The 57036-nt window shown below is 68.3% G+C and carries 50 protein-coding genes and 1 tRNA gene (1 of these 51 only partly in view); 23 read left to right on the top strand and 28 right to left on the bottom strand.

From position 1 onward, the window contains the following. Positions 1 to 121 carry the end of a hypothetical protein gene (locus ACTIL2_RS03155; RefSeq protein ID WP_442336000.1) on the top strand. It extends 1298 nt beyond the left edge of the window, so the window shows 121 of its 1419 coding nt (coding positions 1299–1419); its start codon lies off the left edge, out of view; the stop codon is at positions 119 to 121. On the opposite strand, the gene ACTIL2_RS03150 is transcribed toward ACTIL2_RS03155, so the two are convergent. From ACTIL2_RS03150 to ACTIL2_RS03140, 3 genes are read right to left on the bottom strand one after another with little or no spacing between them, the layout of a single operon-like run. After that, positions 103 to 1347 carry a hypothetical protein gene (locus ACTIL2_RS03150; protein ID WP_442335999.1) on the bottom strand — a complete coding sequence of 415 codons (1245 nt, stop codon included), beginning with the start codon at positions 1345 to 1347 and terminating at the stop codon, positions 103 to 105. The two genes, ACTIL2_RS03155 and ACTIL2_RS03150, sit on opposite strands and share 19 nt — an antisense overlap. Before the next feature lie 6 nt (positions 1348 to 1353). Beyond that, positions 1354 to 2721 carry a condensation domain-containing protein gene (locus tag ACTIL2_RS03145; RefSeq protein WP_442335998.1) on the bottom strand — a complete coding sequence of 456 codons (1368 nt, stop codon included), beginning with the start codon at positions 2719 to 2721 and terminating at the stop codon, positions 1354 to 1356. Continuing rightward, complete coding sequence (locus ACTIL2_RS03140; protein WP_442335997.1) at positions 2718 to 4283, bottom strand: DHA2 family efflux MFS transporter permease subunit; 1566 nt, start codon at positions 4281 to 4283, stop codon at positions 2718 to 2720. Before ACTIL2_RS03140 ends, ACTIL2_RS03145 begins: the two co-directional genes overlap by 4 nt. A gap of 229 nt (positions 4284 to 4512) precedes the next feature. On the opposite strand from ACTIL2_RS03140, the gene ACTIL2_RS03135 reads away from it, so the two are divergent. After that, entirely contained in the window at positions 4513 to 5208 is a 696-nt protein-coding gene (locus tag ACTIL2_RS03135) for a L,D-transpeptidase (RefSeq protein ID WP_442335996.1), read from the top strand. A 33-nt stretch (positions 5209 to 5241) separates the two neighbouring features. On the opposite strand, the gene ACTIL2_RS03130 is transcribed toward ACTIL2_RS03135, so the two are convergent. Further along, positions 5242 to 6753 (bottom strand): GntP family permease, encoded by a 1512-nt coding sequence (locus ACTIL2_RS03130; RefSeq protein WP_442335995.1) that lies wholly within the window; start codon positions 6751 to 6753, stop codon positions 5242 to 5244. Between the two features lie 196 nt (positions 6754 to 6949). Further along, positions 6950 to 7366, bottom strand: coding sequence for a DUF1707 SHOCT-like domain-containing protein (locus ACTIL2_RS03125; protein WP_442335994.1), 417 nt, complete (start codon positions 7364 to 7366; stop codon positions 6950 to 6952). A gap of 160 nt (positions 7367 to 7526) precedes the next feature. On the opposite strand from ACTIL2_RS03125, the gene ACTIL2_RS03120 reads away from it, so the two are divergent. From ACTIL2_RS03120 to ACTIL2_RS03105, 4 genes are all read left to right on the top strand, one after another. Then, positions 7527 to 8297 carry an ABC transporter ATP-binding protein gene (locus tag ACTIL2_RS03120; protein WP_442335993.1) on the top strand — a complete coding sequence of 257 codons (771 nt, stop codon included), beginning with the start codon at positions 7527 to 7529 and terminating at the stop codon, positions 8295 to 8297. Positions 8298 to 8484: 187 nt separating this feature from the next. Further along, positions 8485 to 9624, top strand: coding sequence for an FtsX-like permease family protein (locus ACTIL2_RS03115; protein ID WP_442336023.1), 1140 nt, complete (start codon positions 8485 to 8487; stop codon positions 9622 to 9624). A 17-nt stretch (positions 9625 to 9641) separates the two neighbouring features. Further along, on the top strand, positions 9642 to 10868 hold the full coding sequence (locus tag ACTIL2_RS03110; RefSeq protein WP_442335992.1) for a sensor domain-containing protein: 1227 nt from the start codon (positions 9642 to 9644) through the stop codon (positions 10866 to 10868). After that, the gene (locus ACTIL2_RS03105) at positions 10853 to 11506 is read left to right on the top strand and encodes a LuxR C-terminal-related transcriptional regulator (RefSeq protein WP_442335991.1); all 654 of its coding nucleotides are present in this window, start codon (positions 10853 to 10855) and stop codon (positions 11504 to 11506) included. The genes ACTIL2_RS03110 and ACTIL2_RS03105 overlap by 16 nt, the downstream gene beginning before the upstream one ends. Positions 11507 to 11537: 31 nt before the next feature. Here the strand turns inward: ACTIL2_RS03105 and ACTIL2_RS03100 are convergent. Then, positions 11538 to 11625, bottom strand: a tRNA-Ser gene (locus ACTIL2_RS03100). A 106-nt stretch (positions 11626 to 11731) separates the two neighbouring features. Between ACTIL2_RS03100 and ACTIL2_RS03095 the strand changes: the two genes are divergently transcribed. Together ACTIL2_RS03095 and ACTIL2_RS03090 are read left to right on the top strand one after the other, a co-directional pair. Next, positions 11732 to 12148: a hypothetical protein gene (locus ACTIL2_RS03095; RefSeq protein WP_442335990.1), complete on the top strand. Its 417-nt coding sequence runs from the start codon at positions 11732 to 11734 to the stop codon at positions 12146 to 12148. Between the two features lie 10 nt (positions 12149 to 12158). Further along, the gene (locus ACTIL2_RS03090; protein ID WP_442335989.1) at positions 12159 to 13145 is read left to right on the top strand and encodes an NAD(P)H-quinone oxidoreductase; all 987 of its coding nucleotides are present in this window, start codon (positions 12159 to 12161) and stop codon (positions 13143 to 13145) included. Here ACTIL2_RS03090 and ACTIL2_RS03085 read toward each other — a convergent pair. After that, entirely contained in the window at positions 13142 to 14425 is a 1284-nt protein-coding gene (locus ACTIL2_RS03085) for an aminotransferase class V-fold PLP-dependent enzyme (RefSeq protein WP_442335988.1), read from the bottom strand. The genes ACTIL2_RS03090 and ACTIL2_RS03085 overlap by 4 nt on opposite strands. A 116-nt stretch (positions 14426 to 14541) precedes the next feature. On the opposite strand from ACTIL2_RS03085, the gene ACTIL2_RS03080 reads away from it, so the two are divergent. The 5 genes from ACTIL2_RS03080 (at position 14542) to ACTIL2_RS03060 (ending at position 20383) form a co-directional block, all read left to right on the top strand. After that, positions 14542 to 15858, top strand: a complete 1317-nt coding sequence (locus tag ACTIL2_RS03080) for a glycosyltransferase (RefSeq protein WP_442335987.1) — start codon at positions 14542 to 14544, stop codon at positions 15856 to 15858. 50 nt (positions 15859 to 15908) lie between these two features. Continuing rightward, on the top strand, positions 15909 to 16826 hold the full coding sequence (gene wzm, locus ACTIL2_RS03075) for a galactan export ABC transporter permease subunit Wzm/RfbD (RefSeq protein WP_442335986.1): 918 nt from the start codon (positions 15909 to 15911) through the stop codon (positions 16824 to 16826). A 10-nt stretch (positions 16827 to 16836) separates the two neighbouring features. After that, positions 16837 to 17625 (top strand): galactan export ABC transporter ATP-binding subunit Wzt/RfbE, encoded by a 789-nt coding sequence (gene wzt / locus ACTIL2_RS03070; RefSeq protein WP_442335985.1) that lies wholly within the window; start codon positions 16837 to 16839, stop codon positions 17623 to 17625. A 265-nt stretch (positions 17626 to 17890) separates the two neighbouring features. Continuing rightward, positions 17891 to 19675, top strand: a complete 1785-nt coding sequence (locus ACTIL2_RS03065) for an ATP-binding protein (RefSeq protein WP_442335984.1) — start codon at positions 17891 to 17893, stop codon at positions 19673 to 19675. A 213-nt stretch (positions 19676 to 19888) separates the two neighbouring features. Beyond that, positions 19889 to 20383, top strand: a complete 495-nt coding sequence (locus ACTIL2_RS03060; protein ID WP_442335983.1) for an NINE protein — start codon at positions 19889 to 19891, stop codon at positions 20381 to 20383. 10 nt (positions 20384 to 20393) lie between these two features. Here ACTIL2_RS03060 and ACTIL2_RS03055 read toward each other — a convergent pair whose 3' ends face one another. Together ACTIL2_RS03055 and ACTIL2_RS03050 are read right to left on the bottom strand one after the other, a co-directional pair. Continuing rightward, positions 20394 to 21836, bottom strand: coding sequence for a hypothetical protein (locus tag ACTIL2_RS03055; protein WP_442335982.1), 1443 nt, complete (start codon positions 21834 to 21836; stop codon positions 20394 to 20396). A gap of 85 nt (positions 21837 to 21921) precedes the next feature. Then, entirely contained in the window at positions 21922 to 23136 is a 1215-nt protein-coding gene (locus ACTIL2_RS03050; protein ID WP_442335981.1) for a class I SAM-dependent methyltransferase, read from the bottom strand. A 146-nt stretch (positions 23137 to 23282) separates the two neighbouring features. Between ACTIL2_RS03050 and glfT1 the strand changes: the two genes are divergently transcribed. After that, positions 23283 to 24194 carry a galactofuranosyltransferase GlfT1 gene (gene glfT1 / locus ACTIL2_RS03045; RefSeq protein WP_442335980.1) on the top strand — a complete coding sequence of 304 codons (912 nt, stop codon included), beginning with the start codon at positions 23283 to 23285 and terminating at the stop codon, positions 24192 to 24194. 130 nt (positions 24195 to 24324) lie between these two features. On the opposite strand, the gene ACTIL2_RS03040 is transcribed toward glfT1, so the two are convergent. The 5 genes from ACTIL2_RS03040 to ACTIL2_RS03020 all read right to left on the bottom strand — a co-directional run bounded on the left by ACTIL2_RS03040 (position 24325) and on the right by ACTIL2_RS03020 (position 27828). Further along, positions 24325 to 24774 carry a GtrA family protein gene (locus tag ACTIL2_RS03040; RefSeq protein WP_442335979.1) on the bottom strand — a complete coding sequence of 150 codons (450 nt, stop codon included), beginning with the start codon at positions 24772 to 24774 and terminating at the stop codon, positions 24325 to 24327. Beyond that, entirely contained in the window at positions 24771 to 25454 is a 684-nt protein-coding gene (locus tag ACTIL2_RS03035) for a GtrA family protein (RefSeq protein ID WP_442335978.1), read from the bottom strand. The genes ACTIL2_RS03040 and ACTIL2_RS03035 overlap by 4 nt, the downstream gene beginning before the upstream one ends. 72 nt (positions 25455 to 25526) lie before the next feature. Continuing rightward, positions 25527 to 26660 (bottom strand): hypothetical protein, encoded by a 1134-nt coding sequence (locus ACTIL2_RS03030; protein ID WP_442335977.1) that lies wholly within the window; start codon positions 26658 to 26660, stop codon positions 25527 to 25529. A gap of 44 nt (positions 26661 to 26704) precedes the next feature. After that, positions 26705 to 27316 carry an N-acetylglucosamine-6-phosphate deacetylase gene (locus tag ACTIL2_RS03025; RefSeq protein ID WP_442335976.1) on the bottom strand — a complete coding sequence of 204 codons (612 nt, stop codon included), beginning with the start codon at positions 27314 to 27316 and terminating at the stop codon, positions 26705 to 26707. Between the two features lie 5 nt (positions 27317 to 27321). Beyond that, positions 27322 to 27828: a hypothetical protein gene (locus tag ACTIL2_RS03020; RefSeq protein ID WP_442335975.1), complete on the bottom strand. Its 507-nt coding sequence runs from the start codon at positions 27826 to 27828 to the stop codon at positions 27322 to 27324. A 237-nt stretch (positions 27829 to 28065) separates the two neighbouring features. Between ACTIL2_RS03020 and ACTIL2_RS03015 the strand changes: the two genes are divergently transcribed. Continuing rightward, positions 28066 to 28416, top strand: a complete 351-nt coding sequence (locus ACTIL2_RS03015) for a hypothetical protein (RefSeq protein ID WP_442335974.1) — start codon at positions 28066 to 28068, stop codon at positions 28414 to 28416. Here ACTIL2_RS03015 and ACTIL2_RS03010 read toward each other — a convergent pair. Next, positions 28413 to 31481: a hypothetical protein gene (locus tag ACTIL2_RS03010; protein WP_442335973.1), complete on the bottom strand. Its 3069-nt coding sequence runs from the start codon at positions 31479 to 31481 to the stop codon at positions 28413 to 28415. The genes ACTIL2_RS03015 and ACTIL2_RS03010 overlap by 4 nt on opposite strands. Before the next feature lie 49 nt (positions 31482 to 31530). Here ACTIL2_RS03010 and ACTIL2_RS03005 point away from each other — a divergent pair, with 49 nt between their 5' ends. Both ACTIL2_RS03005 and ACTIL2_RS03000 read left to right on the top strand, forming a co-directional pair. After that, positions 31531 to 32946 carry an FAD-binding protein gene (locus ACTIL2_RS03005; protein ID WP_442335972.1) on the top strand — a complete coding sequence of 472 codons (1416 nt, stop codon included), beginning with the start codon at positions 31531 to 31533 and terminating at the stop codon, positions 32944 to 32946. 21 nt (positions 32947 to 32967) lie between these two features. Next, positions 32968 to 33726: a decaprenylphospho-beta-D-erythro-pentofuranosid-2-ulose 2-reductase gene (locus tag ACTIL2_RS03000; RefSeq protein ID WP_442335971.1), complete on the top strand. Its 759-nt coding sequence runs from the start codon at positions 32968 to 32970 to the stop codon at positions 33724 to 33726. A 482-nt stretch (positions 33727 to 34208) separates the two neighbouring features. Here the strand turns inward: ACTIL2_RS03000 and ACTIL2_RS02995 are convergent, their stop codons facing one another. Next, positions 34209 to 35282, bottom strand: coding sequence for an alkene reductase (locus ACTIL2_RS02995; RefSeq protein ID WP_442335970.1), 1074 nt, complete (start codon positions 35280 to 35282; stop codon positions 34209 to 34211). Between the two features lie 386 nt (positions 35283 to 35668). Between ACTIL2_RS02995 and ACTIL2_RS02990 the strand changes: the two genes are divergently transcribed. Both ACTIL2_RS02990 and ACTIL2_RS02985 read left to right on the top strand, forming a co-directional pair. Next, positions 35669 to 35878 (top strand): heavy-metal-associated domain-containing protein, encoded by a 210-nt coding sequence (locus ACTIL2_RS02990; RefSeq protein WP_442335969.1) that lies wholly within the window; start codon positions 35669 to 35671, stop codon positions 35876 to 35878. 101 nt (positions 35879 to 35979) lie between these two features. Beyond that, positions 35980 to 38211 carry a heavy metal translocating P-type ATPase gene (locus ACTIL2_RS02985; RefSeq protein WP_442336022.1) on the top strand — a complete coding sequence of 744 codons (2232 nt, stop codon included), beginning with the start codon at positions 35980 to 35982 and terminating at the stop codon, positions 38209 to 38211. A 20-nt stretch (positions 38212 to 38231) separates the two neighbouring features. Here the strand turns inward: ACTIL2_RS02985 and ACTIL2_RS02980 are convergent, their stop codons facing one another. The 7 genes from ACTIL2_RS02980 to ACTIL2_RS02950 are packed head-to-tail and all read right to left on the bottom strand — an operon-like array spanning position 38232 to position 46171. Further along, complete coding sequence (locus ACTIL2_RS02980; RefSeq protein WP_442335968.1) at positions 38232 to 39680, bottom strand: carboxylesterase/lipase family protein; 1449 nt, start codon at positions 39678 to 39680, stop codon at positions 38232 to 38234. Between the two features lie 44 nt (positions 39681 to 39724). Then, on the bottom strand, positions 39725 to 40393 hold the full coding sequence (locus tag ACTIL2_RS02975) for a TetR/AcrR family transcriptional regulator (protein WP_442335967.1): 669 nt from the start codon (positions 40391 to 40393) through the stop codon (positions 39725 to 39727). 10 nt (positions 40394 to 40403) lie between these two features. Then, the gene (locus ACTIL2_RS02970) at positions 40404 to 41543 is read right to left on the bottom strand and encodes an acetyl-CoA C-acyltransferase (protein WP_442335966.1); all 1140 of its coding nucleotides are present in this window, start codon (positions 41541 to 41543) and stop codon (positions 40404 to 40406) included. A gap of 3 nt (positions 41544 to 41546) precedes the next feature. Further along, positions 41547 to 42362: an SDR family oxidoreductase gene (locus ACTIL2_RS02965; RefSeq protein WP_442335965.1), complete on the bottom strand. Its 816-nt coding sequence runs from the start codon at positions 42360 to 42362 to the stop codon at positions 41547 to 41549. Further along, a complete protein-coding gene (locus tag ACTIL2_RS02960; protein WP_442335964.1) occupies positions 42359 to 43864 on the bottom strand; it encodes an AMP-binding protein in 1506 nt (501 codons plus the stop codon). The genes ACTIL2_RS02965 and ACTIL2_RS02960 overlap by 4 nt, the downstream gene beginning before the upstream one ends. Next, positions 43861 to 45261: an MFS transporter gene (locus ACTIL2_RS02955; RefSeq protein ID WP_442335963.1), complete on the bottom strand. Its 1401-nt coding sequence runs from the start codon at positions 45259 to 45261 to the stop codon at positions 43861 to 43863. The genes ACTIL2_RS02960 and ACTIL2_RS02955 overlap by 4 nt, the downstream gene beginning before the upstream one ends. A 1-nt stretch (position 45262) precedes the next feature. After that, on the bottom strand, positions 45263 to 46171 hold the full coding sequence (locus ACTIL2_RS02950; RefSeq protein ID WP_442335962.1) for an SDR family NAD(P)-dependent oxidoreductase: 909 nt from the start codon (positions 46169 to 46171) through the stop codon (positions 45263 to 45265). Positions 46172 to 46288: 117 nt separating this feature from the next. Between ACTIL2_RS02950 and ACTIL2_RS02945 the strand changes: the two genes are divergently transcribed. Further along, positions 46289 to 47188: an SMP-30/gluconolactonase/LRE family protein gene (locus tag ACTIL2_RS02945; protein WP_442335961.1), complete on the top strand. Its 900-nt coding sequence runs from the start codon at positions 46289 to 46291 to the stop codon at positions 47186 to 47188. 17 nt (positions 47189 to 47205) lie between these two features. On the opposite strand, the gene ACTIL2_RS02940 is transcribed toward ACTIL2_RS02945, so the two are convergent. The 5 genes from ACTIL2_RS02940 to ACTIL2_RS02920 form a co-directional block, all read right to left on the bottom strand. Next, entirely contained in the window at positions 47206 to 48555 is a 1350-nt protein-coding gene (locus tag ACTIL2_RS02940; RefSeq protein WP_442335960.1) for a lipase family protein, read from the bottom strand. A 274-nt stretch (positions 48556 to 48829) separates the two neighbouring features. After that, the gene (locus ACTIL2_RS02935; protein ID WP_442335959.1) at positions 48830 to 51127 is read right to left on the bottom strand and encodes a glycoside hydrolase family 3 C-terminal domain-containing protein; all 2298 of its coding nucleotides are present in this window, start codon (positions 51125 to 51127) and stop codon (positions 48830 to 48832) included. 80 nt (positions 51128 to 51207) lie between these two features. Further along, positions 51208 to 51936 carry a hypothetical protein gene (locus ACTIL2_RS02930; RefSeq protein ID WP_442335958.1) on the bottom strand — a complete coding sequence of 243 codons (729 nt, stop codon included), beginning with the start codon at positions 51934 to 51936 and terminating at the stop codon, positions 51208 to 51210. A 72-nt stretch (positions 51937 to 52008) separates the two neighbouring features. Further along, positions 52009 to 53280, bottom strand: a complete 1272-nt coding sequence (locus tag ACTIL2_RS02925; protein ID WP_442335957.1) for an MFS transporter — start codon at positions 53278 to 53280, stop codon at positions 52009 to 52011. A gap of 9 nt (positions 53281 to 53289) precedes the next feature. After that, positions 53290 to 53955 carry a GNAT family N-acetyltransferase gene (locus ACTIL2_RS02920; protein WP_442335956.1) on the bottom strand — a complete coding sequence of 222 codons (666 nt, stop codon included), beginning with the start codon at positions 53953 to 53955 and terminating at the stop codon, positions 53290 to 53292. Positions 53956 to 54126: 171 nt separating this feature from the next. On the opposite strand from ACTIL2_RS02920, the gene ACTIL2_RS02915 reads away from it, so the two are divergent. From ACTIL2_RS02915 to ACTIL2_RS02905, 3 genes are read left to right on the top strand one after another with little or no spacing between them, the layout of a single operon-like run. After that, positions 54127 to 55155, top strand: a complete 1029-nt coding sequence (locus ACTIL2_RS02915) for an amino acid ABC transporter permease (protein ID WP_442335955.1) — start codon at positions 54127 to 54129, stop codon at positions 55153 to 55155. Next, positions 55152 to 55931: an amino acid ABC transporter ATP-binding protein gene (locus tag ACTIL2_RS02910; protein ID WP_442335954.1), complete on the top strand. Its 780-nt coding sequence runs from the start codon at positions 55152 to 55154 to the stop codon at positions 55929 to 55931. Before ACTIL2_RS02915 ends, ACTIL2_RS02910 begins: the two co-directional genes overlap by 4 nt. A 36-nt stretch (positions 55932 to 55967) precedes the next feature. Continuing rightward, complete coding sequence (locus ACTIL2_RS02905; RefSeq protein WP_442335953.1) at positions 55968 to 56993, top strand: ABC transporter substrate-binding protein; 1026 nt, start codon at positions 55968 to 55970, stop codon at positions 56991 to 56993. Positions 56994 to 57036 lie beyond the last annotated feature (43 nt).

The raw sequence follows: 57036 nt of genomic DNA, 5'->3' as shown, positions 1-57036 counted from the left end.
TTCGCTGTCCCTGTCCTTCGTCTCCCTGGACCCCGTCCGCGTGCGGGACAGCGGGCACCTGCTCGGTCTCGTGACCGCCGAACTCGACCGGTGGGAGCTGGATCACGACCACTGGCTGTGACGGTGTGCGTCCCGGAGCTGTCCGGGGAGCCCGTCCAGGATCCGCTGCACCGCTCTCCCCGCCTCCGGGGTGTCCGGGTACTTCGTCCGGAGACTGATCCCCGAGTGGTCCCGGGAGAACCAGAACTGGACGGTGTCCGTCGGGGACACCGAGGAGAAGTAGGACGCCTCGGGCAGCGGGTCGCCCCGGTGCCGGAAATCCATGTACGAGACCATCGGCACCGCCCCCGGCGGCAGGACCGGCGACAACCGGGTGACCATCGTCTCGAGCGGGAGTCCCGCCACCGTCACCGCGGCCCCCAACCACTCCGCGGCCGTGGCGGCGTCACCCGCCCGGGCCACCACCGGCGCGTTACCCACCATCCAGCCCACGGTGCGGTGCCGTGGGTCCGCCCTGCCGCCCCTGGTGTGCACCGGCATGACGATGTGGAGTTCACCGGTACCGGACATGGGCTCCACGGCACCGGCGAGCGCGGTCAGCAGGACGGCGAACGTGGAGCGGTCCAGCCGGGCGGGGATCCGCCCGGCGTCGACCAGCCGGCGGACGTCGTGGACCGGCTCCACCGCACCACCCGCGGGGACGCCGAGGTCCACCGGGAAGTCCGGGATCCGGTGCCCGGTCAGCGCCAGGAAGCGCCGCCACACCGCCATCGCGCGGTCGTCCCCCTCCCCGGGTGCCGCACGTGGGCCCTCCAGGGTGTCGAGGAATCCGACCGGGCCGGGGACGTCCCCGTGGACCCGGCGCTGCAGCAGGTCCACACTGAGCATGTCCGCGTGGAAGTGGTCGACGGCGAAGAGCAGGGTGTTACCTGAGCGCGCGAAGAACAGCCCGGGCACCCGCCCGGGCCGGCACCTCTCGTCGATCATCCGGCCCAGCTCGTCCGACGACGGGGGCCGGTCCCTGACCGGCCCCGGGCGCACTGCCACCTCCCCCGGCGCGTGCACCTTCTGGCCGTCCCCGACGGGGACGGTGCGCAGGGCGTCCGCCCCGTCGATGAGGGACGCCACCAGGTCCGCCGCGGAGTCCCCCGTGTCCGGTATCCCGGACGGGAGCCGCACCGCGCCACCGATCCAGGTGGACCGGCCGGTGGCACTGTGGGCGTCCAGGTGGTTGCGCTGGTTGAACGTGAGCGGGTGGGCGGGACCCGCGACCGTGGCCGGCCACCCGCACCGGAACTCGGTGAACGGGCCCGACAGGCTGATGTGGTCGAGGTAGGTGACGTCCACCGTCCCTCACCCGTCCACGCTGTCGGCGAGCACCTCACGGACCGTGGCGTAGAACGTCCGCACCGACTCCGTCGCGATCGGGTTGTCCGGGATCTGTGACCCGATGCCGAGGCCGTCGGAGTTCCGGAACACCCACAGGTTGGCGTTGCTCGTCCTCCCGAACCCGGTGAAGAGGCGGATGTCGGTGCCCACGGTGTCCTCGAACCACCCCATGTCCAGGTAGGTGACCATCTGGGGGCTGGCCAGCACGGACGGGTCGACGATCCCGCGTCCGATCAGGTTGCCGAGGGAGGCGTGGACCGGTTCCCGCAGGGTGCTCTTCATCCGCGTCTGCGCCTCCCTGACCTCCGCGAGGACATCGCCGACGGTGTCGCCGTCCACCGGGAAGTACAGCGGGCTGAAGTTGCAGAACCAGCCCTGCGAGTACGTGTACTCCCGGCCCCGGGTGGACGAGACCACCACCGTGGCGTAGTCCGTGGCACCGGTGAGACGCTTGCGTGCCAGCGCCAGACCGGCGTACACGACGCTGCTGAACCCGGTCCCGTGTTCCCGGGCGAGCTCGGTGAGCCTGGTGACCGTGCCGGGGCCGGCCAGTGCGCCCTCGTCGACGACGCACACCACCGGCTGTGGTTCGCCGTCGACGATTCCTGTGGGGAGGGGGAATTCGGGGACCGTGCCACCGGTGGTCCCGAACAGGTCCTGCCAGGCCCTGACCCCGGGCGACCCCTCCCCGACGGTCGCGGCCCGCCCGTACTCATCCCGGACGTACTCCGGGAAACCAGGGTGCCGCTCGTCGGTGAGGCCCGGGACGTCCTCCCCGTTGTAGCGGGCCAGCAGCTCGATGAGCCCCACCATCTGCGAGATGCCGTCCCCCGCCGCATGGTCGAGGGCGAGGAAGAGGTCGAAGGCCTGCCCGTCGTCCCGCGTGACGGTCCCCACGACCATCGCCGGGACGTGGTCGAACACGGCGGTGGCCCCAATCATGTCCAGCACCGGGCCGTCCACGGGCGCGGGCACCAGGTCGACCTCCTCCGCGGGGACGGTGCGCCGGCGGATCGGCCCGTCCGGGACGTCGCCGTCGACGGTGAGCGAGGAGCGCAGCCCTTCGTGGGACGCGACGAAGTCGTTGACCGCACCGGTGAGCCGGGCGGGGTCCGGGGTGCCGGGCACCGTCGTCACCGAGCAGGTGTACGCGCGGTGGGGCAGGTCACGGGCACGCTGGCCCAGGACCGCGCGCACGTGGTCGGACTGCAGGAGGGACGCCGGGGTCGGGTCGTCCGGGGCGTTGTCCCGTGCCGCGGTCATTGCCGCGGTGGGCAGCCAGGCGGTCGCCCTCCCCTGCGGTGTCCAGTCACGTCCGTCGATGATTCTCATTGCACCGTCTCCTCGGTGGTCTCTGCGGGCCCGCCCGCGCTTCTGAAACTCCTGTCCCTGATGAACAGTGCCGACAGCACACCGAGCGCCATCAGTGGCGCCATGCCCAGCAGCACCGGGATCAGCGCGTCGTGGTACGCCGCCACCACATCGGCACGGGTCGCCGCGTCGAACCCGGCGACCTTCCCCGGGGTGATCGAGGAGTACGCGACATCCGGCGCGGTCCGCTGGATCCCCTCCACCAGGCGTGCGGTGAACAGGGAGCCCACCAGGGAGATGCCCATTGTCGAGCCCAGGTTCCGGAACAGCTGGTTCGCCGCCGTCGCCGTCCCCACCACCTTCACGGGGAAGGAGTTCTGGACGACCAGCACCGTCAACTGGGCGTTGATGCCGAAGCCGACCCCGACGAACCCCAGGATCAGCATGAACCACACCAGCGGGGTCTCCGTGTCCACCATGCCGAGCGCCGCGAGACCCCCGGCGGCCACGATGCAGCCGACGGCCACCGTGACCCGGTAGCGCTGCGTCCTGCTGACGAAGAATCCCGCGAGGGTCGAGAAGATGAACATCGTCACCATCAGCGGCAGCAGCACGAGACCCGACACCGAGGCATCGACACCCCGCACGATCTGAATGTAGGTGGGCATGTAGGTGGTGATGCCGAATATCCCGAGGTTCAGCACCAGGTCGACCACGACAACCGCCAGGAAATTCCGGTTGCGCACCAGGTACCCGGGCAGGACGGGATCCCCGGAGCGCTTCTCGACGATGATGAACACCCCCAGCGCCACGACGATCAGCGCCGCGATCGAGAGGATGACCGGGTCCGTCCACGCGTACTGCCGACCGCCCAGAGCTGTGACCAGCACAATGCCACTGACCACGATGGCCACGACCGCCATCCCCGCGACGTCGAGCTGACGGCGCACCGCGGTGCCGCGGACCGCGTCGGCGGGAATCCGGATGAACCGGACCGCCAGGAACCAGGCCACGATGCCGAACGGCACATTGACCCCGAAGCACCAGCGCCACCCCCAGTGCTCGGTGATCAGTCCGCCGAGCACCGGCCCGGCGACCGTCGACAGCACCATCACGGCCCCGACGATGCCCATGTAGCGTCCACGGCGTTCCGGCGGAACCACAGCCGCCAGGATCGCCTGGGCGAGCACGACCAGGCCACCTCCGCCGAGGCCCTGGACGAACCGCACCGCCACCAGCCACCCCATCGACGTACTGAACGAGCCCAGCACGCACGCCACGACGAACGTCCCCAGGGCCACCAGGAACAGGCGTTTCAGGCCGAAGACGTCCCCCAGCTTGCCGTAGACCAGCAGCGTCACCATCGACGCAACCATGTAGGACGTCGACACCCAGAGAATATTGTCGGCGCCGTCGAGTTCGCCGACGATCGTCGGCAGGGCCACGCTCAGCATGTTCTGGTTCACGGAGAACATGAACACCGCGAGGGCGAGCGCGACGAACACCGGCCACAGAGGCACGGTTGCGCCACCGTCGCGGGCTGTACTGGTCGCGTCGTCGCGACCGGAATCAGCAACTGTCATACTCGGGTCCATTCGTGAGGGGTGTCCGCCATGGAGCTGGCGGGATCGGGCGTGGACGTGCGTTGTGCCCATACTGCACCCAACGCTAGCCCGCCGCACGGTTCCGATGCCCCGGTGAACTACCGGAAAACGTCGTGAACTGCACCTTCCCGCAGGAACGTGCGCTACATAACGTGGGGCGTACGCTGGAATGTGCCCGTGAACGTTTCCCATCCGGAGGTGCGTACCGATGAAGAGCATCGGACGAGTCCTGAAAATCTTCATCGGTGCCATGGCGGCCGTGCTCGCCCTGTCGTTCGCACCGAACGCCGCAGCAGCGCCGGAATCCCCGTCCGCGCCGAACCTGCAGGGCGCGCTCGACGGGGTCGATCTCCCTGACCTCCCGGACGCCCCACCATTACCGGACTGGGCCGATGACCTGCTCCCGCAGGACCCGGCACCATCACCTGACCCGGCCCCCGCTGACCCGGACCCCGCACCGGCCCCTGCCCCGTCGCCCGATCCCGCACCGGCGCCCCCGCCGAACCCGGCCCCGGCACCTGAGCCGGCCCCGGCCCCCTGTGCGGTCGAGGCGAAGGCGTGCATCGACCTGGGCGACCAGACCGCCTGGCTGCAGGACGGGGCGGGCAACATCACCCGCGGCCCGGTGCCCATGAGCTCCGGACGCGCCGGCTACGAGACCCCGACCGGGACCACGCAGGTCACCCGCAAGATCGTGGACGAATGGTCCAACACCTGGGACGCGCCGATGCCCTACTCCGTGTACTTCTCGGCTGGCACCGCCTACCCCGGGGACATCGGCATCGCCTTCCATGAGGGTGACCCGGACGTCATGTCCCACGGCTGCATCCACCTGCTGCACGACGATGCCGCAGCCTTCTTCGGCCACCTCCAGCCTGGTGACGTCGTCGACGTCGTGGCGTAGGCCGCCGCGCCGGACCCCACCGCACATCGTGGGTCAGGCGATCAGGTAGACCACGGTGCCCAGGGCGGCGGCGATCGTGCCGACGAGCGTCTTGATCACCGTCCAGGTCTTGAACGTCTCCACGACGCTCATCCCGAGGAGTCGGCCGATCATCCAGAAGCTCGCGTCATTGACGTGCGACAGGACCGAGGAACCGCCGGCCAGGACGATCGTCAACGCAGCGGTCTGCAACGGGCTCAGGCCCGCGGCAGCGACGGAGGCACCGAGCAGCCCGGCCGCCGTGGTGATCGCCACGGTCGCCGTGCCGAGCGAGACGCGGACGATGGCGGCGACGAGGAACACGGCCACGACCAGCGGGAGCCCAGTCTGCTCCAGGGTCCCCGAAAGTGCATCGCCGATTCCGCTGGCGATGAGCACACCACCGAACATGCCGCCGGCACCGGTGATGAGCAGGACCGGGGCAATGGGCTTGAGGGAATTGTCGAGCATGTCCTCGATGACGGCGGGGGTGCTGCCCCGGCGGACACCGATCACCCAGCAGGAGACCAGCACCGTGATCAGGAGGGCGATCGGTGTCGAGCCGATGAGGATCAGTCCGGACGCCCACGTGGCGTCGGCGTTGATGACGTCGAGGTCACCGAGCGTGGTGACCAGGGTGTTCAGGAAGATCAGGAACAGCGGCAGTGCCAGCAGCCCCAGCAGAACACGCACCTTCGGCGGTTCGACGTTCTCGTCCTGCTGGGGGCCGCCCGCAACGAGGTCCGGGATGGGCAGGTCGATGCGCTTGCCGATCCATAGCCCGTAGAGGTAGCCGGAGACGTACCACGTGGGGATGGCGATCAGCAGGCCGACCATGATCACGAGCCCGACGTCCGCGCCGAGCAGCACCGTCGCGGCGACGACACCCGGGTGCGGTGGCAGGAGCACGTGCATCGTCGACAGCGCCGCCGCCGCGGGAAGCACGTAGATCAGCATGTTGCCGCCCAGCCGCCGCGCGGTGGCCAGCAGGATCGGGAGCATCACCATGAATGCCGCATCGAAGAAGATGGGGAAGCCGAACAGCAGGGACGCCACACCCAGGGCGAGTGGGGCGCGCTTCTCACCGAGCCGGTCGATCATCGCCGTCGACAGGGCTGCGGCACCACCGCTGGTCTCGAAGAGCCGGGCGAACATCACGCCGAAGCCCAGGAGCAGACCGACCTCGCCGAGGGTGCTTCCGAATCCGTCGAGCAGGACGTCGAGGACCTCGGACATGGTGATGCCGGTCGCCAGCGCCGTGCCCACGCTGACCACGACCAGCGCGATCACGGGGTGCAGCTTCATCACCATGATGAGCAGCAGCAGGACAACCACGGCACCGGCCGCGATGGAGAGCAGGGCACCCGAACCGTAGTCGTCGGGCTTGGGGACCATGGCGATGGCGAGCAGACCGGCCGCAATGAGGAGGAGCCCCGTCCCGAAGGACGTGGCACCTGCTGCCGGGGAGGGTTTGATGGAGGACTGTTGTGACTCCCCGACCTGTTGCGGGGATGGAGAGGTGGTCATGTGTGACGTCTGTTTCTTCCGGATCGGGAGCGGGATCACCGCTCCAACTGTGATGGACGTCGCAATGCTACGCCTCGTGGGATGCAGCTCTCTGAAGCACCCGGACACGCAGTGGATCGATCCAGTGGAGCCACCGACGCGGTGACCCCCTCCCCGTGCGTGGAGCATGACGCCGGCGTCGCGGAGGACGGGCGTTTCAGCGTCCCCGGTGGAAGGACTCGTTGACCGTCCACAGCACTCCCGCGATGACGATGCCGGGGATGGTCGAGTAGAGCCACCACGGCGCGTCGAGGCCCCCGGTGCCGGCTCCGATGAGCAGCCACACCGTCACCTGGATGAGGGTCATCAGCAGAACGAGCGAGGACACGATGCCCAGCGCGAGGGTCAGACCCCGAGGGGGCACGCCGTCGGGCAGGTCGCGCACGGCGAACCGGAGGTCGCCGCGTCGCTCCGCGTTCGCGATCTGCGACAACCGGAGGGGTTCCTCCGTCCCGGGAATCCTTCCGGCCGCATTCTGCACCGCCTTCGCCGCGGTATCCCGGTCCTGGTCGGTTGCACGTCGTCCGTCCGGCCACACGAGGCCGGTGAGAATGTCGGTCATGTTGGTATCCATGCCTTCGATGCTAGGAATCGGCCGACCCCGTCACGACGGGTCCAGACTGCGTTCCCGGGGTAGGGAAAACCCCACCACCAGAGGCTGCCTGGGCCCCTCGTGTCCCCCGGCCGGCGCTGGAACCGTGGAGGTCACCACCCACCGTTGACAGGAGACCCGCATGACCTCCCCTTCCGCCACCGCACCGACCACCACCGCACTCGACGTACGCGGCCTGACACGGACCTACGGGCACGGCGCCACCGCCGTCGAAGCACTCCGGGGCATCGACCTCGCCTTCCGGCCCGGCACCTTCACCGCCGTGATGGGCCCGTCCGGCTCGGGCAAGACCTCCTTCCTGACCTGCGCGGGCGCGCTGGAGCGTCCCACCCACGGGCAGGTCCTTGTCGCGGGCCGGGACGTCACCGGCCTCAACGAGACCCGCCGCACCCGGCTGCGACGGGAACAGATCGGGTTCGTGTTCCAGGACTTCCACCTGATGCCGTACCTCACCGCCCGCCAGAACATCGCCCTCCCGCTCCGCCTCGCGGGACGGCGCGCCAGGCACTCCGCGGTCGACGGGCTACTCTCCCGGGTCGGGCTGGCCGACCGGGGCGACCACCTGCCGGGTCAGCTGTCCGGCGGACAGCAGCAGCGGGTCGCCATCGCGCGGGCGCTGGTCACCGACCCAGCCGTCATCCTCGCCGACGAGCCGACCGGGGCGCTCGATTCGCGCACCGCACAGAGCATCCTGGGCCTGCTGCGGCGGGCTGTCCGGGAGCTCGGGGCGACGGTGGTGATGGTGACCCACGACCCGGTTGCCGCCTCCTTCGCCGATTCCGCTGTCTTCCTCGTCGACGGCCGCGTGGCGGGCCGGATGAGCCACCCGGACGCCGCGGGAGTGGCTGGACAGATGGCCCACCTCGATGACCTGGAAGGTGACCCGTCATGACCGGCCTCGCCCTGTGCTCTCTACGTCACCGGCCAGCCGGCGCGGCCGCCACCTTCCTCGCCGTCCTGCTCGGCACCGTCCTGGCCGGCTCGTTCGCGACCCTGGTGGAGTCCGCCTTCAGCGCCCACGGCGGGGACCGCACCACACTGATCATCATGGGCGCCGTCGTCGGGGCAGCGGCGCGGTCATCGTCCTCTACTCGGTCGCCAGTACCGTCGGCGTCACCACCACCCAGCGTGCCGGGGAAACCGGCACACTCCGGACCATCGGGGCGACACCACGCCAGATCAGGCGTCTGGTGTGCGGTGAAACCCTCGTCGTCACACTGGTGGCCACCTTCGCCGGCGTCGTCGGCGCGGGTATCGGGGGCCGGCTCCTGTTCAATGCACTCCGCGACGGCGGCGTACTCTCGGCCGACGGTGAGGCCGGGGCCGGGTTCGTGGCCCTTGCGGCGACCGCCGTCGTGGTCCTGGCGACGTCACAGATCGCCGCGTCGATCGCGGCCACCCGCGCCACGCACGGACCGGCGACCCTGGTGGTACGCGGGGCGGACGCCGAACCCCAGCGGATGCACTGGTGGCGTGCCGCCGTCGGCCCGGTACTGGTCATCGGCGGAGTGGGGTCCGGCATCACCACCGTCGCGGTGATGGGCAACACCGGGGACCCCTACGATGCGATGTCGACCGCCGGCTCGGCTTCCATCCTGGTGGGGATCGGCCTCGCCGTCATGGCACCGTGGCTTCTCGCCCGGTTCGCACGTCCCGCCCGCCGGGCGCTCGGACGCTACCCCAGCGGCTACCTGGCGGCCTTCAACTCCACCCGTCGGGCGCACATGCTGTCCGGCGTCCTCGCGCCCGTCATCGTCCTCGTCGCCACCGCCGTCGGAACACTGCTCATGGTCGGTGTCGACCACCGGACGATGACCGACAGCAGCCAGGCCCGGTCGGGGGAGGTCGTCAACATGCTCAACTACATCGTCACCGGGATGATCTCGTTGTTCGCCGCCATCATGGTGGTCAACGCCTTCGCCGCCGTGATCGCGCACCGCCGGAACGAGCTGCAGCAGCTCCGGCTCATCGGGGCAACCGGCCGCCAGGTCCGAACCTCGGTGGTCGTGGAGGCGGTCATCGTCGCCGTCGTCGGCGTCCTGCTCGGCACACTGGCCTCGACCGCCACCATCCTGCCCTTCTCCGCGGTCCGCGGTGAGGGCATCGTCCCGGACGGTGACCTGTGGTTGCCGGCGGCCATCGCCGCCGTGGTGGTCGTCCTCACCACCGCCTCAGCGCGGGTGGCGGCCGGTCGGGTCATGCGCGCGGTGAACGCCTGATGAGTAGATTGAACGGCATGAGCACGTGGTCAGCCCCGATTGGCCGTCTCCGCCGGGAGCCGCTCGCCCTGGCACCTCTCGTCGAGCGGCTCCGGCTCACGCTGGTCTCGGCCGGCTACACCGTGGCGGCGGTCCCCGCCCTCGTTCTGGCCGTGCTGACGGTCGTGATGCTTCCGCTCGGCGTCATCGGCATCGGCGTGGCGCTCTCGTTGCTCGTGGTTCCCGCCACCCGGTTTCTCGCCACCGCGCACCGGAAAGTGAGTGGGTCGCTGCTCGGTGAGGACATCCCCGCGTCCTACGGGGATGCCGGGGACACACTGCTGGCGCGCCCCTTCCGGTGGCTCAAGGACGGGGAACGCTGGCGCGATGCCGGTTTCTGCTGCTTCTCGGCGACCGTCGGATTCATCATGTCGCTGTTGCCGGTCGCTCTGCTCACTGGCCCGCTGGTCTACCTCGTGTTCCTGGTTGTCGACTTCAGCCTGCTGTGGGTCGCTCTCACGGTGCTCGGTGTCGTCCTGCTGACCGTGTGGTGGGTGGCGACTCCGGCGCTGGTCCGGGCACGGGCGTTGGCCGAGCGCGGGATTCTCGGTCGCTCGCGGTTCTCGCACCTGGAGCGGCGGGTCGGCGAGGTCGAGGAATCCCGTTCGGAGTCCCTGGAGCACTCCGCCGCGGAGATCCGGCGGATCGAACGGGACCTCCACGACGGTGCCCAGGCACGCATAGCGGCGGTGGGGATGAACGTCGGACTCGCCGAGAAGCTGATGCGCACGAACCCGGAGGACGCCGCCGCCCTGCTGCGCGAGGCCCGGGAGACCTCCGTCGACGCGTTGGAGGACCTGCGCGGGGTTGTGCGTGGCATCCTCCCACCGGTTCTCGCGGACCGTGGCCTGACGGGTGCCGTCGAGGCACTTGTGGTGGGGCTTCCGCTGCCGACGACGGTGGTCCTGTCCGTCCCCCGGCTTCCCTCGCCGGTGGAGTCCGCCGCCTACTTCGCGATCGCGGAGTGCCTGACCAACACCATCAAGCACGCGGACGCGGACCGGGCGTACATCCGGGGCTCCCACGATGGCGGGCGCCTGCGCGTCACCGTCGGCGATGACGGCCGCGGAGGGGCCGACCCGGCAGGTTCCGGCCTGTCCGGGGTGGCACGGCGGCTGGCGGCCTTCGACGGTAACCTCGAGGTCACCAGCCCGAGCGGCGAAGGGACAACGATCACCATGGAGTTGCCATGCCCGATCGACTGAGAGCCATCCTCGCTGAGGACCAGGCGCTGCTGCGTGTTGGCCTGGCCCGGATCCTGGAGGCCGGCGACATCGAGGTCATCGACGCGGTCGACAACGGACCCGCCCTCACCGACGCCCTGTCCCACAGCGACGCCGACATCGCGGTGGTCGACGTACGCCTTCCCCCGACCTTCACCACCGAAGGTCTCACCGCGGCGATCGAGCAGCGAGACAACCGTCCGGAGTTCCCGGTCCTCGTGCTGAGCCAGTACGTGGAACCCCTGTATGCGCGCGATCTGCTCGCCAGCGGCGAAGGTTCCGTGGGCTACCTGCTCAAGGACCGTGTCGCCGACGTCGATGCCTTCCTCGCCGCCGTGCGTCAGGTGGCCGACGGGGGCACGGTGCTGGACCCCGAGGTCGTGGCGAACCTTGTCTCCCGGCGCGAGCGTCCCCTCGACCGCCTCACTGAGAGGGAACGCGAGGTCCTCACCCTCATGGCGGAGGGCCGTTCCAACGCCGCCATCGCCGCCCGGCTCTTCGTGACCGAGAAGTCCGTCGGCAAACACACCAACAACATCTTCACCAAGCTCGACCTGCCGCCCGCCTCCGACGACAACCGGCGGGTCCTCGCCGTCCTGGCGTGGCTCAGCGATTCCTGACCGTGGGCCTCCCGGGTGTCCCGGGGAAAAGTGGCGGAGACGAGGGGATTTGAACCCCTGGACGATCGCTCGTCGCTGGTTTTCAAGACCAGTGCATTCGGCCGCTCTGCCACGTCTCCAACGTGTGCCTGTGGCACACCGGCACTCAGTGTAGCGCACCCCCGGAACCCACAGAATCCGCCGGTCCCCACTGCCCCGTCCAGCACCGTCGTACCCTTCGGGGACATGGGAACCACCACAGACCGCACCACCGGCAACTCCCCTGACAGCACACCTCCGTCGCGGCGCTGGTGGGCCGTCGCCGGGCTCGTCACCATCGTCGCGTCCTGGGTCCTGCTGATGCTCACCTCCGCACTGGCACTGCCCGCACTGGCCGCTCTCACGATTCTGCTGTTCTCCTGGGGCGTCATCGGCGGCATCGTCAACGGCCTCGGGCTGAACCGCCTGCCGCGTGCGACGTTGGTCCAGATCATCGCAGGTTTTGTCCTGGTCTTCCTGGGGCTGTGGCTGGGAGCCAACGAGGAGCCTTCCGCCATCTTCGGCGGCGGCCTGCTCGTCTACCCCGGCGTGGCACTGGTCCTGAACCCCCTGGTCGTACGACTGGTGCGGCAGTCACTGCAGAACCGGCGCACGGGTAGATAGGGTGGGGAACATGAAGGCCATCATCCAGACCGACCCGAACGACCCCTACTCCCTCAGCTGGCAGGACACCCACGTCCCCGCCCCACACGACGGCGAGGTTCTGGTCCAGGTCGCGGCGGCCGGACTCAACCGGGCCGACACCCTGCAGGCCAAGGGGCACTACCCCCCGCCCAACGGGGTCTCCGAGATCCTCGGACTCGAGGCCACCGGCATCATTGTCGAGCCGAACGGCTGCACGCGGCCGGACGGTACCCCGTACCGCGCCGGTGACGAGGTCGGAGCGCTGCTGTCCGGCGGCGCCTACGCCGAGTACACGATCGTGCCCGCCGGCCAACTGGTGCCGATCCCGGACGGCTTCAGCCTCACCGAGGCGGCCAGCATCATCGAGGTGGCCTGCACCGTCTGGTCGAACCTGATGATGACCGCCCACCTGACCAAGGGGGACACCCTGCTGATCCACGGCGGTGGCGGCGGCGTCGGCATCTTCGCCATCCAGCTCGCCAAGGCGCTCGGCGTACGGGTCGCGGTCACCGCCGGCAGCGCCGAGAAACTGGAGGTGTGCAGCCGTTACGGGGCGGACGTGCTGGTCAACTACCGCGAGGAGGACTTCGTCAGCGTGGTAAAGAGCATCGGCGGGGCGGACGTGATCCTCGACATCATCGGCGCGAAGTACCTGGACGGCAACCTCACCGCGCTCGCGCCGGACGGCCACCTGGTGATCATCGGCATGCAGGGCGGGGTGAAGGGCGAACTGAACATCGGCAAGCTGCTGGCCAAACGCGGGAACATCTCGGCGACGGGACTGCGCTACCGCGACTGGGAGGACAAGGCCCGGATCGTGGCGGAGACCGTAACGAACGTCTGGCCGCTGCTGGAGAACGGCACGATCACCCACCACGTGGACCGGGTGGTGCCCATCGAGGACGCCGCGGATGCGCACCGCGCACTGCTCGCCGGCGACATCACCGGCAAGGCGATCCTCGAGGTGTCGTCCTAGACCATCCCGCCGACGATGCGGACCAGCAGGTCAATGTCGAACTGGGTGTTGTGCGGGGCCAGGGACACGCACACCGCCCCGCCCATCTCCGCGACACCCATCTGGTCGAACAGGGCACTCTGCTCCAGGCCGACGGTCTGGGCCACCACACCGTTGCTCAGCAGCCGCTCCCCGACCGACGCCGCCTCGATGCCCTGCACCAGGAAACTGACCCGGGGGAGCCGGTCGACCTGGCCGGAGCTGGGCCGTCCCCACGTCTCACCGTCGTGGTTGCCCTCGACCTCACCGTCCACTCCGACGACATGCACGCCGTCGAGGTCCCGCAGTCCGTCGACGAGGTAGCTCGCCAACCGTCCGAGGTAGTCCTCCGTGGAGGCCAGGGAGGTCGCCAGTCGTTCGCGGCGGGTGCCCGTGGCGTCCTCGTCCAGTCCGGCAAGGTGGTCGACGACCACCGGGACGCCACCGAGGAGCCCCGGCGCGATGCCGTCCCGCTCCAGGGCGGTGACCCGCCGTGCGGCCAGGGCCTGCGGGTCGGGCGCGGCGTGGCGTCCCCGCCGCAGTTCACTGAGGTGGAGCTCGCCCAGCAGGGACGGCTCACGGAAGACCAGGGCACCGACCTCCGGCCCGCCCAGCGGGGCAATGTCCAGGGCCACGACGTCCGCACCCCAGGCCTCGATGTCGATCAGCCGGTACGGGGCGTAGGCGCCGGCGTCGACGATGAGCCAGCCGCGCGACTTCGCCCGCAGCGTGTCGGCGATCGCGCGCACGTCGGTAACCGTGCCCAGGTGCGAATTAGCCGCGGGGACGGCGACCACGGACGTGTCCATGCTGATCAGGCTGGTGTACTGCCAGGCCGGGAGCGCCCCGCTGGTCAGGTCGGCCTCCGCCCAGCGCACGCTCGCGCCGTACAGGTCGGACGCCAGCGTCCACGGGGCGGTGTTGGCGGGGTCGTCGATCCGGGACAGGACGACCTCGCGTCCCATCCGCAGTTTCGCCGGCACGGCGGTCGCCAGGGTGCTGAGCAGCGTCGCGCGTGACGGCCCCAGCACCACGGACTCGGGGGACGCGCCGACGAGGTCGGCGACGGCCTGACGTGCGGCGGAAACGTAGCCGTCGCCGCGGGGGCGCCCCGACTCACCCTGCAGTGGCGCGGCACGGAACGCGCGGGCAACCGCTGAACTGACCTTCTCGGGCAGCTGTGCACGCTGCCCGGCGTTGAGGTACGTCCACCCTTCCGACGAGGACTCGTAGAGACCTCGTACTCTCGCGATGTCAAACACTCCGGGCGACCCCTTTCCTCTGCTGGACCGTCACCGATGATACATCCCGCGGCGCACAACGGTGATCGGCGCATGCGGTCCTGCGCCCGGCACCCGGCGGGATTACTGTTGCCCACGTGGACGACCCCCGAAAGCACGTACTCCTCCTCCTCTCCGGGAGCCGCGGCGACATCCAGCCCGGCACGTGCCTCGCCCTGGAACTGCAGCGGCGCAACCGGAGGGTCTCCGTGCTCTGCACACCGAACCTGGTCGGGTTCGTGCGCAGGATGGGCATCGATGACGTCCGGCCCGTGGGCATGAACATCTCCGAGATGACGGACCGGGCCCGCGACCTGCTGGCGCACGGCAATCCCCTGCAGATCCTGCGCTTCACGCTGCACTTCTTCAGGCACTCCACCGTGGACCTGGACCGCGACGTGGAGGCGCACCTGTTCGGGGGCGGGGGCCAGGGCAGTGACGGAGCTGCGTCGGCCCCTGACCTGGTCGTGGCGAACCCCCTGTGCCAACGGCAGGGGCTGGACGCCACAGAGAAGCTGGGCACCCCCCTGGTGGTGCTGCGCTACGCACCGGTCTCGGAGAACTCCAGCATCGGCTGGATCAGTCCGCTCACCCGCCATCTGCCGCCGCGGGCCCGCCGCGCCTCGTGGACGGTGCGCGGCTGGTGCGATCTCCTGCTCACCGCCGTCTGGGAGAACCGCTTCCGCCGGGCGATCGGGCTGCGTCCGACCTTCCGCCCCGTCCCCGCGCGAATGGCCGCCCGGAAGGTGCCCCAGCTGCAGTTGTGCGACCCATCGGTCGTTCCGGAAATCGCGGACGAATGGCACGGCACCGAGCGGGTGTTCACCGGCTACCTGGACATCCCCGCCGCGACCAGGGAGGCGATGGGCGAGTCGTCCCCCGCGGACTCCACCCTGGACCGCTGGCTGCGCTCCGGGTCCGCGCCGGTGTTCGTCTCCTTCGGCTCCATGCCGGTCGCGGACCCGGAATCCGTGCGCCGCACGGTCACGGACGCCTGCCGGGCCCGCGGTCTCCGCGTGATCCTCGGCCTGGGTGAGGACACCGGGGCCAGCCCGACCGACCCCGACGTGTACGAGGTCGGCGCGGTGGACCAGTCCGCCCTGCTGCCGCGCTGCGCCGCCGCTGTCCACCACGGTGGTGCCGGGACCACCGCAGCGGGCCTGCGTGCCGGGATCCCGACCATGATCTACTCCTTCGGTATGGAGCAGCCCTTCTGGGGATCCCGGATCCGCGACCTCGGGGTGGGAACCGCCGCCCGCTTCCGCGACTTCTCCGCGGGGAGGTTCACGCAGGATCTGGCGGACGCCCTGTCGCCGGCGACGGTCGCCCGGGCAAGGGCCTTCGCCGCCGGCATGATCACTCCGGAGGAGGCCGTCACCGCCGCCGCGGATACCGTGGAATCCTCGATCCCCTAGGCCACGTTCAGGCGTCGGTTACCAACCGACCCCGTCACGCGGGGTACCGTATGCACGTGTCCGATTCCGAAAACAACCCCAGCGAGACTCCCGCCACGTCCGCCGAGTACGAGCGGTACGTCGCTGCACCGACCGGCGGGAACATCCCGGTCTCGCACTCCCAGACGTTCAGCGCCGCATGGGACGACCTGAAACGCGGCTTCTCGCAGCGCGAGTTGTGGCTCACCCTCGGGTGGCAGGACATCAAGCAGCGCTACCGCCGCTCAGTCCTGGGACCGGTGTGGATCACCATCGCCACCGGTGTGATGGCCACCGCCCTGGGCCTGCTGTACTCCCTGCTGTTCGACATCGAGATCAGGGAGTTCCTGCCGCACGTCGCGGTCGGCCTGATCCTGTGGGGGTTCATCGCCGGCTGCATCAACGAGGGCTCCCAGGTGTTCATCGCCAACGAGGGGCTGATCAAGCAGTTGCCCAGTGCACTCAGCGTGCACGTGTACCGCCTGGTGTGGCGGCAGTTCCTGTTCCTGCTGCACAACCTGGTGATCTGGCTGGTGCTCCTGGTGGTGTTCCAGATCCCGGTGGGCCTCGAGGTGCTGTACGCGCTCCCGGGCCTGGCACTGCTGGTGGCCAACGGTGTGTGGGTGACGATGTTCTTCGGCATCATCGCCACCCGCTTCCGCGACGTGGCCCCGCTGCTGGAGTCGCTGGTGCAGCTGCTGTTCTACATGACCCCGATCGTGTGGATGGACTCGACGCTGAAGGACCGAATCGGCGAGCTCGGCAACAAGGCCTACCTGGCGGAGATCAACCCGCTGTACCACTACATGGCCATCGTCCGCGGGCCGATGATCGACCAGCCGGTGGAGCTGCGCTCGTGGATCATCGTCATCGCGCTCACCGTGCTGGGCACCCTGTTCGCGATGGTGTTCATGCGCAAGTGGCGTTCACGCGTCAGCTACTGGGTTTAGGAGAACAACCATGGTTTCGATCGACACCTACAACGCGTGCGTGGACTTCCCCATCTTCGACGCGAAGTCCCGGTCCCTGAAGAAGGCGTTCCTCGGCGCGGCCGGCGGCGCGATAGGACGCAACGACGACAACACCGTCGTCGTCGAGGCGCTGAAGGACGTCAACCTGCACCTGAAGGAGGGCGACCGGATCGGCCTGGTCGGCCACAACGGTGCCGGGAAGTCCACGCTGCTGCGCGTGCTGTCCGGCATCTACGAGCCGACACGCGGTTCGGCGGTGGTCCAGGGGCGCGTCGCCCCCATCTTCGACCTCGGTGTGGGCATGGACCCGGAGGTCAGTGGCTACGAGAACATCATCATCCGCGGACTGTTCCTGGGTGAGTCCCGGAAGTCCATGGAGAGGAAGCTGGACGAGATCGCGGAGTTCAGTGAGCTCGGCGACTACCTCTCCATGCCGCTGCGCACCTACTCCTCGGGAATGCGCGTGCGCCTGGCCCTGGGTGTGGTGACCTCCATCGAACCGGAGATTCTGCTGTTGGACGAGGGCCTCGGCGCCATCGACGCCGCGTTCATGGAGAAGGCCCGCGTCAAGCTCCAGGCGCTGGTGGAGAAGTCCGGCATCCTGGTGTTCGCCTCGCACTCCAATGAGTTCCTGGCGCAGCTGTGCGACTCGGCCCTGTGGGTGGACCACGGAGCGATCCGCTCGTGCGGCCCGGTCGACGAGATCGTGGGCGAGTACGAGGGTCCCGAGGCCAGGGAGCACGTGCGCCACGTGCTGGGGAACCTCGGGCGGTTGTAGCGCGTTTGGTTCACGCGTGACGCGGTCCACCCCGCGACACCATGCGCAACCGCACGACTGTAACGCCATACATCAACACATCAACGTCACATACACACTTTGCCCATGAGAGTGTCTATGAAGGACGTCCCATGTCGCCAATCACACTGAGACTGCCGCGTAAAGGCTTGCATCCGCCACGCACAATCTCCCCTGATCTGCTATTTTGATGTTAAACATCAAGTGCGAACTGACTTTGCGAGTGAACGAGTCTATACTTTAATGTATGACGTGGACCAGCGCCGACGTAACGAGGACCCTCGACGACATGCGTGCGTTCGGCGATGATTTCACCCTCGTCGAAGTAAAGTCTGCCACCGGGGGACTTCCCGAAAGCCTGCCAGAGACCATCTGCGCGTTCGCGAACATGCCTCAAGGCGGAACAATAATCCTTGGCGCTGACCAACGCCAGAACTTCAGCATTACTGGTGTCGATTCCCCGAGCGACATGATCCAAGGCCTGACTAGCCAGGCGCGCACCGCGGTCGATCCCGCGCCCTACATCAGCGCGTACCCCCTTGGCATCAACGGCAGAACCGTCGTCGTCGCCGAGGTCGTGGCTCTCCTTCCTGGCCAAAAACCCGCTCGCTACCAGCACAAAGCGTATCTTCGCCAGTCTGACGGCGACTACGTGATGAACACAAACGACTTACAGATGATTGAGGTCAATCGGCTTCAGGAGATCGAACGCACCCAGTACGATGCCGTACCTGTACCCGGGACCGGAACTGCAGATCTGGATGGTGACTTGCTCGCCGTGTACCTGGAATCCGCGAGAAGAAGCAGCCGTAGGCTGCGCGCACTGGATGACGAAAGCCTTCTTCGGATGACAGCGGTGACTACGGCGGACGGCACTCTCACCACTGCCGGCCTGTATGCCCTCGGTTACCTCCCGCAGGGGAAACTCCCCTCTCTGGCGGCTACTGCTGCAGTCCGCCTGCCTCGTAACAGTAGTGGTGTCCGAACCCAGAATCGTCAGGATTTCGATGGCCCCCTCCCCTCACTACTAGAGCAGATCCAAGAGTGGATCCGGGAGAACACAGGAACAGCGGATGCCTACCGCCCAGACGGGAACATGGAGAAGCGACCTGAGTTCCCCGGCCGCGCCATCCGCGAAATTGTTGCAAACGCCCTGGTGCACCGCGACCTGGGGCCCAACACTATTGATCGGGGACTGCGGGTCCAGATTCGCGTCGAGCCCGAGAAGCTCGTGATCATCAGTCCTGGTGGCCTCCACAACCTCTCAGAATCTGAACTGAGCTCGGGACAGTTCCGACCCCAAGCCGTGAACCAACGGCTTTACGAGATCTCCAAACACCTCAGCACCAGTGACGGAGCCAGTGTTATCGAGGGAGAGGGCGGAGGCATCCGGGAGGCTCTCGCAGAAACAAGGGACGCTGACCTTCACCGACCAATGTTCATCGATCGTGGAGTGAACTTCACTGTGATCCTACGTCGAGGTTCAGTTTTCTCTCGGGATAGTAGTCGGCGCCTTGCAGGCCTGGCCCCAGGAATCCAGCTCTCCCATATTCAGAAGTCACTCCTTCTTTCCCTCGATGACGGCGAACCATGGAGCATCTCCCGGATGCTCACAGATTTCTCCCCTCTTACCAGATCAGAGGCCGAGGAACAGCTGAGTCTCCTACAACGACTGAGTCTCATCACCGTCTCCCCGGAGGGTGTCACACTGGCAGGGTGCCCCCCTACGCACAGCGAGGTCCGTGCCGGACCCGGCACCCTCAGTGTGGACCAGGACGCTTCCAACCGCCCCAATTCCATCAGCCCAGACAGTGAACTCGACCTTGAACTGCGAAAAGTAACCAAGAATGCATCCGTGGTCTTCAGAGCCATACCTCCGGAAGAATCAACGGACGTACATAGTTTGGCGGAGAGGACCGAGCTTCCTCTTACGGCGATTCGCTACGCACTGTCGAAACTCATCACCTCTGGTTACGTTATCCGTACGGGTGGTCAAGGAGATCGCACGACAACCTACCGGCGCGCCTGGTAGCGGGCTCCTGTAGCTCCACGCAACGGCGGGCCCTAACCCACGATGAGCCGACACCGGCCTGACCGGTAAGCAGCGACTTCCCGCTGCTCAGTCATTTCGACCCCCACACCACCCTGGTATGTTGGCTTGTACTTGTGCGTAGCTGTACACAAAGTGTGCCGAAGCGACCGCCCGATAGCCACCGCAATGCCGAACATCCACTCAGGAGCCCCCATGACCAACCCCTTCGACAACCCAAACCCCAACGAACCCGGGGGATTCCAGAACGGACCACAGGGCAACAACCCCGACAATCAGCCCGGACGCTGGTCACAGGGACAGCCCGGCTTCCAGCAGCCAGGCAACCAGAATCCCGGATACCAACAGGGCTTCCAGCCCGCTTACCCGCCCCAGAACTACCAGAACCAGGTTCCCCAGCCGTACCAGCAGCCCGGTTACCCACAGGGCGTCTACGCGGGTCAGACGAAGTCCAAGGTTGCCGCTGCGCTCCTCGCCTTCTTCCTCGGCGGGTTGGGGGCCCACAACTTCTACCTCGGTCAGACCGGCAGGGCCTTCGGCCACATCACGCTGCTGGTGCTTTCCTTCATCCCTTTCCTGGGGCTTGTTTTCGGCTTCATCAACTTCGTCTGGTGGATCGTCGAGTTCATCATGATCCTCACCGGTTCCGGCAATTACGCCCGCGACACCCGCGGTGTCCCGGTCACATAGTGCACCGGTCCTAGTAGTCGACCTTGGCGCGGCACTCCCACGCCCGGTCCTCTTTCCCCATGGTCTCGAACATCTCGGCGGCCTGGCGCCAGTAGTCCCTGGCACCACTGTGCGCGCGGGCCACGGTGAACAAGTTCGCGAGCGCCACCTTGGCTTCGGCCATCGCCTCCTGCTCATCAACGTCACGGATCCGATCCGGCGGCATCGACCGCTCCAGATCCAGCAGCAGCTGAGTGGCCGTCCGCGGATCCTTAGCCAGGAAGTGCGCATAGGACAACCGGATCGTTGACCAGATCATTCCGCTGGTCAGGTCATACTGCTTCGCAAGTTCCAGGGCACGGGCGTAAACGTCGTACATCTCCGACATCCGCTGAATCTTCTCCAGGCACGCCCCCACTTCCAGACGGGTCTCGATCTCCCTGTCGCGGTCGTTGTTCTCCCGATAAAGCTCCACAAGGCCCTTGGCCTTCTCGTAGCGCCCCAGATCAGTGACACCGGTGGCATTCTGATCCAGGTACACGCCGTACCTGGCGATCAGAATCCGGTCATCAATGGGCACGTCCGGCGACGGATCACCGTTCAACGCCCGGACGAAGGACTTGTAGAACCCGGTCCGGTCCTGGATGCCGGCAATGCTGTCGGACTGCTCCTCGAACACCAGCTGACGAAGCCGGTGAATCGCCACCGCCCGCGAGATCACGACCGGGCGAAGATATGGCGAACCCAACCCCTGATCCGAGGTGATCACACCCAACAGTTCCTTCAACCGCACCTCCATCTCCACCAGACCCACGGGATCCAGCACCTGGTCGAGCTCCCTGGTGCAATCCGCGAGGGCGTCCCTCCACAGCGGATCGGCGGATTCAGAGTAACTGTCCCTGGCCAGTGCGGTCAGCGTCCGTTCCCATGGCGAAGTGCCGTCCTGAACCTCGTCCCGCGCCTCCTCCGGCACGTCGATCGTGGGGCGGTAGGACGTGCCGACGTCCCCGGCGGAACGAATCAGTGACAGCATGTCCACCGCCCCGGCATCCTCACCCAACCGCTGCTCGGCAGCCACCGCACCGACCGCGATCTGTTCGGCGTCGACGGTACGGCCTCTCAGCAACTCACTTTCCGCCAGGAGTACCCGCGACCGGAGGAAAGCAGATGTGTCACCGGTCATCAGCCCGATCGCCCCCACCAGCGAGGCGGACAAGGCCAACACCCGGACATCCTGGCAGGTGGACGCTGCCTTCGCACGCCCTTCGGCGACCTCACTGATCGCCCGCAGCCGGCTATCGGAACTCTCCAGCTCCACCAGACGCAATGACACCGTGTCCAGGGATTCCGTAATCTCCAGGACCTCGGCAGCGATCTTCGGCTGATCAAGCACGTCCAACAGGTCCGTGAGCGCATTCCTCTTTGACACAATGGTCTGCAGAATGGGGAGGTCATCGAGCGAATCAACGGGCATAACTAGTCCTCACTAGTCCTCACTGGTCATCGTGGCTATTGCCGCCAGTATATCGGTCCGAAAACGCTGCCGACCTACGTCCGCCCTACCGCACGTACTCCAACTGCCCGACGTCGATGTAGTCCGCGGCGAAGCCGGCCTCGCAGTAGCACAGGTAGAAGTGCCACAGCCGCTGGAAGTCCGGGCCGAACCCCAGTTCCTCCACACGTCCGGAGGAGACCGCCTCCAGGAAGGCGTCGTCCCACCGGTGCAGCGTCTCGGCGTAGTCCCGCCCGAAGGATGTCCGCATCCCCCGCGACAGCCCGGCACGCTCGGCCGAGCCGTCCAGCGCCGTCACCGAGGGGATCACTCCGCCGGGGAAGATGTAGGACGTGATCCACGTCGCGTCGTTCTTCGTGGCCATCACCTGGTCATGGTCCATCGTGATCGCCTGGATCACCGCCCGGCCACCGGGGGCGAGCCGGTCATGCACCGTGGCCATGTACTCGTCCCAGTACTCCGCGCCGACCGCCTCGATCATCTCGATCGACACCACCGCGTCAAAGGACCCGGTGACCTCCCGGTAGTCCAGGACGTCGATGCTCACCGAGTCCGCGAAACCGGCGTCGGCGACGCGTGCGCGCGCCAGGTCCGCCTGCTCCACCGACAGCGTCACCGACTGCACCTCCGCCCCGCGACGTGCGGCATGCAGGGCCAGCTCGCCCCAGCCCGTACCGATCTCCAGCACCCGCGTCCCCGCGCCAACCCGTGCACGGTCGAGGACACGCTCGATCTTGGCGTCCTGCGCCTGAGCCAACGTACGGGCCTCGCCGTCGAACAGTGCCGAGGAGTAGTTCAGCCCCGGATCCAGGAACGTCCCGAAGAAGTCGTTGGACAAGTCGTAATGAGCGCTGATGTTGCGTTTCGCACCCTCCACGGTGTTCTTCTGGGAGAAGGGGCGCGCCGCACTGTAGAGCCCGCGGAACTTCTGCAGCCAGCCGGGGACCAGGGTGGTGATCCGGCGGCACAGTTTGGTGAGCGTCCCCGCCAGGTCCTCGGCCTCCCAGTCCCCGGCCACGTAGGATTCGCCGAAACCGATCAGCCCGTCGACACCCAGACGGGTGTAGAACGCGTCCGGACGGCGCAGGACGACATCCGCGTCGGCACGCTCCGACTCCTCCGCGACGGTGATCCCCGCCTTGCGTGCCGCGCCGGACACGACGGCCTTCGCCACGGTCGCCGCCGTCCGCGCGTACCTCCCCAACGGCACCGGCGGGTACAGGATGGGCTGCTCGGTTGTGGTTGTCGACGGGCTGGTCACGATATCTCCTTGCGTCTGTCTCTCTCCTTGGGGCCCCTCGGGTTTCCCCCGGACGGTCATGTCCCCAAGGGTAGTAACACTCGGCCGCCCGTGCTGTGGGGCTGCCTTGGGCGGTGCCGCGGGCCCGCCGTGGCACAATGAGTTCCATGCCTGAACACGCCGTACTCACCCGCAGTGGCACCACCGCCGCGGTCATCGTCACCCACAAGCGCGTTGACCTGCTGCGTCACTCCCTCGGCGTGGTCTGCAACCAGAACCACCCGGTCGACAAGGTCATCGTCGTCGACAACGGCTGCGAGGACGAGGTCCGTTTCCTGCTCGAGGACCTCGCCGGGGACCGCGCGGTGTATGTGCCGTCGAGGACGAACCTCGGTGGAGCGGGCGGCTTCGCCCTCGGTTTCCTCACCGCCCTGTCCCTGGGGATGGATGCGGTGTGGTGCGCCGACGATGACGGCCGTCCGGCCGACGGGAACGTCCTGTCCACCCTCTACGGGGTCGCGGAGAAGCACGGCCTGGCGGAGGTCTCGCCGGCGGTGTGCAACATGAACGAGCCGGAGCGCCTGGCGTTCCCGCTGCGCCAGGGCGTGGTGTGGCGACGCTACATGAGTGAACTGAAGGGGGATTTCCTCCCCGGGATCGCCAGCCTGTTCAACGGCGCACTGCTCAGTGCCGGTGCGATGGAGGTCATCGGCGTGCCGGACTACCGCCTGTTCATCCGTGGCGACGAGGTCGAGTACCACCGGCGCCTGGTGCGCTCGGGGCTGCCGTTCGGGACGTGTCTGACGGCGTCCTACCTGCATCCGGACGGCGCGGACGAGTTCAAACCGATCCTCGGCGGGAAGATGCACACGCAGTACCCGGACAACTCCACGAAGCGCTACTTCACCTACCGCAACCGCGGCTTCCTGATGAACCAGCCGGGCATGCGGCGGCTGCTGCCGCAGGAGTACGCCCGCTTCGGGTGGTTCTTCCTGGTGCAGAAGCGGGACATCAAGGGCTTCCGGGAGTGGCTGTCACTGCAGTCGAAGGGGCGCGCGGAGAAGTTCTACCGGCCGTAGGCTGGTTCCCATGGCCCAGTACGGCGCGGCCCGGTAGGGCATCCCGGCATCCGAGGCCGGCCACGAGGGGGTCAGACCGACTCCGGGTGCCGGGATGCCACCGAACCGCCGCAAGGCGGAGAGCGGGTAGCTACTTCCGGAAGATGATCCAGCGCTGGATGATGAAGTTCAGCACTGTCGCGGTCCCCTGGGCGATGACGAAGCTGATCGCGCGGACCCAGAACTTGTCCAGGTCCAGGTCCTCCAGCCACGGAATGCTGATCGTGTACAGGCTGACCTGTACCGCATAGGTCACCAGGTAGGAGAACATGGTGATCAGGAAGCGCTTCACCGAGGGCTCCGCCTGGAAGGTCCAGCGCCGGTTGATCAGGTACGCGGTCAACGTGCCGAGGATGAAGCCGACGGTCTTCGACGCTCCATCACCCATCCCCGCGAGGAACAGCAGGTAGGTGCTTCCGAAGTCCACGATCGCGCCGACCACACCGGTCATGATGAACCGGAAGAGCTGCGTCTTCAGCGGGAGGCGGTCGCTCAGCGGGGCGTCGGACGCAGCGTTGTCGGGCACGGTTCTGTCGGTCACTTCTCATCCTCCGGCAGCGGCGTGACGTGTGTGGGCACCTTGTGACTGCGGGCGGCACGGAAGGTCCACACCTTGTTGAACAGGAAATTCACCGGGATCGCCACGCAGACGCCCAGCAGGTTGCCCCAGTAGATCGGGTCCCGCAGCCCCGTCGACCCGTCCCAGATCTCCCGCGACAGGTGCACGGGCGACTCCGGGTTGATCAGCATCGTCTGCACAGCCAGCGTGACCAGCAGTCCGCCCACGCCCACCAGCATGAACGAGAACATCTCCCGGAACCAGGACGCCTTTCCGGAGGTCCGGAACGTCCACCGCCGGTTCAGGTTGAAGTTCCACAGGTTCGCCACGACGAACGCCAGGACGGAGAACACGTGGTACCAGCGGATGTTGTAGTCCGTGCCGAGCAGGTTGGCGAACACCTCGTGCCCGTCGAAGTCCCCCAGCCACTGCGTGGTGCGGTTCGCCACCACCATCACCGCCGAGTTCACGGCCACGCCGGACGCCCCGACAATGCCGAACTTCGTGAACTGGCGGATCAGCCGCTTCGTCCTGTCCACCGCGCCCGCCCGTGGCGACCCTCCGTCGACCGCGTCGTCGGCGGAGTCGGGCCGCTCAGCGAGGGCATCGGTCACGGCGCGTCCTATCTGGTCGAGGGCTGTCGGGGATACTGTCAGGATCACTGCTCAAGGGGCCGGGAGCATTCCCCGACGCTACCGCTCATACGCTACTGCCACCGGCTGCATTTGCGAAACCTATTCGAGCCCGTGCCCCTGCAGCAGGTAGCGGTACATCTCCAGACGTTCAACCAGACTGCACTGGGGCACCAATGGGGTCACCACGGACTCCCCGCCACCACGGGCGTCCCATCCGTCCGCGCCGCAGGTCGCCAGGATCCGTCCCGACGCCGCGGACAGCGTCCTGATCTCCACCGCGTCGAGCGGGTCGGTCGACAGCCGCCCGTCCTGCGGTAGGAGGCCGGCGTCCGCCCTGGTGAACCCCAGGGCGGACATCAGCATCTCGGTGATCTCGTCGGACGTCGCCCGGTCCGACAACGTGGACAGGGCAATCACCCTCGCCCACGCGGCGGCACGTCCCACGTCCGTCTGCTCGGCCGGGACCCGGTCCAGCGTGTTCCGGACGCCCTCCGGCACCTGCGCCGGACGCTCCAGGTCGAGGGCCTGCAGCAGCGGCGTGAACTCGTAGAGGTCCCCGGCCAACAGCATCCGGCGCAGTTCCGGTGCGATGCCCGACAGAATCTCCTCGACCGTCTCCTCCCCTGTCAGCGCCACGTTCACGGCCGCCAGATCCACGTCACGGGGGATGGGGAAGTCGCTGGACCGCTCATGCCGGCGGCCCGTCGCGTCCGGGATGAATTCGCCGGCGAGGCAGACCGCATCAGGGGTGTGCTCGTCGCGGGTCATGGCCCCGGCGGTGGTGACGGTGAAGACCACATCGTCGACCAGCAGCGTCGCCGTCCCGTCGCGGCCCAGCGCCTCGGCCACCGGCGTCCCGATCGGGCCCGCCGTCCGGCTGTACACCCGGAGCCTGTCGCTGCGGCGGGCCTGCAGTGACCACGTCGGCGCACCGGGGGCGTCGGCGTCCTCCAGCATCCGCGGTGCCCCGGGCCAGTCGAAAGCGATCAGTACCGCCCGCACCGTCTCCGCCACCGACAGCTCCCCGTTCAACCCCAGTGCACGCGTGTAGTAGCCCACCGGGGACCGGTGGTGCTCCGCCAGCAGCAGCAGTGTGACGGCGTCATTGGCGGTGTCGGCCACCGCGGCCGGTGGCACGGCCTCCAGCAACGGCAGCCGGAGGACCGAGGCAAGACCGTCTCCGACCGCCGCGCCGCCGGGGCGGTCGGTCCAGGGGGCATGCCGTGCGTTCATGGCCACCAGCGTAGCGACGTTGGCCGCACCCTGTCGGCCATGTGCTACCCGGCGAGGACCACCGGCAGCGCACGCAGCTCCCCGCCGAGACGCTGGACCCGCAGCTTCTCCGCCGCGTTCCAGTCCCGTACCAGCCAGCGCAGTCCGCGTGCGGCGGCCATGCACGTCACGACCGCCTGTGCCGCGTCGCCATCGAGCCCCTGTGGTGCGGGGCCGGGCTGGGGTTCGTAGGTGATCTCCCCCCAGGACGGCTGCCGTTTCCCCGGCTTCGCCGCGGCGAACGCCTCCCTGCTGCGCTCGAGTTCAGCGCGGGCGTTGTCGAGCGTCGCATCCGGGTCCACGATGCGCGTGCCCTCCGGCAGTGCCGCGTCCTGCCCCCCGTCCGCACCGGCCACCACAACGGGGCGCGACAGCAGCAGGGCCAGGACGCCGTCACGGTCGTGGCGTTCCCCGATCCACTCCGCCTCCGCGGCGAACCCGTGGACGCCGTCGTCGTCGATCAGCCAGGCCCCGCTGAAGTCCCCGAGCAGGACACGCGCGTCGACCTCCACCTGCCACACGGCGGTGGACGCGCCGACGGTGGCCACCACCAGCAGTGGCGGATCCTGGGCACGGGTCGCCCCGGCCTGTGCGGCCTGTGAATTCTCGGTCGTCATGTCGGTCACCGTGCCTTTCCTCCGCGGTACTGCTCCGCTACGTGGACACCGTAGAGGACGCCCACCTGCAGCGCACCGTTCACCGTGTTGGGCATTCGCCTGAACAGGCCACCGACCAGGGGCAATCTGCCACCGAACCCTCCGATGATCCGCTCGCCGGCACCGTCCAGCCGCCCCACCAACCACGCCGTTGCCGTGACGGGGAGAATGACCGCTGCCGAGGCAAGGACCACGCCGGCCACCTTCTTCACCGCGGACAACCCGCGCAGGTTCTGGGTCGTCCGGGGCCATTCGGCGGAGATTCGCTGTTTCTCGTCCGTGGACCATCCGTTCCGCTCGGCCACGAGCAGGGGAACCAGGCCCCCGATGAGCACGCTGGCCTGCCCGGCACGCCGCAGCCAGGGGTTCGCCACGGCATCACGCAGCGTGTAGTAGCCGAGGGTCACGGCGGACACCACGGCCAGCTCGGTCTGGTTCGGTGCTGTCCGGTTCAGGGCTGTCTGGGTGTTCACGGGCCCGAGTGTACTGGCGTCCGGACCACCTCCCCCGTTGCCTTTCCCCCGTCCGCACCCTGACTCCGGCCCACTATGTGTTAGTTACTGCATTTCCCACGGCAACCCCAGGGGATGGTGCGACCGACCTGACGGGTTGCCCGCCCGATGACAGTAACTAACCACAAGTAAGTAACCGGGCGGATCCACGGGCAGGTCCGATAGGTCCGCGACGAGGTGCGCGGTACGCTGGGAACCATGTTCGGGAGAGGGTCCGGGAAGGACGATACGGGCGGCAGAGACCGCGCCAAGAAGCAGATGCGCCGCAGCATCGCCAAGGCCAACGACGGGCAGCCCGCCGGGACCAAGGGGTCACGCGCCGAGACCAGCGTGGTCGGCGGCAGTGACCCCGACAAGCACTATGAGGCGGCGAGCCACACCGACGCACCGATGAACGAGTTCATGGTGCGCCTGATCGCCCAGGAGCTGCCCGTGCTCGACTCCACCAGCCGACGGATCATCAACCAGGAGCTCCGCGAGTACAACGGGCCGCAGATCACCTGCGTCGCCGAGCTCCCGGAGACCATCCGCGAGGTCATGGAACTCTAGGAGCGCCCGCCCCCGATCTCACCCAGCAGCGCGGCGTAGCGGTCCCGGACATCCTCGTGCCGGGCGTAGCGGGCCGCTGCGGCGAGGCGGCTCTCCACCCCGTCCACCAGCCAGGGCACCTCGGCGCGCCGGGCCTGCTGCACCACGGACTCGAAGATCATCAACGCCTCGTCGTCGCGTCCCGCCACGTGCAGCAGCAGGGCCTCCTCGGTCAGCGCCTCCAGCCGGGGCGCCGCCTGCTGCCCCTCCGCCGACGGAGCGGACGAGGCTGCCGGCCCCGTCTCCGCGGTCTTCGCTTCCCCGGCGGCCCATACCGTGAGCTCCAGCGCCGTGTCGACCCGGTTGGTGTGAACCAGTCCCCGGTTGACCGCCAGCACCCCGTCCACCAGGTCGGATGCCGCGCGCAGCGCGCCGGGGACCGGTCCCGGCCCCGCCTGTCCCGCAGCCTCACGGTAGGTGCCGTAGGCGTCCTGCAGCCGCTGGAACTGCCCCGGCCACTCCCCGCCGAAGTTCTCCTCGGTCAGTGCGGTCGCCAACCGGGTCGCCTGGACCTCACGGCGGAACGCCGCATCGGGGAACCGCATCCAGTCCAGCCCGTCGATGTCGTCGAGGCTGTCCAGGACCATCGCCGCACGGGGGAAGTCGTTGTCGTCGAGGCATGCGGACAGGCACCGGACGTGACTCTCCGCCGCATACTCCCACAATCCCCAGTGCACGGCGTTCGCCGCGGTCTCCGAGTAGGATTCCGCCGCTGACCTGCTGTTCCCCATGGCCGCGAGGACGTCCGCCCGGGAGCTCATCAGCTGCACCCGGGCGGCGTGGTCCTCGCCGGGCAGCAGCGCCAGGGCCCGGTCGTAGACGGCCACGGACTCGAGGTAGGCGGCGTGCCCGGCCAGGGCGAGGGCCAGTCCGGAAAGGTCCTCCCACAGGTCCGGGGCAGCGTCGGTACCGAGCATCAGCCCGGCGTCGTCGGGGCGCTCCGGCAGGCTCAGCGCAACCGCCGTGATGTACTGCGCCAGCGCACAGACCGCGTCCGGGTCGGACCCCTCGCACCCGGAGAGCCCGATCAGCAGCCCGGCCCCGACCTGCGGGATCGAGCGGGGTGCATAGCGGGTGACCCGTCTCAGGGCCCGCAGTGCGAGCACCACCGCATGCTGGTCGGGGTAGATGCCGCCCATCAGGATGTCCTGCTCGATCATCGCGCGCACCACGGGGTGGGAGTCCTCCCATACCCCGGAGATCGCCTCCACCCGGTTGGTGAGGATGACCTGCGGGGACGCATCGGCGTTCTCGGCCTCCTCCTGCGCCTCCTGCCGGGTGCGCAGCATGCGGTCGAGGTCCGCGACGACAGGATCGTCCGGAGCCTCCTCCGACGGGGGATCGTCGGACCCACCGGGCCCGGCATCGTCCATGCCGTCATCGGACCCCTCGGGCTCGGCGTCGTCCGGACCCTCGGCATCCATGAAGACCACCGACAGTTCGTACCGGCGCACCAGCTCCCCGACCAGTGGACCGAGCTGCAGCGGTCGTCCACTCTCACGGAGTTCCACCAGCCGGTCCACGCCGGTGTCCACCGCCTCGGACAGTCCCAGCATCGAGTACAGCATCGTGGCCGCCACCGCGTCCTGCTCCCCGAACCCCGCGACGTCCGCCGGGCCGGCCACCGGCACCTCGGGCGTCGCGGTGCCGCTGACCCCGCCCTGCCAGTCCGCGACCTCGCCGGGCAGGTCCAGGTGGGACGCGGCCAGCCAGTCCGGCAGGTTCAGCGGGGACGGCGGGATCGCGGCGAGCACCCGCGAGCCCAGGGTGTCGGCGTCGGTGTCGTCGGCGGCCTCCCTCTCCGGTGCCATCCCGGGCAGGACGTGCAGTCCCAGACCCACGGTGGATTCCACGTCATTGCCGTTGCGCCGGTCCAGCGCGGCGGCGGCTTCCCGGGCGTGGGACCCGGCCCAGTCCGCGAGGGAATCCACCGTGCCCGGGCCCTCACCGGCCACCTCCGCCAGTCGGCCGGCCACCGCAGGCAATCCCGCGAGCACCGGTCGGACCTCGCCGAGCCCCGCCTCCGACGCCCACCGGTAGACAGTGTGCAGCCCCTCCAGCAGGTGGACGTCCCGGTCGATGTCACGGTCCGCCAGCCCCAGGAAAGGAAGCAGCCGGTCAACCAGCCCCAGGGCCGTGCGCTCGTGCCCCGTCTGGGCGAGGAACTCCGCGACCTGCAGCAGGGCGTCCGACAGTCCGGGATCGCCGCCCGCCCGGTCCGCGACGAACGCAGCCCTCGCCCGGGTGTCCTCGGCCGGCACCGTGGACGCCAGCGGGATCAGGGATTCCGCCAGGATCACAGTCGGTTGCGAACGGGTCTCCGGTGCCCCGGACATGGTTTCGACGATGTCCGCCGCCACCCCCAGGTCACCGCGCTGCAGGGCGATCATGCCGCGGACATCCATGTCCCGCTGGAAACCGTAGGCGCCCTCCCACGTCGGCTCGTCCGGCAGGGACGGCACCGGCAGGTCGTCGAGCAGTCGCTGCGCCTCGTCGAGACGTCCCACCGCCAACAGGAAGCGCACCCGGGTCTCGGCGATCTCCCTGCCGGACTTCCCCAGTTCCGACAGCGCACTGAACGCGCGGGACGCCAGGTCACCGAGGGTCCCGGCATCGACGTCCGGATCCAGCGACGCGGCGAGGACAGCATCCTGCCACAGCATGTCGAAGAGATTCGGCAACTCCCCGTCCCCCTCGCCGTCCCCGGCGCCAGTGGCCCCACCCACCGCATCCGGGTGGGCGGGGAACCGCACCGGGTCACTGAGATGCAGCTCCCACAGGAACGGCAGCAGCTCGATGGTCTCCGCGATGCCCCGTCCGCTGTCGCGTGTCCCGTTCTCCAGGCAGCGCAGGAGGTCGATGCGGTACGCGAGCTCGCCATCACCGGATTCACCGTCAACTCCCAGGGAATCCGAGAGTTCCTCACACCGGCGCAGGTAGGCGTCCTCACTGATCTCCGCGCGGGAGCGCATTCCGCGCAGGGACTCCCACTCACGCGCCACCGAGGCCACATCCACCGAACCCATGGCCCAACTATGACATGTTTTCGCCACCCCCGGCGGTAGGGTGGTCGTCATGGAACTGAAGACGCACACCCGGACGCTCACCGGGTGGGGACGAACCGCGCCCACCACGGCCGAGGTCCTCTCCACCCCGGACGTCGACGTCATCGCCGCCGCCGTCGCACAGGTGGCCGACAGCAACGCCGACAAGCCTGACCACCTCAAGCGCGGCGTGATCGCCCGCGGAATGGGGCGCTCCTACGGCGACCCCGCCATGAACGGCGGCGGCCTGGTCATCGACATGCAGGAGCTCAACAGGATCCACTCCATCGACCCGGAGACCGCCCTGGTCGACGTGGATGCGGGTGTGACCCTGGACCAGCTGATGAAGGCGGCCCTGCCGTCGGGTCTGTGGGTCCCGGTGCTCCCCGGCACCCGCCAGGTCACCATCGGCGGCGCGATCGGCCCGGACATCCACGGCAAGAACCACCACTCCGCCGGATCCTTCGGCAACCATGTGGTGTCCATGGAGCTGCTGGTGGCCGACGGCCGCGTCCTGCACTTGGAGCCGGAGGGCTCCGCCGACGACCCGGACGGGACACTGTTCTGGGCGACCGTCGGCGGCATGGGGCTGACCGGCATCATCCTGCGCGCGCAGATCCGGATGACGAAGACCGAGACCGCCTACTTCATCGCCGACACCGACCGCACGGACACCCTGGACGAGACGATCGCCGCCCACTCCGACGGCTCCGAGGTGAACTACACCTACTCCTCGGCGTGGTTCGACTGCATCTCGCCGGAGCCGAAGCTGGGACGCGCCACGATCTCGCGTGGCTCGCTGGCCACCCTGGACCAGCTCAAGGAGTACGCGCCGGAGCTGGCGAAGGACCCGCTGAAGTTCAACGCCCCGCAGCTGATGACCATCCCGGACATCTTCCCCTCGTTCACGCTGAACAAGCTGACACTGTCCGCGGTCGGCATCGCGTACTACACGATGGGCGCTCCGGCGAGGAACAAGATCAACAACCTCACGCAGTTCTACCAGCCGCTCGACCTGTTCGGGGAGTGGAACCGCGGCTACGGCCCGAAGGGCTTCCTGCAGTACCAGTTCGTGGTGCCGGTGGATGCCGTCGAGCCGTTCAAGCAGATCATCAAGGACATCCAGAAGTCCGGGCACTACTCCGCGCTGAACGTGTTCAAGCTCTTCGGCGAGGGCAACCGTGCGCCACTGAGCTACCCGATGCCGGGCTGGAACGTGTGCGTGGACTTCCCGATCCGTCCCGGTCTGGGCGCTTTCCTGGATTCCCTGGACGAGCGCGTCATGGAGTTCGGTGGACGTCTCTACCTGGCCAAGGAGTCCCGCACCACCGCCGAGAACTTCCACCGGATGTACCCGGGTCTGCAGGGGTGGCTGGACACCCGCCACTCCATTGATCCCACCGGCGTCTTCGCGTCCGACATGTCCCGCCGCCTCGAGCTGAACTAGAGCTGTTTTAGGAGTTAGTCAATGATCAACGCTGTGGGTAAGCCCCAGTCCATCCTGCTGCTCGGCGGTGCGTCCGACATGGGTCTCGCCGTGGTCGAGGAGTTCCTGACCCGGGGCCCGGCGCGCGTCGTCCTGGCCGCCCGACCAGGTGAGCACCTGACGCCGGCCATCGAGCGGATGGAGGCCGCCGGCGCCTCCACCGTCGACACCGTCGACTTCGACGCCACCGACTTCGATTCCCACCCGGAGGTCTTCGACCGTATCTGGGCGAACGGGGACATCGACCTGGCCATCGTGGCCTTCGGTGTGCTCGGCGACAACGAGGAGCAGTGGACCGACCAGAAGAAGGCCGTGCTCGCCGCGCAGGTCAACTTCACCGGCGCGGTGTCGGTCGGCGTGCTGCTGGCCGACCGGCTGAAGGCGCAGGGCCACGGGCAGATCGTGGTGTTCTCCTCCGTCGCCGGCGAGATGGTGCGCCGTTCGAACTTCGTCTACGGCTCCACGAAGGCCGGCACGGACGGTTTCTACCGCATGCTCGGCGAGGCACTGCGCGGCACCGGGGTGCGGGTACTGACCGTGCGCCCGGGCCAGGTGCGCACGAACATGACCGAGGGTCTGGACGATGCACCGCTGACGGTGGACAAGCCGGACGCGGCGAAGGCCGTTGTCGCTGGTGTGGACGGCAAGAAGTCGGTCATTTGGATCCACCCGCTGTTCCGCTGGGTCATGCTGATCCTGAAGAACCTGCCGCAGTTCGTGGTGCGCCGGCTTCCTCTCTAGGACTGACTGTGTGACGGGCGGCCTTGCGGCGCCGGGACTCCTGGATCTCGCGTTTTTCCCTGCGAATACTGAGCACTATCCCGACCGTGATGGACGCCAGGATGATAACCAGGGTCGTCACGCCTGAGGCGGTATCCGAGATTGCGCCGTTGTTCTTGAGGGTGATGTTGATGATCATTGCAGCGAGCAGCAGTAACGTGACTCCTGCCCACAGCAACAGCTGCGAGCCCCTCACCCGCCGGGGTGACTTCCTGTCCTGCATCGGGTTTCCCCTTCCCCGGGTCCGGCGTCGGGCCCGGACGGTACGCCAGCACGTCGCCCTTGCATAAGTCTCCTATGCGACGGGGCAACGGTAAATCCGCCGACGAGCCGGGGCAAGCCCTCATGCGCCCCACGCCCGGATCGTTACGCAATCGATACGACGTCCCCAGGGCCGGCACTGCGGGCGCCCGGCACGAGGAACCAGCGCTCGCCCGGGACCGCTACTCCGCGAAAGCGTAGTCGGTGTACCCCCGGGCCCCACCGACGTAGAAGGTGGACTGGTCCGGGGTGTTCAGCTCCAAACCGTCCCGCCAGCGGCGCACCAGGTCCGGGTTCGCAATGAGTTCCCTGCCGACCACCGCGGCGTCCGCCAGGTCCTCCTCCACGATGTGCCGGGCCTCGGTCAGGTCGGTGATGTGGCCGAAACCACTGTTGAGCAGGAACGTCCCGCCGAGACGCCCACGCAGGTGGGCGACCAGGTCACCGTCGATATCCTTGTGCAGCACCGACAGGTAGGCCAGCCCCAGACCCTTGATGCCGTCGATCAGGGCATCGTAGGTGGCCACGACATCGTCCCGGTCATCCTCCGTCGCACCCTGCACACCGTGCTCCGGCGAGATCCGCAGCGCGGTGCGTCCCGCGCCAATCTCCTCGGCCACGGCGCGTACGACCTCGACCGTCAGCCGCGCGCGGTTCTCCGGGGACCCGCCGTAGGCATCGTCGCGGTGGTTGGAGGACGCAGCGGTGAACTCGTGCAGCAGGTAGCCGTTCGCGCCGTGGATCTCCACGGCATCGACACCGGCGTCGACCGCGCGGCGCGCTGCCTGGACGAACTCATCGACGATGCGGGGAATCTCCTCGGTCCCCAATGCGCGCGGAACCACTCCGTCGAGCTTCCCGGAGAAACCGCGGACCGGGCCACCGGTGCCGACCGCGCTGGGAGCCTCCGGCTCACCACCGCGCAGCAGGTCCGGGTGGGAGGTCCTGCCACCGTGCATGATCTGCATGACCAGGGTGCCGTCGTTGGCGTGCACCGCGTCGGCCACCCGCGTCCACGCGGCCTGCTGCTCCTCATTCGCGATGCCCGCCTGCCCCGGGAACGAGCGGTTGCTGAACGCGGAGAATGTTCCCTCCGTCAGCACCAGACCCGCCGACGCGCGCTGCGAGTAGTAGTCCACGTGCAGATCGGTGGGGACACCGTCCTCCTCCGCCCGTTGGCGGGTCAGCGCCGCCATGGTCACACGGTTGGTCAGGTGCAGTGCTCCCGCGTCCAGCGGGTCGAAGAGAGAAGTCATGCAGAGGGAACCTGCGGGGACCCGGCGCTATTCCCGGTTACCCTCGCGCCGGCGGACCGGGCGACCGCTATCGCCACACGTTTCGATGCTAACCAGGCATCTGACGTTCTGGGCCACTGCTTCAACCGGGAACTTCGCACCGGTTTCGACACGGCGACTTAAGTGGAAACAGTCAGAGCGGTGCGAACTTTCCGGTTACCGATAGGACCCCTCCGCGCCCCAACCCCTCTCCGACAGGGCGGGATCCCTGCAGTCCGGAGCGTGCCGCACGTCAACGTGCAGGACCCGGAGAATCTCTTGCACAATACCCCACTGGGGTATACAGTTTTCCTTGGAAGGGCAGCACAGGGCCGCCCCACACAACGGATTCACCCGAGGAGCACATCATGGCCACCGTCACCAAGAACTACACCGTCGAAGGCATGACCTGCGGACACTGCAAGGCCTCCGTCGAAGAGGAGATCTCCGAGATCGCCGGCGTCACCTCCGTCGAGGCCGAGCTCGCCACCGGCAACGTCACCGTCACCGGCGAGGACGTCACGGATGACGCCGTGAACGCCGCCGTCGACGAGGCCGGCTACACCGTCAGGAACTGACCGCCGGCACCACAGCCACCACAACGATCTAGGACTGACCAGCAGTGACACAGACGCACCCCGGCGCCGACCTTATTCAACTCGACCTCGGCGTCACGGGCATGACCTGTACGTCGTGCTCGAACCGGGTGGAGCGCAAGCTCAACAAGCTCGACGGCGTCGACGCCACCGTCAACTTCGCCACCGAGTCCGCGTCCGTCAACTACGACCCCGCCACCGTCGACACCGACACACTGATCAGGACCGTGCAGGGCGCCGGGTACGACGCCTTCACCATGGTGGATGAGACGCAGGACGCAGCGTCCGGACCGCAGGACGGTCCCGCGCAGGACGCCGCGTCCGGCAGCCCGTCCACCGGCCAGTCCCAGATCGACGCGGCCCGCGACGACGACGCCGCCGACCTGAAGAAGCGCACCATCATCTCCGCGATCATCGCTGTGCCGGTCGTCCTGGTCAGCATGATCCCCGCACTGCAGTTCGAGTACTGGCAGTGGGCCGTGCTCACCGCCGTGACGCCGGTCTACTTCTGGGGTGGCGCACCGTTCCACAAGGCTGCGCTGCTCAACCTGCGCCACGGCGCCTTCACGATGGACACCCTGGTCAGCCTGGGTACGACCGCCGCCTACGTGTGGTCGCTGTGGGCGCTGTTCCTCGGCAATGCCGGGCATCCCGGCATGACCATGGAGATGCATCTGCTGCCGTCGAACACCACCATGGACGAGATCTACCTGGAGACCGCCGCGGTGGTCATCACCTTCCTGCTGCTCGGACGCTGGTTCGAGACACGTGCGAAGGGGCAGTCGTCCGAGGCGCTGCGCAAACTGCTGGATATGGGGGCCAAGGACGCAGCCGTCATCCGCGACGGTGCCGAGGTCCGCGTCCCGGTGAGCCAGCTCAAGGTCGACGACGTCTTCGTCACCCGGCCCGGCGAGAAGATCGCCACCGACGGTGTCGTCACCGAGGGCACCTCCGCGGTGGACGAATCGATGCTCACCGGGGAGTCCGTGCCCGTCGAGGCCACGGTCGGTTCCCCGGTCACCGGGGCGACGATCAGCACCTCCGGACGTCTGCTGGTGCGCGTCACCCGCGTCGGTTCGGACACCACCCTGTCGCAGATGGCGAAGCTCGTCACCGACGCCCAGTCGAAGAAGGCGCCGGTGCAGCGTCTCGTCGACCGGATCTCCCAGTACTTCGTGCCGATCGTCGTGCTGGTCGCGATCGCCACGCTGGTCATCCACATCGCGGTCGGCGGTGGCGTGGCACCCGCCTTCACCGCCGCCGTCGCCGTCCTGATCATCGCCTGCCCGTGCGCCCTGGGGCTTGCCACCCCGACCGCGCTGCTGGTCGGCACGGGACGCGGTGCGCAGCTCGGCCTGCTGATCAAGGGCCCGGAGGTGCTGGAATCCACCCGGCGCGTGGACACCATCGTGATGGACAAGACCGGCACGGTGACCTCCGGCGAGATGTCCGTCAGCGACGTCACGGGCGCCCCCGGCATCCTCGCCAGGGCCGCCGCCGTGGAATCCGGTTCGGAGCACCCGATTGCCCAGGCGATCGTGCGCGAGGCCGAACGCGCCGGTGACATCCCACAGGTCACCGACTTCGACACCACCGCCGGCCACGGCGTGTCCGGGACGGTCGACGGTGAGGTCGTCAGCGTGGGACGTCCTGCCGCGGACCTGCCGGACGAGCTGGACGCGGCGTTCCGCGCCGCACAGGACGCCGGCGGAACCCCTGTGGTCGTCGAGGTCAACGGATCACCCGCCGGCGTGGTCACCGTGCGCGACACGGTGAAGCCGACCTCACCGGAGGCCGTTGCCGCACTGAAGGACCTGGGGCTGACCCCGTGGCTGCTCACCGGCGACAACGCCGGTGCCGCGACGGCGGTCGCCGCCGAGGTCGGCATCGACCCGGCCAACGTGATCGCCGGGGTCATGCCGGACGACAAGGTCACCCAGGTGGAGAAACTGCAGGACGAGGGCAGGAACGTGGCGATGGTCGGTGACGGCGTGAACGACGCCGCCGCCCTGGCCACCGCGGAACTGGGCCTGGCGATGGGCGCCGGAACCGATGTCGCCATCGAAGCCTCGGACATCACCCTGATGAACAACGACCTGCGCTCCACCGTGGATGCGATCCGCCTGTCGAGGCGCACCCTCGGAACGATCCGCGGGAACCTGTTCTGGGCCTTCGCCTACAACGTGGCCCTGATCCCGGTCGCGGCGGTCGGGTTCCTGAACCCGATGCTGGCCGGCGTTGCGATGGCGTTCTCCTCGGTGTTCGTGGTCTCGAACTCGCTGCGGCTGCGCGGTTTCCGCTCCAGCCACGCGTGACCGCGGGCGGGGCCGGGCCGCTAACCGACGGCGTCCCCACCGCCGAACAGGTGCACCCCGCCACCGTCACCGTACGGTGACCAGCCGGGGTGCCCCTCCGTCACGAACCTGACCCAGGCACCGTGCATCCGGTCGGCGATGGCCTGCGGTCGCGCACCGTCGAGGATCCCGGCCGCATCCGGGGAATCGAGCGCGTCGAAGACGAAGGGGAGTTCGAAGGCGTGGGCCGCGCCCATCCGGCCACCCTCCGCCGTGGAACGCCACCCGAAGCGGTACAGGTACCGGGTGCCCGGCGAGCCGGCGATCCGGTGGGCGGGACCGGCGAAGATGAGGTCGGTCCCGATCCGCGCGAAGACGTCCCGGTCACTGTCCCCCTCCTGACGCGCGTCCCAGTACTCCTCCAGGGCACTGTCGGACAGGCCGTGGAGGTGGCCGAAGCCCTCGGCCGCCCGGCGGACCTCCACCCCGTTCTCGGGCATGGGGAAGAAGAACAGCTTCGCCTCGTCCAGGTTGTAGCCCGTGAGGATGTCGATGCCGGAGACGTCGCCGCGTCCGATCACCGCCGATGGCGCCTCCGGGAGGACCTCTCCGTCGATGACGGGCTCGAACGGGAGGGACTGCCGCGCGATCTCACGCCACCGCGGGTCGGAGGCGTTGCCGCCGACCTCCTGCTGCAGCTGCTCCTGTACCGCGGGGAACTCCGCGTCCGGCACGCCGGACACCGCGTCGCGCACCGGCGCGACACCGAGGAGCTCCGCCACCCGGTCGCGCACCGTCACCGCGTCCCCGACCGACAGGGCGTTCCCGTCTCCGCCGGACTGGAGGATCGCGCGGTGGAACAGCCCCCGTGCCGCGGGCACCGCCAACAGCGTGGCAACACTCATGGCCCCGGCGGATTCACCCATCACGGTGACCCGGTCCGGGTCCCCTCCGAACCGTGCGATGTTCTCCCCCACCCACCGCAGAGCCGCGATCTGGTCGAGCAGCCCACGGTTGGCGGGGGCGTCCTCCAGCAGCAGGAAGCCGTCGATGCCAAGCCGGTAGTTGACGGCGACGTAGACGATCCCGTCGCGTGCGAACGCGGCGCCCTCGTACAGGTCGAGCGCATTGGAGCCGGTGACGAAGGATCCACCGTGGAGGAACACGAGGACCGGGGCTGACCCATCGAGGTCGGGGGTCTCCACGTTCACGTGGAGGTAGTCGTCGCCAGGGACGGAGACGTTCGGGATGAGATGGCCGAGCACCGGGGACGCACCCCGCTGCGGTGCGGTGGGGCCCACCCGTGTGGCATCGCGCACACCCTCCCAGGGTTCAGGGGCCTCAGGGGCGAGGAACCGGCGCCCACCCACCGGCGGCGCAGCGTAGGGGATCCCACGGAAGGTGGCGCCCCGGCCTCCCGTTCCCCGCCGTAGTCCCCGGATTGTCCCCTGCTCCAGTCGAATGTCGACTGTGTCAGCCGTACCGTCCATATCCGCTCTCCCTGCTCTCGGGCCACGTCGTGGCCGTGTCCTGACTATGTACTATGTCTTTCCTGCGGGGTCTTTCCTGCGGGACGCAGACCGTCGAGGACGAGGGCCACGATCCCCTCCGCGAGATCGCCGAGCTCCCCGGCATCCTGGCCCTCGCGGGGCCGGAACCACATGGCGGTGCTGTTCATGCTGCTGAGCAGCACCCGCACCGCCAACCGTGCGTCACCGGACCGGAGCGTCCCGTCCTCCATACCCTGGGTCACCACGTCCCGGAACATCTCCTCGTACCGGCGCCGGGTCCCGTTCAGTGCGGAGAGCGCCTCACGCTGGCGTTCCTTGAGTGCGGTGGACCTGCGTGCGACGACACCCTGGGAGATGACGTCGTGGTACCCCGGGGCTGACATGAGGTTCTCCAGGTGCCGGAGGCACATCGCGGTCAGCCGCTGGCTACCCGTACCTGGTCCGGTGGCCAGCGGCTCGACCGTCCCGGTTGCCCGGCGCATACCCTCCTCGTACACCGCGAGGTAGATGTCGAACTTGGTCCGGAAGTAGTAGTACACCCGTCCCTTCGTCGCACCGAGCCGGTCCGCGATGTCGTCGGTGGTCGCCCGCTCGAATCCCTCTTCCTGGAACACCGCGGCGGCGGCATCGAGGATCTTCGAGCGCGCCGTGCCATGCGCTGCCGGATCAACACCGAACGTCTCGTTACTCATCCTCCTCAGTCTAGAGTTCGAACAGTCCTGCCGCGCCCATCCCTCCCCCGATGCACATCGTGACGACGACGTAGCGGGCGCCGCGGCGGCGTCCCTCCCGCAGGACGTGACCGACCATCCGTGCGCCGCTCATGCCGTAGGGGTGTCCGATGGCGATGGCACCACCGTTGACGTTGTACTTCCCCGGGTCGATGCCCAGCCGGTCGCGGCAGTACACGGCCTGGGAGGCGAAGGCCTCGTTGAGCTCCCAGAGATCGATGTCATCCACGGTGAGTCCGTGCTGCTCCAGCAGCTTCGGCACGGCGTGGACGGGGCCGATCCCCATCTCGTCCGGCTCGCAGCCGGCGACGGCGATGCCACGGTAGGTCCCCAGGGGTTCCAGTCCGCGGCGCGTGGCCTCCTCCTTCTCCATGAGCACGACCGCGGCCGCACCGTCCGAGAGCTGGGAGGCGTTCCCCGCCGAGATGGTGGCGTCGTGACCCGGACGGTCCGGCAGCACCGCCTTCAGCGTCGCCAGGCCCTCGGCAGTGGTGCCCGGGCGGTTCCCTTCGTCGACCGAGAGTCCGCCGACGGGGATGATCTCACTGTCGAACAGGCCCGCCTCCTGCGCTTCCGCCGTGCGGCGCTGAGACTCCAGCGCGTACTCGTCCTGCGCGTCGCGGGAGACACCGTAGCGTTCCGCGACGTTCTCCGCGGTCTGCAGCATCGGGATGTAGACATCGTGCCCGTTCTCCTGCAGCCACGGATCCACGGCCCGGTAGGAGTTGCGGTGCTCGTTCTGCACCAGGCTGATCGACTCCACACCACCGCCGACGGCGACCTGCAGTCCGTCGACCATGATCTCCTTCGCCGCGGTCGCCACGGCCATCAGGCCCGACGCACACTGCCGGTCCACGGTCATGCCGGGCACGGACACCGGCAATCCGGCGCGCAGCGCTGCCTGACGTGCGACGTTGAAGCCGGTGGAGCCCTCCTGCATGGCGCAACCGAGGATGACCTCCTCCACCTCGGCCAGCCCGACGCCGGCGCGCTCCACGGCGGCGGCGATCGCCAGACCGGCCAGTTCCTGGCCCTGGGTGTCCTTGAAGGCACCCTTGTAGGCACGGCCGATCGGGGTGCGGGCGGTGGAAACCACCACTGCTTCTCTCATGATTCAGTTCTCCTTGCTGGTCGGGTCGTTCGGGTCGAACATGGCGACGGACATTGTGCTGGTCAGCCCTCCGTCGAGGGGGATGGTGGTGCCGGTGATGAAGGAGCTCGCCGGAGAGAGCAGGAAGGTCACGAGACCCGTGATGTCCTCGGACTGCCCGAGTCGTCCCAGGGGGTTGGCCCTGCGCATCTCCTCACCGCGTTCCTCGATGAGCCACGTCATCATCTTCGTGGGGAAGGGCCCCGGCGCGATGTTGTTCACCAGTATTGACGGGGCCAGGGTGGCGGCCATGTGCTTGGTCAGGTGGTGGATCGCCGCCTTGGACGCCGAGTAGGAGTAGTTCTCGTAGTTGGGCACGGCCAGGCCGTCTATCGAGCCGATGTTGATGATGCGGGACGGACCGGCCCCGCCCCCCGCCTCCAGCAACGGGCGCAGCAGTTGTGCGAGGACGAACGGCGTCTTGACGTTCACGCCGAGGACCTTGTCCCAGGCGGCCGCGGGGAACTCGTCGAAGGAGGCGCCCCAGGTCGCCCCGGCATTGTTCACCAGCGCGTCAAGGCCGTCGGTGTGTCCCCGGACCTGCTCCGCGAGTTCAGCGCACCCCTCCTCCGTGGCAATGTCGGCGGTGATCGCGTGGATGGTCCCGTGCTCGGCCAGGGCCTGCTGCACCTCCTCCGCGTCACCGGACTTGCGGGTGGAGACGAGGACCGTGGCTCCTGCCCTCAGGAGTCCCTCGGCGATCATCCTGCCGATACCGCGTGCACCGCCGGTGATGAGGACGGTGCGCCCGGAGATGTCGAAGAGTTCTGCGTTCGTCATGATGCCTTTCTGGGGTCGTCGGTGGGGACGCGGGCCGCGCGCAGTGCCGGCCGACGGACCTTGCCCGCGTCATCCCGGAGTGGTTCGCTGACCGTCTCATACGTCCTCGGCAGTTTATTGCGCGACAGCCGGCCGGTGAGGAACTGTGTCAGTTCCCGGTCGGTGACCTCGCCCCCGGTGGTGTTGATGATCGCGTGCAGCCGGTTGCCGGTGTCCTTGTCGGGCATACCGATGACCACGGCCACGAGCACCCGCGGGTGCTCCATCAGCGCCGCCTCAACCTCGGCGGGGTAGATGTTCACACCACCGACGGTCACCATGTCCGAACTGCGGTCGTGGAGGTAGAGGTAGCCGTCGGCGTCGAGCTCGCCCATGTCTCCGAGCGAGGACCACGCCCCGTTCGTCCGCGGTTCGGCACCGATGTAGTGGTACGAGGGGCCGTCACCGGGCAGTACCCGGGTGTAGATCTCACCGGGGACGCCGGGACGGGTGATCTCCTCGCCGTCGTCGCCGACGAGTGCCAGGTTCCCCCAGGCGACGCGCCCGACCGAGCCCGGGTGCTCCACCCACTCGTCCCCGCGGATGGTGCAACCGGCCTCCGCCTCGGTGCCGGCGTAGAGCTCCCAGATGCGGTCGGCGCCCACCCATTCGATCCACTGCCGCTTCACCGCCGGTGGGCAGGGTTCCGCACAGTGCCAGAACGACCGCACCGAGGCGAGCGAGTAGGACTCCCGGACCTCCCCGGGCAGGGCGAGGATCCGGCGCATCATCGTCGGCACCAGGTAGACCCAGGTCGCCCCGAAGTCGTCGATCTCGGCGAGGGTGGTCTCCGCGTCGAACCTGGCGAGCAGGGACACACTTCCTCCGCGGAAGAGGGTGGTCAGAGCCGTGGAGAACGGGGCATTGTGGAACAACGGGGCGGTCAGCAGCGAGCGTTCCGCCGGGCCGATCCCCCACCCGCCGGCGTCGTGGAGCGAGGTGACCGCGGAGCGTCCGGAGAGGATGATCTTCGGCCTCCCGGTCGACCCGCCGGAGGTGGGGGCCTTCCACGCATCCGCGATCCTGGGCTCCAGGTCCCCGGAGCTGCGCGGTTCACCGTCATCGACGGCGAGTCCGGCGACCGTGGCGACCGTGGCGGCCACCTCAGGGGCGTCCGCCCCGTCCTCGACCACGACGGCCGCGGGTTGTCCGAGGGCGAGGATGCCGGAGAGTTCGTGGGGGGTCAACCGCGTCGACAGGACCTGCGGGCTCGCCCCCGCCCGGTAACAGGCGAAGACGGCCACGATGAGGTCGGTGGTGTTGGTGAGCAGCAGGGAAACAATCCTCCCCGGCTCCGCACCTGCTGCGATGAGACCTCTGGCGACGCGGTTGCTGTCCCGGTGGAGCTCCCGCCAGGTCAGTTCGCGGCCGCCGGCACGGACCGCCACGGCGTCCGGCTGCTGTTCCGCGTAGGTCCGCGGGATCTCGCTGAGCGGGAATCCTTCGTCGGGTTCGTGTATCACTGGTTCTCCTCCTTCTCGTGGTCCTTCTGGTCCGTCTGGTCCGCCGTGGCCTCCTTCGCCGCCTCAGCCTCCTGCTCCATCTCACGGTCCGCGCGTCGCAACGCCTTCCTGAGCGGCACAACGAGGGCAGCACCCAGCAGGGAGATCACGATCACCACGTAGAAACCGGTGACTGGGGTGCCGGAACGGGTTTCCAGCAGGCCGAAGATGTACGGCCCCACGAACCCGCCGACCAGTCCGACGGTGTTGATGAATGCGAGGCCCGCAGCCGCCATGAGCCCGGTCATCCGCGGCATCGCCACGGACCAGAAGAGCGGGAGCGTCCCGTTCAACAGGAAACCCAGGATCCCGATGAGGATGATCTGGATCACCGGGGAGTCAGTGACCAGGAACAGTCCCGCGAAGACCGCGCAGCCCAGGGCGAGCACCCCGATCAAGGTCGACTCACTCGCCATACGTTTGGCGATCCGGGGGATCAGCAGGACGCCGAACAGCGCACCCAGGCCCAGGACGCCACTCAGGATGCCGACCAGGAACGAGGAGGTGACGTTCATCCGCCCGATGATCGAGGGGACGTTGAACCCCACGCCGTTGTTGGAGACCTGGTTGAGGAAGTAGATGACACCGACCAGGACGATGAACGGACGCCCGAAGGCCGTCATCATGTTGCCCTTCATGGAGTGCCGCTCATGGGCCTCGTTGCCGCCGGTGGCGGCGTCCTCCAACGCCTCGGCCTCGTCACCGTCGAGCCAGTCCGCATCCCGCGGGTTATCGGGGAGGAAGAGGTAGATCACGAGCCCGATGATGATCGTGATGATGCCCTCGATGAGGAACATCCACTGCCAGCCGTGCAGCCCGCCGACGTCCTGCATCCCCAGCAGCGCACCGCTGAACGGTGCACCGAAGAGGATCCCGAAGGCGGCCGACACGTAGAGGTAGCCGACGGCGACGCCGCGGTCCTTCTGGCTGAACCACTGGGTGACCATGAACATCATCGCCGGGTACAGACCAGCTTCGGCGGCACCGAGGAGCATGCGCATGATGTAGAACGTGATGTCGTTGTTGATGAACATCATCAGTGCGGTGACGGCGCCCCAGCTGACGGCGATGCGGGCGATCCATTTCCGCGGCCCCACCCGGTACATGATGATGTTGCTCGGGACCTCGAGGAGCGCGTAGGTGAGGAAGAAGAGGCCGGCCCCGAGGCCGAAGGCCCCGACGCTGATCCCCACATCCGCCTCGAGGTGGGTTTTCGCCAGTGAGATGTTCGTCCGGTCCACGTAGGCCATGAAGTAGGTGAGGCACAGGATCGGCAGGAGCCGGAACATGGCCTTGCGGGTGGCGATGCCGTGGACCGCGGGCGCCCCCGTGCTCGCCCCGTGGGTGGTGACCGCCATGTCAGTGCACCCCTTCCCCGGTACCGGGACGTTTCGCGGCGCCATCCGGGCCGGCCGCCGTGCGGACGTACAGTGAGGTCTGGTCGAAGGCGGAACCGAGGCTGTGGGGGTTGCCGAGGTCCGAGATCTCGTCCCAGCGGGCCGCGATCCCCTCGGCGGTGCACTCACCGGGGGCGAGCGCCACCGGATCGGCCTCGATCATGCGGGAGACGGCGAAGACCCCGGCGCCGGCACCGAGGATCACCCCGGTGGGGGCATCGTCCGACACCAGGAAGACGGCCCCCGGGGCGACGGTTTCCGGGCCGAGGTGGGCTGCGGCGTCCTCGTCGATCAGCCCGTCGGTCATGCTGGTGGCTGCTGTGGGTGCGAGTGCATTGACCTTGATGCCCTTGCGGGAACCCTCGATGGCGAGCACGTTGGTCAGCCCGACCAGGCCGGATTTCGCCGCACCGTAGTTGGCCTGGCCGAAGTTCCCGTAGATCCCCGAGGCGGAGGTCGTCATCAGGACGCGGCCGTAGCCCTGCTCGATCATGTGGGGCCAGGCTGCCTTCGTGCAGTTCACCGAGCCCATGAGGTGCACGTCGACGACTTTGCGGAAATCAGCGAGGTCCATCTTCGCGAAGCTCTTGTCCCGGAGGATTCCGGCGTTGTTGATGAGGATGTCGATCCGGCCCCACCGCCGCACGGTGTCCTCGATCATTGCGGAGGTGGCGTCGACGTCGGACACATCGGCGGTGTCGGCGACGGCTTCACCGCCGGCCCCGGTGATCTCGTCGACGACGGCGTCGGCGTTCCCGAGGTCGTTCACCACGACCTTCACCCCGCGTCCGGCGAGCGCCAGCGCGTGGGCCCGACCCAGTCCGCCTCCGGCACCGGTCACTACCGCGACCCTGTCCTTGAACCCGTTCATGTCTGTCCTTTCGACGTCTACCAGCAATACGTCTCCGTATTATGTGACCCAGGTCGCATGATGTCAAGCTTTTGCAATGCATAGCTCTTTCGGCGGAGTTGGGGTTATGCTCGGTTCATGGTGGAAACCAGAGTCCGAACCGTTCTGTCCGACCTCAACTTCACCGAGTGCCCCCGCTGGCACGGCGACCGCTGGTACTTCGCCGACTTCTACGGCCACCGCGTGCTCTCCATGGCCGCGGACGGATCCGGCCTGCGCACCGAACTGGAGGTACCTGGGCAGCCCGCCGGTCTGGGTTGGTTGCCGGACGGACGTCTCCTCTGCGTCTCCATGAAGGACCGGAGGGTGCTGCGGCGGGAGGCCGACGGAACCGTCGTCGAGCACGCTGACCTCAGCGATCTGGCCACCGGACACCTCAACGACATGGTCGTCGACGCGGACGGTCGCGCCTACGTCGGCAACTTCGGATTCGACTTCATGGGCGGTGAGGACGTGACCACCGCCGCGCTGGTCCTGGTCGGGACGGACGGAACCTGCCGTGCCGTCGCCGGGGAACTGTACTTCCCCAACGGGAGCACCATCACGCCGGACGGCAGGACGCTGCTGGTCAACGAGACTTTCGGCAACCGCATCAGCGCATTCGACATCGCAGCGGACGGCGCGCTCGGACCCCGCCGCGACTGGGCGGTTTTCGGACCCCTACCGACGTCGCTGGCCCTGGGGGACGCCACGGCCAATGCCGTGGTGGCCCCCGACGGCTGCGGCGCGGACACCGACGGCAATCTGTGGGTCGCCGACGCCCTGGGCGGCCCGACTCTTCTCGTCGCGGAGGGCGGGGAGATCCTCGACCGCGTGGATGCCGGTTCCCCGGCGTTCGCGTGCATGCCGGGTGGCCCGGACGGAAAGGACCTGTTCCTGTGCTGCGCACCGGACTCCGATGCGGCGGCGCGCTCGGCAACGACGGAGGCAACGGTCCGCTTCACCCGTGTCAGCGCGGCGCATGCCGGGCGTCCCTGAGCCCCGGCCTCGGCCGGTCAGTCCGTCAGCGGGTTCCCCGCCGGTACAGAACCGCAGGTCGAGGGGGCAGCCACCCCGGTGAAGCGGTCATTGACCCACGGCACCATCTGCGCCGCCCACGCGGCTCCGCCCAGCGCGTGCCCGCCCTCAGGAATCTCGCGGTAGTCCACCGGCGTCCCCGCCCCGCAGTACTTCCGGGCCAGCGTGCGCGTGTCGCCGAGCAGCATCACCCCGTCGCCGTCGCCGTACTCCGGGTGCGGCGGGGTGTTCTCCGACTCCCCTCCCCCGGCCTGGACGAGGAGCTGCGGGGAGCCCGGCGCGGGACGCAGGGCCATGTTCGTGTCATCCAGCATCGCCTTGACCTCGGGGATCGAGTCGATGTCTGGGTACTCGGGCAGCACGATCTCCTCCCACCGCAGGTGCTCGAAACGGTCGGAGGCGTCGCCGATGGCCACCCGGTCGAGCTGCCGGGTGATCTCTTTGCCGTACTCGGTGAGGTACGGGTCCATGTCGATCCCGTACGCCCTGGTCATCCCTACGATCGCCATGCCGACCACACCGGACCAGCCACTGCCCTCGGCGGCGTAGAAGAGGTTGTGCTCCGGACGGACCATCGTCCCGCCCTGGGCCACGCCGACGATGTGCGGGGCGATCTCGGGGGCGTACTCCGGCGCGATGATCGACGCCCACCCCGCGCCGATGGAACCACCGGAGTAGCCGGTCAGGGCGGTCGGCGCGTCCGGATCGACCCCGGCCTCCGGCGTGCGGTGGGACGCGCGGAGCCCGTCGAGGATGATCTGGCCGTACTCCGGGCCGGCGGCGAAGATCCCCTCCTCGCCCTGGATGTCCGGAACCACCACGGTATGGCCGCTGGCCAGTAACGGAGCGATGAACGCCATCTCGACGGTGACGATCTGCCCGCCCTCGGTGACGGTGCCGGACAGGGCACGGGACGGCCCGTCCTGCGGGTCCATGGAATCGTAGAAGCTGGCGTACATCACGGTGTTGCCGGTGGGGGTGAGCCCGGGAACATCCTCCGGTGGGTGGATGACGCTGGTCACCGCGGCGGACGGGGCACCCAGCGTGTTCGTCGTCCGGTGCTGCACCTGCGTGACCTGCAGCGGTGTGGCGAACTCGGCGACGTGCAGCGGAAGTTGACGGACCTTCAGCGGTGTTCCGGGCGAGGACGCCGCGAGGGTTGCCGCATCCGGGACGGCGAAGAAGGGGGCGTCCTCCCGGACGGTCTCGATGTTCTCCCCGGCAGCCACTCCCCCGTGGGCCGCCGGTGCGGTGACCACCGTGGTCGCGGCAGGGAATCCCAGTGCGGGCGCCAGGAGAGCGGCGGCGATCGACCTCCCCCACTGCACTGGTCTCTGAGTCTTACCGGTCCCTCTGACTGTGAATGCCATGTGTCCTCTGCTCTTGATGTCGGTAGAGAGGACCGTATCCCTGCATCGATCAGTCACGTGGAGCAACGTTGGTTACAGCAGTGTAATTTTATTGGCAACGAAACCCACCTGCGGCTTTGCTCCGCAGGTTCCCGCAGCCCCCGGCCCTCGCGCGGTCGTGTCCCCGACAATCACGACCTTAAACGCTATAGGTACATACACAGCTTCGTTGCTGGGTTTGCGCGGATCACTCCTACCGGTCGTTGGCGGCCTCCAGCAGCTGCTCGATCTGATCGGCGGAGACCTGGCCACCCGCGAACCCGACGATGCGGTCCAGCGGGATGCTGCCCATCATCCTCTCCATGTCCACGCCCATCGCGGACCCGTCGCCATCGCTGTCGCCGCCACCTCCGGGGAGACCGCCCAGAGCCCCGCCGATGGCCTCGGCGACGACCGGGTTCGCCATCGCCTCCGCCATCGAGGAGTCCAGCGTCAGCGGGACGTGCACCTGTTCTCCCTCCAGCTCGACTTCCACCGCGCCCCGCAGGTCACGCGAGGACGATCCCAGATGCACATCGTAGAGCCCGGGTTCCAGCACGAAGCGTCCCACCCGCGTATCCCAGTACTCCAGGTCGCGGCGGTCCAGGTGGATCTCCACCTCCTCCTGCTCACCGGGCTCCAGGGTCACCGAACCGAATCCGGCGAGTGCCCGGGGAACCCTCACCTGCGAGGATTCGGGCACGGAGACATAGGCCTGGACGACCTCGCGTCCTGCGCGGTTGCCCGTGTTCGTCACCGTGACCGTGACCGTGATGCCGTCGCCGTCGTCGTCCGCCTGGCCGTAGATCTCGCTGTACCCGAAGGTGGTGTAGGACAGGCCGTGACCGAAGGGGTAGGTGACCTGCAGGCTGCGTGCGTCGTACCAGCGGTAGCCCACGAACAGGCCCTCCGCGTACCGGACATGCCCGTGCTCCCCGGGGAAGTCCAGGTAGGCCGGGTTGTCCTCCAGCCGCACGGGCAGCGTCTCGGTGAGCTTGCCGGACGGGTTCACCGCACCGGTCAGCGCGTCGGCGATGGCGGCACCGCCGCCCTGGCCGAGCAGGTTGCCGTCGAGGATCGCACCGGCGTAGTCGGTGACCTCGCCGACGGACAGTGCCCCACCGTGGGAGAGGACGACCGCGACCCGCGGGTTCACCTGGCGCACCGCGGCGAGCACCTCCAGTTGCTCGGCGGGCAGGTCGATGCCGGTGCGGTCGAAGCCCTCGGATTCCTGGTCGGCGGCGAGGCCCAGGAAGAGGACGACGATATCGGCGTGGCGCGCGTCCTCGACCGCCTCGTCCAGCAGGGCGGTGGCGTCCCCGGAGCCGTCCGTGGTGAAGCCGCGTGCGAAGGTGACCGGCGCGGCGAGCCGTTCCTTCAGTTCGTCGAGCGGGACATCGAGGCGCGTGGGGTTGACGTGGGAGGACCCGCCGCCCTGGTAGCGCGGCTCGGTGGCGAAAGCGCCGACCACGGCCACCGACCCGGTGACCCCCTTGGCATCGATGGGCAGGACGTGGCGGCCGTCCGCCCCGTCATTCTTCAGCAGCACAATGGACTGGGCTGCGGCACGGCGCGCGAGGTCATGGTGATTCCCCGCCTCCGCGTCACCGAAGGTCACGTCCTCCCGGTGCTGTTCACGGCCCCTGCGGGCCAGCGCGGCGGCACGGGACGCGGCGAGCGTGACATCCTCCTCATCCAGCGAACCGTCCTCCACGGCGGCGACGACCTGTGCGTCCGCCGCTCCGCCGTCATAGGGCATCTGCAGGTCAAGGCCGGCTTTCACGGCGTCGACGCGGCCGCCGACCGCGCCCCAGTCGGAGACCACCGCCCCCTGGAACCCCCACTCGCCGCGCAGGACGTCGGTGAGCAGGAAGCGGCTGTGCCGGACTGGCACCCCGTTGACGGCGTTGTAGGAGCACATCACGGTCCAAGGCTGGGCGTCCTCCACGATCTTCCGGAAGGCCCGCAGGTAGACCTCGCGGAGGGGACGCGGGTCAACGTCGGCGCTGACGCGCATCCGGTCGTCCTCCTGGTTGTTCAGGGCGAAGTGCTTGAGGGAGGCTCCGACGCCGCCGTCCTGCAGGCCGGCGACCCAGGCGGTACCGAGACTGCCTGCGAGGTGGGGGTCCTCGGAGTAGTACTCGAAATTGCGTCCGCCCAGGGGGGAACGCTTGATGTTCACCCCCGGCCCCAGAAGGACCTGCACGTCAGCGGCCTGCGCCTCGTGGGCGAGCGCGTGACCGACCTGTTCGACGAGCGCCGGGTCCCAGCTCTGGCCCAGGCCGGCCGCCGGCGGGAAGCAGGTGGCGGGCTCACTGCCGGACAGTCCGAGGTGGTCGGCGGAACCGGTCTGTTTGCGCAGGCCGTGGGGCCCGTCGGTCATGGTGATGGAGGGTACGGACGCGGTGTCCTTCGTCCCCCAGAAGTTCGACCCGGAGCCGAGCCCGGCGCGGGTCCCGGTGGGGAGGGAGGCGATGTCTGCGGAGGTGGAGTCGGGAGTCTGGTCACTCATACCTCCCTTTCTACGTGCGTCCGCGTGCCACCTGCCGACAGCGGGGGTGACGGGGGTCACATCTTTACCCGGCGCGGCCGTCAGATCGCTTTCGGACGCAGCTTCATCCTCATGTACTCCCCCAGCACCGCCGCCCTGTCGTCCCAGTCCAGGGTCTGCGTCCGGTCAGCCGGGAAACCCGCGGCGAGGCACGCGTCCTGCACCAGGTCGCGGCAGTCCCGCCATCCCCAGAACGCCATGATCCGGTCGCCGTCGGTCTCGATGATGTCGCACCCCGCGGCAGTGAGCGTCGACACAACATCCAGCCACCATTCCTCGACGATCCCATCGGCGATGGTCGTCCCCGGCACCGTCGCCGCGTAACCGGATGCACCGGCGGGTGCCGGGGTGCCGTCATGCGGGACGAAACGCCCTCGCAACCCGGGGCCGGGGCTCTCGCGACGGCTCTGTTCACTGCACCCGTCGACCACCGCCAGCACGCCGGGTACCAGCGCCCGGACCCTGGTCACCATGACCAGCTCACCGAGGTCCGCACTGTCCCCCCAGTCCGATTTCCTCCGGCCCCTCCCACCCTTCCGTGCCCTCATGGTCCGCTTCTCCACCGGCGCTGTCTCGACCACGTCCCCGGTGACCATGGGCAGCCCGAAGCAGAAGTTGCTGAGCCCCCTGATGTGCGGCGGGCATCCCGGCACCAGGCCGCAGTCCACGATCTCCCCTTTCATCTCCCCGCCCGGCCAGGGCTTTCTCGCGGCTCCGATGGCCAGCGGAAGCTGGTTGGGACCGGCGAAATCCGGTATGAGTCCGTCCATGACGGTTCCCCCTGTGATGTAGGTGTGCCGCGGCCCCTCGCCGCGGCTGCCCCAACGGTATCAGGGTGGAAACTACCGCGGGCGGCTTTCACCGAAACGCCCCGCCAGCACCAGTCCCGCCGCCGCGAGAAGCACCGTGACCACGCAGAAGGCCACCGTGGATCCCACCAGGCCGAGCGGGATGGTCAACAGACCGGCCAGCATCGCCGGAACAGTCAGGGAAAGGTAGCCGACGATGAAGAAGGACGTGGTCACCGCCGTCCGTTCGCCGGGCTCAACGGTGGACGTCAACGCGCGGATCCCGGTCATCAGCACCATGCCCTGCCCGATCCCGCCGACGATGGAGGACGCCATCAGCAGGGGCAGCGTCCCGACCTCCACGGCGGCGACCAGCAGCGCGGCGCAGAGGATCAGAAGGACCGTGCCGCCGGCCATCAGGGTGCGGTTCGACAGGTCACGCAGCACGATCTGCCCGGCCGCCGACGCGATGAACAACGAGCCCGCGACCAGCCCTATCGTCGCCGCCGAGCTGATCCCCAGCTCATTCGCCATGAAGTTCGGCGCGACCGACGAGTACAGGCCGCAGACCGTGTACCCAGCGATGGTGCCCGGCAGCGCGGCGGCGAAGAGCCGGCGGGCCGGTGCAGGCATCCCGGGAACCTGGGGCCGTGGCAGCCACCCGACCGCCCGGTCGCGCGTCACCCGGTCGCGGACCGTGGGAAGCAGCACGGCCGCCAGCGCCAGCAGGACAGCGTGGACGATGAACGGGCTGGTCAGCGGACCACCCACCCAGGACGCCACCACGCCCGCCATCAGGACGCCCAATCCCAGTCCGCCGATGTTCGCGGCGGTGGCGACGGCCCCCGCCAGGGTCTCCCGCCCCACCGGGGCGTTCTCCATCACGGTGACGGTGCCGGTGGAGGTGAAGATCCCCGCGGCGAGGCCGGACAGGACCCGGCCGATGTACATCAGCACCAGGCCCAGGTCACTGCCACCGGTCGCCGACGCCCCGGAACCACTGGTGGGCCACCCAGCGACGAGGAAGAGCAGCGCGGAGACCATGGACAGCACGAGCGCGACGGCAAGCACGGGCCGGCGGCCCAGTGTCTCGGAGAGCCTGCCGAAGATCACCAGTCCGGCGACCACACCGATGGCGTAGACGGCGAACAGCACGGTGGTGGCCGCGTCCCCGAACCCGAAAGCCGCCGACAGGGTGGGGTACAGCGGGGTGGGCATGGTGGTGCCCATCATCACCACGGTGAAGGTGTAGGCCGCCGCCGCCAGTGATCGGCCGGTGGCCGGACGCGTGGTGGGGCGGGGATTCTGGCCGGAGGAGGAGGTCACCCTCCCATGCTAGAGGCTGTGCCCGGACGCGTGCGGCACCTCGGGCTCCCGGACCCGGGTCGGCTCGCCGTCGATGAGCCGTATCTCGGGACGCGGCCGCCAGACGTAGGTCCGTTCCACGGCGTCGCGCTGGAGCTTCGCCCTCTCCACGTCCGCCGCGCTGCCCAGCACCACACCACCACCGGGACCGATGACCTTCTCGAAGGCCAGGTGGACCACGTCCTCCGGGTCGGCCTGCAGGTCGAACAGCGGGGTGTACCCGAGGGCGACGTAGAGGTTCGCCGCCTCGGGCTGGCGGGGGCCGGTGGTCAGGTAGATCCCCCGGTAGCCGCGTCGCGCCGCCTCCTCCTCGAGTGCGTGCATGACGGTGCGTGACAGTCCCTGACGACGGTGGGACGACGCCGTCCACACCCGCTTGACCTCGGCGGTGTCGTCGTCGAGGTACATGAAGGCGCCACCGGCAATGCTCTGCCCGTCCCGCCGGACGAGCAGCAGCGTGCCGTACGGTTCCTCGAAGACCAGCGGCGGGAAAAGCTCGAGCTCCTCGGGGGCGTCCTCGGGTTTGTCGAAGCCTTCGTAGTCCTCGTACCGGGTGGTGTACTCGTGGTCCAGTTCCTCGACCAGGGCCTCCGCCTCGGGCGAGTCGATCCGGGCAACGATGATCTCATCTGCCATGCCAGCGATCGTAGCGCCCCGAAACCTCCGGCGAACAGGTGTTTCACTCTGAACGAAACGTAGAGCGCGTGAATCTTGTCGGCGGCACCCGCGTGACCATATCGTTCATTCCACTCTCGTGACCGTCACACCACCCACGGTCCCACCACCACGCGACAGGAAACACCGAACATGAGCACATCCACATCGTCCACCACCCGGTCCATCCCTGACAGTCCGGCACCGCCGCAGGCCCCTGCCGATGATCCACCCGTCCTCCGCGTCACCCCGCGCAGACACTGGGGACGGTGGGCCGCAGCCGCCCTCGTCCTTTTCCTGCTCGCCCAGTTCGCCTGGTCTCTGGTGACCACCGAGAACTACCACTGGGACGTCTTCGCCCGGTACTTCTTCGACGGGGCGGTCCTCGACGGCCTCGTCCTCACCCTGCAACTCACCGTCGTCACGATCATCGGCGGTTTCGTGCTCGGAGGGATACTCGCCGTGTTCCGGCTGTCCGGATCCGCGGTGCTCAACGCCGCCGCGTCCGGCTACATCTGGTTCTTCCGCTCGGTTCCGGTACTGGTCCAGATCCTGATCTGGTACAACCTCGGCTACCTCTACCCCACGCTGGGTCTCGGGACCCCGTTCACCGGGAACCACTGGATCGCCGAGGTCGACACCACCGCACTGATCTCCGCCTGGTTCGCGGCAGCCCTCGGACTGACACTGCACCAGGCGGCGTACTCGTCGGAGATCATCCGCGGCGGAATCCTCTCGGTCGACAGCGGGCAGTGGGAGGCCGCCCGCGCACTCGGGATCCCGGCCAGCCGTCGGTTCTTCCGGATCATCCTCCCCCAGGCCGCGCGGTCGATCGTCCCCAATGCCTTCAACGAGGTCATCGGACAGATCAAGGGGACGTCAGTCGTGTTCATCGTCGCCCTGCCCGAACTCTTCTACACGGTACAGGTGATCTACAACCGAACGTCCACACCCATCCCGCTGCTGATGGTGTCGGTCGCCTGGTACGCGATCCTCACGACCGCCCTGACGATCGTCCAGTACTACGTGGAACGCCACTACGCCAAGGGCACGCAGCGCACACTCCCACCGACACCGTTGCAGAAGGCGCGCCGCACCGTGGCCACGTGGTGGCGCTCCCTCGACGACGAACCCGAACCCGCATCCACGCACCAGTCCGCCAAGGGGGAGTCCCGACCATGACCACGACAGGCACACCCCGGGGAGCGGTCGACATTACCCGCGTCTCCAAGAGCTACGACGGTCAGACCGTCCTCGACGACATCGTCCTGCGCATCGCCCCCGGCGAGGTCATCGCCTTGATCGGCCCGTCCGGATCCGGGAAGTCAACACTGCTGCGCACCATCAACCACCTCGAACCCGTCGATTCCGGAACCGTGACCGTCGACGACGAGTACATCGGCTACCAGCGCAAGGGAAACGCCCTGCTCGAACTTCCGGAACGGGAAGTCCTCACACGGCGTACCCGGGTCGGCACAGTCTTCCAGAACTTCAACCTCTTCCCCCACCTGACGGCGTCGGAGAACATCGCCGAGGCCCCCGTCGCCCTGCGACGGCTGTCGAAGGCGGACGCCGCAGCCCGCGCCACGGAGCTCCTCGGGGACGTCGGACTCGGCGACAAAGCGCACCACTACCCGCGCCAACTCTCCGGCGGGCAGCAGCAACGCGTCGCGATCGCCAGGGCCCTGGCCCTCGAACCGGACGTCCTGCTCTTCGACGAGCCGACCAGTGCCCTCGACCCGGAACTCGTCGGTGAGGTTCTGGCGGTGATCCGCAGGCTGGCCGCGTCGGGAACAACGCTGGTCATCGTGACCCACGAGATCTCCTTCGCCAGGGAGGTCGCCGACCGGGTCGTCTTCCTCGCCGACGGTGCGGTGGTCGAGCAGGGTCCCCCGCGTGACGTCCTCGACAACCCCACACACGAGCGCACCCGGCGCTTCATCGACAGCATCCTCTGAGAGTCCACCCAACCCAGAAGAACAGGAAGAACCATCATGGCACTGAGCCGCAAACAGACCGGCGTCGTCGCCGGGGCCGTCGTTGTCCTCGCCCTCGCCACCGGCGGGGTGATCTACGCCGCCACCGGCAGCGGTGGGGGTTCCCCGACGGAAGCATCCTCCACCGGTTCCGGCGGCGACGCTGAGGGATTCGACCTCAGTTCACAGAACGCCGAGGACAGGCCGCGCATCGACCCGGTCCCCGAAGCGGTCGAGGCCCTTGAGGACAGCGGATTCACACCGGTGGAACCCGGCAAGCTCACCGTCGCCTCCTCACTGGGCGCCGCACCGCTCGGCGTGTTCGCCGACGATGACAGCACCACCCCGCTCGGCAGTGAGATCGATTTCGCGCAGGTCATCGCGGATGGTCTCGACCTGGAACTCGACGTGGTGCCCGTGAGCTGGGCGGACTGGCCCCTGGGTGTGTCCTCCGGGAAATACGACGTGGTCACGTCGAACGTGACAGTCACCGAGGAACGACTGGAGATCTACGACTTCGCGACCTACCGGCAGGACCTACTGGGCTTTTACGTGCAGAAGGACTCCGACCTCGACCGGGGGGATGAGAGCATCACCGGCGCGGAGGACACGAGCGGACTGACCATCGCGGTGAGTTCAGGGACCAACCAGGAGGAGGTCCTCCTCCGGTGGAACGACGAACTCGAGGCGGACGGCAAGGAGCCGGCCGAGCTGGTGTACTACGACGACACTGCCGCGTCGCAACTGGCGTTGTCGTCGGGGAGGATCGACGCCACCTTCGGCCCGAACGCGCAGGGTGCCTTCGCCGCCACGAACACCGGGGAGATCTCACTGGCAGGCATTGTCCCCGGTGGATGGCCGGAGTCTGCGGATATCGGCGCTGCGACGAAGAAGGACAACGGCCTGGTCGAACCGGTCAACCTCGTTCTTGGGGAGGCCGGCCGCAACGGTGCCTACGACGAGATCCTGTCGCGCTGGGCACTCGAGGACGAGGCCGTCGACGAGTTCCGGATCAACCCGCCGGGGCTGCCCGAGCAGGAGTGACCGGTCAGGCGTTGCACCCTCCGGTCACCGGGCGGCCGCGGAA

The organism is Corynebacterium sp., assembly GCF_052107835.1.
Lineage (GTDB): Bacteria > Actinomycetota > Actinomycetes > Mycobacteriales > Mycobacteriaceae > Corynebacterium.
This window is presented reverse-complemented; position numbering and strand designations above follow the sequence as displayed.

Excerpts from the sequence above, each read along its gene's own strand:
- ACTIL2_RS03145 (WP_442335998.1), bottom strand. The coding sequence starts at position 2,721 with ATGAGAATCATCGACGGACGTGACTGGACACCGCAGGGGAGGGCGACC.
- ACTIL2_RS03140 (WP_442335997.1), bottom strand. The coding sequence starts at position 4,283 with ATGACAGTTGCTGATTCCGGTCGCGACGACGCGACCAGTACAGCCCGC.
- ACTIL2_RS03135 (WP_442335996.1), top strand. The coding sequence starts at position 4,513 with ATGAAGAGCATCGGACGAGTCCTGAAAATCTTCATCGGTGCCATGGCG.
- ACTIL2_RS03130 (WP_442335995.1), bottom strand. The coding sequence starts at position 6,753 with ATGACCACCTCTCCATCCCCGCAACAGGTCGGGGAGTCACAACAGTCC.
- ACTIL2_RS03125 (WP_442335994.1), bottom strand. The coding sequence starts at position 7,366 with ATGGATACCAACATGACCGACATTCTCACCGGCCTCGTGTGGCCGGAC.
- ACTIL2_RS03120 (WP_442335993.1), top strand. The coding sequence starts at position 7,527 with ATGACCTCCCCTTCCGCCACCGCACCGACCACCACCGCACTCGACGTA.
- ACTIL2_RS03110 (WP_442335992.1), top strand. The coding sequence starts at position 9,642 with ATGAGCACGTGGTCAGCCCCGATTGGCCGTCTCCGCCGGGAGCCGCTC.
- ACTIL2_RS03105 (WP_442335991.1), top strand. The coding sequence starts at position 10,853 with ATGCCCGATCGACTGAGAGCCATCCTCGCTGAGGACCAGGCGCTGCTG.
- ACTIL2_RS03095 (WP_442335990.1), top strand. The coding sequence starts at position 11,732 with ATGGGAACCACCACAGACCGCACCACCGGCAACTCCCCTGACAGCACA.
- ACTIL2_RS03090 (WP_442335989.1), top strand. The coding sequence starts at position 12,159 with ATGAAGGCCATCATCCAGACCGACCCGAACGACCCCTACTCCCTCAGC.
- wzm (WP_442335986.1), top strand. The coding sequence starts at position 15,909 with ATGCACGTGTCCGATTCCGAAAACAACCCCAGCGAGACTCCCGCCACG.
- wzt (WP_442335985.1), top strand. The coding sequence starts at position 16,837 with ATGGTTTCGATCGACACCTACAACGCGTGCGTGGACTTCCCCATCTTC.
- ACTIL2_RS03065 (WP_442335984.1), top strand. The coding sequence starts at position 17,891 with ATGACGTGGACCAGCGCCGACGTAACGAGGACCCTCGACGACATGCGT.
- ACTIL2_RS03060 (WP_442335983.1), top strand. The coding sequence starts at position 19,889 with ATGACCAACCCCTTCGACAACCCAAACCCCAACGAACCCGGGGGATTC.
- ACTIL2_RS03055 (WP_442335982.1), bottom strand. The coding sequence starts at position 21,836 with ATGCCCGTTGATTCGCTCGATGACCTCCCCATTCTGCAGACCATTGTG.
- glfT1 (WP_442335980.1), top strand. The coding sequence starts at position 23,283 with ATGCCTGAACACGCCGTACTCACCCGCAGTGGCACCACCGCCGCGGTC.
- ACTIL2_RS03030 (WP_442335977.1), bottom strand. The coding sequence starts at position 26,660 with ATGAACGCACGGCATGCCCCCTGGACCGACCGCCCCGGCGGCGCGGCG.
- ACTIL2_RS03025 (WP_442335976.1), bottom strand. The coding sequence starts at position 27,316 with ATGACGACCGAGAATTCACAGGCCGCACAGGCCGGGGCGACCCGTGCC.
- ACTIL2_RS03015 (WP_442335974.1), top strand. The coding sequence starts at position 28,066 with ATGTTCGGGAGAGGGTCCGGGAAGGACGATACGGGCGGCAGAGACCGC.
- ACTIL2_RS03010 (WP_442335973.1), bottom strand. The coding sequence starts at position 31,481 with ATGGGTTCGGTGGATGTGGCCTCGGTGGCGCGTGAGTGGGAGTCCCTG.
- ACTIL2_RS03005 (WP_442335972.1), top strand. The coding sequence starts at position 31,531 with ATGGAACTGAAGACGCACACCCGGACGCTCACCGGGTGGGGACGAACC.
- ACTIL2_RS03000 (WP_442335971.1), top strand. The coding sequence starts at position 32,968 with ATGATCAACGCTGTGGGTAAGCCCCAGTCCATCCTGCTGCTCGGCGGT.
- ACTIL2_RS02995 (WP_442335970.1), bottom strand. The coding sequence starts at position 35,282 with ATGACTTCTCTCTTCGACCCGCTGGACGCGGGAGCACTGCACCTGACC.
- ACTIL2_RS02990 (WP_442335969.1), top strand. The coding sequence starts at position 35,669 with ATGGCCACCGTCACCAAGAACTACACCGTCGAAGGCATGACCTGCGGA.
- ACTIL2_RS02985 (WP_442336022.1), top strand. The coding sequence starts at position 35,980 with ATGACCTGTACGTCGTGCTCGAACCGGGTGGAGCGCAAGCTCAACAAG.
- ACTIL2_RS02980 (WP_442335968.1), bottom strand. The coding sequence starts at position 39,680 with ATGGACGGTACGGCTGACACAGTCGACATTCGACTGGAGCAGGGGACA.
- ACTIL2_RS02975 (WP_442335967.1), bottom strand. The coding sequence starts at position 40,393 with ATGAGTAACGAGACGTTCGGTGTTGATCCGGCAGCGCATGGCACGGCG.
- ACTIL2_RS02970 (WP_442335966.1), bottom strand. The coding sequence starts at position 41,543 with ATGAGAGAAGCAGTGGTGGTTTCCACCGCCCGCACCCCGATCGGCCGT.
- ACTIL2_RS02965 (WP_442335965.1), bottom strand. The coding sequence starts at position 42,362 with ATGACGAACGCAGAACTCTTCGACATCTCCGGGCGCACCGTCCTCATC.
- ACTIL2_RS02955 (WP_442335963.1), bottom strand. The coding sequence starts at position 45,261 with ATGGCGGTCACCACCCACGGGGCGAGCACGGGGGCGCCCGCGGTCCAC.
- ACTIL2_RS02950 (WP_442335962.1), bottom strand. The coding sequence starts at position 46,171 with ATGAACGGGTTCAAGGACAGGGTCGCGGTAGTGACCGGTGCCGGAGGC.
- ACTIL2_RS02945 (WP_442335961.1), top strand. The coding sequence starts at position 46,289 with ATGGTGGAAACCAGAGTCCGAACCGTTCTGTCCGACCTCAACTTCACC.
- ACTIL2_RS02935 (WP_442335959.1), bottom strand. The coding sequence starts at position 51,127 with ATGAGTGACCAGACTCCCGACTCCACCTCCGCAGACATCGCCTCCCTC.
- ACTIL2_RS02930 (WP_442335958.1), bottom strand. The coding sequence starts at position 51,936 with ATGGACGGACTCATACCGGATTTCGCCGGTCCCAACCAGCTTCCGCTG.
- ACTIL2_RS02920 (WP_442335956.1), bottom strand. The coding sequence starts at position 53,955 with ATGGCAGATGAGATCATCGTTGCCCGGATCGACTCGCCCGAGGCGGAG.
- ACTIL2_RS02915 (WP_442335955.1), top strand. The coding sequence starts at position 54,127 with ATGAGCACATCCACATCGTCCACCACCCGGTCCATCCCTGACAGTCCG.
- ACTIL2_RS02910 (WP_442335954.1), top strand. The coding sequence starts at position 55,152 with ATGACCACGACAGGCACACCCCGGGGAGCGGTCGACATTACCCGCGTC.
- ACTIL2_RS02905 (WP_442335953.1), top strand. The coding sequence starts at position 55,968 with ATGGCACTGAGCCGCAAACAGACCGGCGTCGTCGCCGGGGCCGTCGTT.